The sequence below is a fragment of the Pseudomonas sp. LBUM920 genome, from assembly GCF_003852315.1.
Lineage (GTDB): Bacteria > Pseudomonadota > Gammaproteobacteria > Pseudomonadales > Pseudomonadaceae > Aquipseudomonas.
This window is the reverse complement of the sequence record NZ_CP027762.1, coordinates 5,123,767-5,180,219: the sequence shown is the minus strand read 5'-3', so window position 1 is coordinate 5,180,219 and position 56,453 is coordinate 5,123,767. Positions and strand designations below refer to the sequence as shown.

Below are 56,453 nucleotides of genomic sequence, written 5' to 3'. Positions count from 1 at the left end.
ACCTCCTTTCTCGGTGCGCGCCTGGAAGGCACGCAGTGGAAAAGTTGCCGGGCCGGGCACGCCGTGTTCGAGGCGGCCAACCTGCTCGAGGCGCAATTGATCAGCTGCGACCTGAACAACACCCGTTGGCAGCGCAGCAAGTTGTCCCAAGCCAATTTCACGCAGTGCAAACTGACGGGCGCCAACTTCACCCATTGTGCGTCCCTGGGCCTGAGCTTCAGCGAAACCTTGCTCAACAGCGCGTTCTTGTCCGGCCTGTCGTTTGCCCGAACCGTGCTCAATAATCTGGATTTTTCCGACAGCGACTTGTCGGATGCAGACTTTCGCAAGGCCGAACTGATCGACTGCAGCCTCGCCCACGCCCGCATCAACGGTGCCAATTTTGCCGGCGCTGACTTGCGGGGCGCGGATTTGAGCGGCTTTCGCCTCAATGATGCCAAACTGTTCAAAGGCGCCGTGATTTCCAAAGCCCAGGCGTCGATGTTGTTATCCGAATTGGGCTTGTCCGTTGCCTAAGGTTTTTGAGTGATGCTGGTAATTTCCAACAACGTGCACCTGCCCGATGCCGAGATCGAGCTGACCGCCATTCGCGCCCAGGGCGCCGGTGGGCAGAACGTCAACAAGGTATCGAGCGCGGTGCACCTGCGGTTTGATATTCCGGCGTCGTCGTTGCCGGACTTTTACAAGGAACGGCTGCTGGCGCTGCGCGACAGCCGTATCACCAGTGAAGGCGTGCTGGTGCTCAAGGCCCAGCAATACCGGACCCAGGAACAGAATCGCGCGGATGCGCTGGAGCGCCTGGTGGAGTTGATCCTCAGCGCCACCAAGGTCGAGAAGAAGCGCCGCCCGACCAAGCCCACCCTGGGCTCGAAGAAGCGCCGCCTGGAATCCAAGACCAAGCGCGGTAGCATCAAGGCCGGGCGCGGCAAGGTCGACTTTTAAGCGTCGCGCGCTTCGCGGGCCTTGGGCGCTTGTCGGTACAGGTACAGGCTCAGCAGCAAGCCACCTGCGGCGGCGAGCGCGGCGAACAGAAAGATTGAGGCAAAGCCGAAACCCGCCGCCACCGCACCCGCCAACGGGCCGGTGATGCCCAACGACAAGTCGATAAACAGCGAATAAGCCCCCACCGCCGAGCCCCGGCTGGAGGCTGGCACCAGGTTGACCGCCTCCACCCCCAGCGCCGGAAACACCAGGGAAAAGCCGAACCCGCTCAACGCCGCACCGGCCAGGGCGAGGTGGGCGTCAGGCGCCAGCCACAGCAACAGCAACCCGAGAATTTCCACGGACAGGCAAGCAATCGCCACGCGAAAGCCGCCGATCCGGTTGATCAAATTGCCGAACAGCAGGCGCGCGCCGATGAAGCTGGCGCCGAACAGGCTCAGTGCCCACACGGCGTTGTCCCAGTGCTGGGTGGTGTAATACAGGGTGATAAAGGTGGCGATGGTGCCAAAGCCGATCGAGCCCAGGGCCAACGCGCAGCCGTGGGGCAGCACGCGGCCCAGCACGTTCATGAACGGCAGGCGCACACCGGCCACAATCGGCGCTGCGACTTTATTCCAGGCCAGAAACACGCCGAGCACCGCCAGCAGAATGATGCTGACGCCCATGCTCCACAATCCGAAATGGCTCACCAGCACCACCCCAAGCGGTGCGCCGACGGCCAGTGCGCCGTAACTGGCGATGCCGTTCCATGAAATGACTTTGGCGGTATTGGCCGCGCCGACTCGGCCAATACCCCAGCCGATGGCGCCCGAACCCACCAGGCTTTCGGCGCTGCCGAGCACCAGTCGGCCGATGAGCAGGCTGATCAGGCTGACGGCCGGCAGGCTCGAAAACCACGCGGCAAGCAACATGAACACGCCACTCAGGCCGCAGCCCACCAGGCCGATCAACACCGCGCGCTTGCTGCCCAGGTTGTCGATGATTTTGCCGGCATACGGGCGGCTCAGCAGCGTGGCCAGGTACTGCACGCTGATCACCAGGCCGGCAATCACCGCGCCGTAGCCCAGTTCACTGTGGACATAGCCCGGCAACACGGCCAGGGGAATGCCGATATTGAGGTAACCGATAAAGGTAAACAGCACGATGGAAACGACTTGCAGCGTGACCGCCATGGGGCGCTGGGTATCTGGCATGGGAGAGGTCCACTGTCGCAGCAGGTAAAGATAGGCTGCTAATGATACCGGCGCTTACGCCTCGCGGGGCGGCAAAACGCAAAAACTTCAGATTACCGACAGATCAGGGTTTGGCAGGCGTCAGCATTTGCGTGGTCACCAGGGCGGCCAGGGCGTTTTCCTGGGTGCCGAAGCGCTCGAGCAGTAGCGCCTGTTTTTCAGGGCTGAGGCGGTGCCACACGTCGATCATTTGCAGCGCTGCGTCGAGTACAGCGGTGTCGGGGGCGTCGGGGAGGGTATCAGTCATGGCGGGCATCTCGGGTGATTCAGGCAGTGTGGAAAGCGCTCAAAGGTGCGCTTTCCACACGGTCTGGTACGGCGTCAGTCCTGGCTTTTGCTGTCGACTGGTTGTGCTTCTTTGGTCTCAGGCTGTTTGTCGCTGGCCTGCTGCGGTGTGGGCTGCTCTGTTGGGTGCAGGCTTGGGAAGGGGAGATTAGGTATCTCGTGCATCGTCGTCGCTCCTCGCAAGGTCTGTTTAATCAATCGCAGTGTGATTGCGCGCTCTCAAAAAGCCTTGGCAGGATACAGCACTGAAAATGACAAAAAGAATTTTATGTCGACGTATGTACGAATTTTCATTTTTTAGGCAAGTGACAAGAGGTCACACCTCTAAGGACGCCCCTTAAAAGGCGCGCTGTTCAAAAAGGGACTTTGCCCAAGATCATGTCGCGGTACATCACAAAGTCGCCCAAGAGGCTGTAGAGCGGGTGTTGGAAGGTCGCCGGGCGGTTCTTTTCGAAGAAGAAGTGGCCGATCCAGGCGAAGCTGTAACCGGCGATGGGCAACGCCAGCAGCAGCCCCACCGAACCTTTGCCGATGGCGTACGCCAGGATGCCAATCACCAGCGTGGTGCCGATGAAGTGCAAGCGCCGGCATGTGCTGTTGCCGTGTTCACTCAGGTAGTAAGGATAGAACTCGGCGAAGCTATTGAATTGTTTGACGTTTTCCACGTTGGCCGGCCCTTGGGTGGTTGTACCGCCTTACAGATGTTCGGCGGGGAGCTTATTTGAGTCTAGAGTGATCAGTGGTAACAGCCAGTGACAATAGATGCCACTTTAGTATCCTTGGCTTCCTGGCTGCCGTTAAGCCTGCTTTTTTAAGAAGACGCCATGAGCGAACGAACAACTTCTGCAAGCTGGGCGATGGGGATAGTCAAGGCGTTGGAAATGGACGGCCTGGACTGCCGAGTGCTGTTCAAGCAATTGGGCCTGGACTACGCCGCCCTCAGTGACCCTGACGCGCGTTTCCCCCAGGATTCGATGACGCGGCTGTGGCAGCGGGCAGTTGAGCTGTCGGGCAACCCGGCGATCGGCCTGAACATGGGCAAGGTTGTTCGCCCGGCGTCGTTTCATGTAGCCGGTTATGCGCTGATGTCCAGCAACACGTTGGCCGAGGGCTTTATGCGCCTGGTGCGTTATCAGCGCATCATCGCCGAAAGTGCCGACTTGAGCTTCCGACTCTTACCTGAAGGCTATGCGCTGATTCTGACGGTGCACGGCGACCACTTGCCACCGACTCGCCAGAGCGCCGAAGCCTCGCTGGCCAGTGCTTTGGCATTGTGCGGCTGGCTGACCGGCCGCACCTTGCAACCGCGCAAAGTGCTGCTGCAAGGCGATCAACCGGCGGACCTGACGCCTTACAAACAAGCCTTCCATGCACCCCTGGAATTCAACGCACCCTATGACGCGCTGATTTTTGAGCAGGCCGACATGGATGCGCCGTTGCCCACGGCGAACGAAGCCATGGCGTTGCTGCATGATCGGTTTGCCGGTGAATACCTCGCGCGTTTTTCCGAGAGCCGCGTGACCCACAAGGCGCGGCAAGTGCTGTGCCGTCTGCTGCCCCAGGGCGAACCCAAACGCGAAGTGGTCGCCCAGACCTTGCACCTGTCCCAGCGCACCTTGCAGCGGCGCTTGCAGGAGGAGGGCACCAGTTTCCAGACATTGCTCGACGACACCCGCCGCGAACTCGCCGAGCAGTACCTGGCGCAGCCCAGCATGACCCTGCTGGAAATTGCCTACCTGTTGGGGTTTGCCGACCCGAGCAATTTTTTCCGCGCGTTCCGCCGTTGGTTCGATGCCACGCCCGGCGAATACCGGGCGCGGTTGCTCGAGGCGTCGACGGTCAGTGCCGCCAAAACGCCGGAATGCACAGAACAAAGACTGTAATGATCTCCAGTCGGCCCAGCAGCATACCGAACGACAGGATCCACTTGGCCGCATCCGGCAGGCTGGCGAAGTTACCGGCCGGGCCGATGGTTTCGCCCAGGCCCGGGCCCACGCCGGAAACGGTGCTGGCCGCGCCAGTCAATGCGGTCATCCAGTCCAGCCCCAGTAGCGACAGTGCCAGGGCAATGGCGCAGATGGTGATGGCGAAGAAGAACGAAAAGGTCAGAATCGAACGCACGATCTCTTCGTCGAGGCGGTGGCCGTTGTACTTCTGCTTGATCACTGCACGCGGGTGAATCAGCTGGTTCAAGTTGGCCTTGAGCAGGATGTAGGCGACCTGAAAGCGGAAGATCTTGATCCCGCCCGCCGTGGAGCCCGAGCAGCCGCCAACAAAGCCCAGGTAGAAGAACAGCATCAGTGAGAAGTTGCCCCAGATGCTGTAGTCCCCGAGTGCAAAACCGGTCGTCGTCACCACCGACGTGACGTTCACCGCCACGTGGCGCAGCGCATCGAACCACGGCAGGTCGGTGGTCCACCAGTACCAGGTGCCCAGTACCAGCCAGGTCACCAGCAGCAACCCGAGCAAGCCTTGCACCTGTTGATCCTTGATCAGCGCCCGACGGTTGCCGCGCAAGGTGGCGACATACAGGGTGAAGGGCAAGCTGCCGAGGATCATCACCACCACGGCGACCCAGTGCACCGCCGGTTGTTTCCAGTGGGCCAGGGACTCATCGGAGGTGGAAAACCCGCCGGTGGAAATAGCCGACATCGCGTGGTTGATCGCATCGAACAAGCCCATCCCGGCCCACCAGAACGCCAGGCTGCCGAGGATGGTGATGCCCACATACGCGGCCACAATCAGGCGCGCCACCATGTGCGAGCGCGGCATGACTTTTTCCGAGCGATCCGAGGACTCGGTCTGGAACAGGCGCATGCCACCAATGCGCAGCAGTGGCAGGATCGCCACCGCCATGCCGATAAAGCCGATGCCGCCCAGCCAGTGCAGCAGCGAGCGCCACATCAGGATGCCCGGTGACATGCTGTCCAGCCCACTCAAGACGGTGGAGCCGGTGGCGGTAATGCCCGACATGCTTTCGAAAAAGGAGTCGGTGTAGCTGATGTGCTGGGTCAGTAAAAACGGCAGCGCGGCGAACACGCAGACCACCAGCCAACTGCTGACGGTCAGCAGGTACATGTCTCGGGGGCGCAGGTGTACGTGTTCGGGGCGGCCAGGAATGACCAGCGCCAGACCTGCGAGAAAGGTGATCAGGCTGGCCCACAGGAACGAGGGCAGGTCGCTGGTGCGTTCGAAAATCACCAGGGTGGCCATCGGAATGACCATGGCGATCGCGAGGGTGATCAGGAAGATGCCGATGATGAAACCGATGATGCGTAGGGTCGGCAACGCCATGAAGAAAGCTCGGGTGTTGGGAGAGTGGCGCCATTCTACCCGCGGTGCAGGGCTTGTAAACCGGGGCTTGGGAGCGACGTCGATCAAATGTGGGGTTTGTGGTGGTCATCGGGCTCCATATAGGCGGGCATAAAAAAAGGCGACCCGAAGGTCGCCTCATTCAACGCGGCACGGATCAGAACTCGTGGTCGGCGTTATCCGGGTTCAAGTCGCTGATACCCAGCTTGCCCGCCGCCGCTTCAATCGAACCGGTCTGCTTGACCAGCGCGGCGATGGCGTCACGCACGATCTGGTTGCCCGCGTCGTTACCCGCGGCGATCAGTTGGTCGTAGTGCTCGCCCTTGTTGGCGTGGTCAACCATGACCTGGATCTTCGCTTCGGTTGACGCCAGGTCAGCCTTCAGCGTGGTGTCGGCGGCCGGATCAGCTTTGGCCACCAGGGACGACAAGCTCGGCCCCGTCATCTTGGTGCCGTCAGTGCGGGTGTACTCGCCCAGGTAAACGTTACGAATACCCTTGGCATCGTAGAAGTGCGAGTTGTGGGTGTTGTCGCTGAAGCAGTCCTGCTCGTCTTCCGGCGAGTTGGCTTCCAGGGACACCTTCATGCGCTCACCGGCCAGCTCGCCGAGGGACAGGCTGCCCATGCCGAACAACATTTTGCGCAGGCCGTCGGTGGCCGGTTCGGCCTCCAGGGTGGCGCGGTAGTTGTCTTCGACGTTGGGTTTCCAGTTGCCGACCATTTCTTCCAGGTCGCTGACCAGCAGCTGAGTCACCGCGCGCAGGTAGGTGCGACGACGCTCGTTGTTGCCGCCGGTGGCACCGTCACCGGTCATGTAGTCCGACGCAGGGCGGTTGCCCGCGCCTGGGCCGGTGCCGTTGAGGTCCTGGCCCCACAGCAGGAACTCGATGGCGTGGTAGCCGGTGGCGACGTTGGCCTCGGAACCGCCCAGCTCATTGAGGCTGGCGAGTTTTTCCGGGGTGATTTCTTTCACGTCGACCTTGTCTTCGCCCACTTGGATCTCGGTGTTGGCGATGATGTTGGCGTTGGCGCCTGGGTTACCCAGGGCGTGTTCGTAGGATTTGTCGACATAGTCGATCAGGCCTTCGTCCAGCGGCCAGGCGTTAACTTGGCCTTCCCAGTCGTCGATGATGGTGTTGCCGAAGCGGAACACTTCGCTCTGCAGGTACGGCACGCGCGAGGCGATCCAGGCGGTACGGGCCGCTTTGAGGGTGTCGTCGTTCGGGTTGGCGAGGAAGGTGTCGATTGCGGTTTGCAGGGTTTTTGCGGTGGATTCGGCATCGCTGTACACCGCGAACACCATGTCAGCGTAATGCGCGACCACGGCCTTGGCGGCCGCTTCGTCGACCTGGCCTGCTGGGGTGGCAGCCGCTGGAGCGGTGGTGCTGGCAGCCGGGGTCGGCGCTTGGGGCGCGGCGGCCTTGTCTTTACCTTCGCCGCAACCGGCGAGAGAAATGGCAATGGCCAGCAGACTGGCGGTGGCCAGGGGCATACGAATCATGGCGAACATCCTGCTTCGGTTGTTGATAGGGCGCGCGGGGGAGCGCAAAAACTGCGACATAATGCGAAAGATTTGCATTTTGTGTAAAGGTTTATGCGAGGGAAATATTTAGTATTGTTTTGAGCGTTCAGAGAATCGCCGCGTTGTTGCGCTCGGACTGTTTCAGATACGCCGCCAACTCCCGCGCTGGCAGCGGTTTGCTGTAGTGATAGCCCTGGCCCTCGTGGCAGCCCTCGGAAATGATGTAGGCCTCTTGCTCGGCGGTTTCCACGCCTTCGGCGATCACCTGCATGCCCAGGCTTTTGCCCAGTTGGATAATGGCGCGCACGATGGTTGCGTCGTCGTCGTCATCGAGCAGATCCTGGACGAAGCTCTTGTCGATCTTGATCTTGTCCAGCGGCAGGCTTTTCAGGTAGCTGAGGGACGAATAGCCGGTGCCGAAGTCATCAATCGCAATCAGCGCCCCGGAACGGCGCAGGCTCAGCAAGTGCTGGGCGGCGGTGCTGATGTCTTCCATCAGGCCGGTCTCGGTCACTTCCAGTTCAAGGCTGCGCGGCGGCAGGCGGTAAATCTGCATCAGGTTGTTGACCACCCGCGGCAGCTCGGTGTGGTGCAACTGCACGGTGGACAGGTTGACCGCCATGCGCAGGGCGGTGAAGCCCAGGTCATGCCATTCGCGCAATTGCCGGCAGGCCTGGTCGAGTACCCATTCGCCAATCGGAATAATGGTGCCGTTCTGTTCGGCCAACGGGATGAACAAATCGGGCGGCACCAGGCCGTGTTCCGGATGCTGCCAGCGGATCAAGGCTTCCACGCCCACCACGCGGTGGTCGCGGTAGCTGATCTGCGGTTGGTAGACCAGGTGAAACTGGTCGCGGCTGAGGGCGTCGCGCAGGTCTTTTTCCAGCTCGCGGCGTCGGCGCATTTCACTGTCGACGCTGGCGATATAGAACTGATAGCGGTTGCGCGAGCGGCTCTTGGCCAGGGTCATGGTCTGTTCGGCTTTTTGCAGCAGCTTCTCGGTGCTGTCGCCGTCTTCCGGGAACAACGTGATGCCGATGGTCGCACGCAGGCGAATCTGCTCATGCTCGAGGGCAAATTCGGCTTCCAGGTCATCCAGGATGCTTTGTGCCAGTTCGGCGGCTTCGTAAGGTTGGTCGATATCCGCCTGCACCAGCGCGAACTGATCGCCGCCCAGCCGGGCCAGGGCGCCGAGGCGGCCGCTGTGGGCGCGCAAGCGATCGGCCAGGGCCAGCAGCAGTTTGTCGCCGGCCTGATAAGTGAACTGTTCGTTGACGCTTTTGAAGTCATCCAGGCCTACGCACAACACCGCAACGCGGCGCTGTCGGCGGCCGGCGTCGATCAGGATCTTGTCCAGTTGCTCCTGCAATTTCTGGCGATTGGGCAGGCCGGTGAGGAAGTCGTACTGGGCCATGCGCAGCAGGCTCGATTCTGCCTCGTGCCGCAGGTGGGTATTGCGTTCGATGGATTCGAGCAACTGGTTGGCGGTGTTGATCCACAGCCCCAGCTCGTTGCGTTCATGGCCTTTGATTTGGGGGATCTTGTGTTCGCTGGGCCGGTCCGGGTTGATCGACGTCAAGTGCTCGATAATCCGTGACAACGGCTTGGTCAGCAGCCAGTGATAGACCAGGTACAGCACCAGCCCCATGGCGAGGGCGCGCAGTACGCCGGAAATAAAGATGATCACCGAGCTGACCAGAAAACCTTTGCCATAGGTGGCCGTGTCCAGGGTGATGCTCAGGTCACCGTAATACTCGCTGTAGGGGCCTTTGCCGACCAATGATGTGGTAAAGGTGCGCTCCTGGCCAAGAATCAGGTCGGTCAGCCAGCGGGTGGGCGATTGCTGTAATGCGCGGCTTTTTTCGGCGAGCATGGTTTCGTTGGGATGGCCGATGGAGGCCATGCGCACGGCATCGTCCTGAAACAGGCCTTCGATCACCTGCATGCCCATTTCGCGGTCCAGGCTGTAGACCGCCTGCGTCGAGGGGTCGCGAAACATGTCGAGGATGCGCTGAGCATCGCCGGCCACGGCCTGGCGCGTCTTGTAGGCATCGAAAACGATCTGCGCCACGCTCAGCGCAACGCCCACGATCAATGCCGACAGCAGCACCACCCGTAGCAACTTCACCGACAAGCTGTTTTTGAGTTCCAGCTTCAAAGGGGCATTCCTTGTTCCATGCGGGTGGCCTCAATATGCCATGAGTATTGGCAATCTCGTGATGGCAGTCAAAGGAACATTAGGGCATCGGCAGGTTTGACAAGGAACTTGAGAGGGGCGCTGGGGCGAGGCGGACATGGATCCGCCTGCCTTGAGCAATTCCCGCGGGCGCAGCGGATGCGCTGGGAACTGACGCTTTTTTACGCGACGTTGATGTTGACGGTGCTGTTGGTGGATTCGCTGTTCGAAAAATTCACACGTTCCTTGTTATGCATGGCTTCATGCGCAATCTTGTTTTGATCACCTTCACCTTGCTTGTTGCCAGATTGCGACTGAGCCATTTGACCGGCCGCTTTAGCGAGCTCGGTCACAGCCTTGAGACCCTCTTGGGCCAAACCGGCAACCATAGGGAGCATGGATGTTATTGCGCCGATGGTCATAGTAATTTCTCCGACAGGTACGAGAGGCGAATTCCTCACACTGTCTACGTGGCAAGATCCGCGCACCGAGTTCCAGCCACCAGAGCACAATTCGCTGCCCATAAAAAAGCCCGGCACTATGGCCGGGCTCTCTTTACCGCAAGCGTTGCTTAGGCAGTGAAGGTCTTGCCTTCGAACTGCTCAGCCACGAACTTCCAGTTGACCAGGTTCCAGAACGCTTCCACATACTTTGGACGCACGTTGCGGTAGTCGATGTAGTAAGCGTGTTCCCAGACGTCGCAGGTCAGCAGCGGGGTGTCGCCGCTGGTCAGCGGGTTGCCGGCGCCGATGGTGCTGGCCAGAGCCAGGGAACCGTCAGCCTTTTTCACCAGCCAGCCCCAACCGGAACCGAAGGTGCCGACGGACGTCTTGGTGAACTCTTCTTTGAACTTGTCGAACGAACCGAAAGCGGCGTTGATAGCCTCAGCCAGTGCGCCGGTAGGTTGGCCGCCGGCGTTTGGCGCCAGGCAGTTCCAGTAGAAAGTGTGGTTCCAGACCTGAGCGGCGTTGTTGAAGATGCCGCCCGAAGAAGACTTGACGATTTCTTCCAGGGTCTTGCCTTCGAACTCGGTGCCTGGCACCAGGTTGTTCAGGTTCACGACATAGGTGTTGTGGTGCTTGTCGTGGTGGTATTCCAAGGTTTCCTTGGAAATGTGCGGCTGCAGGGCATCGTGTGCGTAGGGCAGCGGCGGCAATTCGAAAGCCATGATGATTCTCCTAATCAGGTCAGTTGCGGTGAGCGCAAGGCCGATCACGGGCGGCCAAACAAGCGCCGGGGAGTTTGTACTCTTTGCGGCGCAGGGTCCGGATCATAGCACCGGGGGTGCGGCAAAACCACGCAACAACTGTGTGGGATAGAGGTTCCAGAGCGTTTTGGAATATTCATCAAGCACTGATCAGTTGATACGCCACGCTGAACATCATTGCCGCCACCAGAAAGTCCAACAGCCGCCACGTAGCGGGGCGCGCGAGCCAGGGTGCCAGCCACGCAGCGCCCAATGCCAGTGTGGCAAACCACAGGAATGATGCGCTGGCGGCACCGGCTACGTAGGCGCCGGGTTCAGTTTGTTGAGCGCCCAATGAGCCAATCAACAGCACGGTGTCCAGGTAAACATGCGGGTTGAGCAGGGTCACCGCCAGGGCGCTGAGCAGCACCGCGCGCAGCGAACGCACCTTGAGGTTTTCGCCCTGTTGCAGGCTTTGCCTGGAACAGGCCCGGCGCAACGCCAGGGTGCCGTACCACAGCAGGAAGGCCGCACCACCCCAGCGGGCGATTGCCAGCAGCAGCGGGTTCTGCGCCAGCACCGTGGCCAGGCCGAATACCCCGGCAGCTACAAGTATCGCGTCGCACACGATGCACAGCGCGGCTACTGGCAAGTGGTGCTCACGGCGCAGGCTTTGCGCCAGCACAAACGCATTCTGGGTGCCGATCGCCATGATCAGGCCGAGGGCCACAAGCAGCCCGTTCACATAGCTTTGCCACATAAGGGTTACTCCGCGTTTGCTGCCAAGTGGCGCAATACATCCATGGCCCGCTCAGCATCGCTGCGGCCGACAAACAGGTGGTCGTGGTAGTAACCGGCGATCACGTTGCAACTGATGCCGGCTTTGCCCAGCGCGCTGGCGAAGGCTGCGGTTAAACCTACGGCTTCCAGGGCGGAGTGCACATTCAGGGTGATCCACGCAGCGACATAGTCAAACGCCAGCCCGGCGTGCTCTGCCTGTTGGCGCTCAAGGATCAGTGTCAGGCCTTCCTGTTCGCGAAAGCTGCCGATCACGTCGCACCCTTGCGGCACGCGCTGATCGGGCAGGGTGCAGAACACATAATCGCCGTCATTGAGGTGCGGGCTCATGCTGCGCAGCAGGGTTGCCAGGGCGGTTTCACCAGCCATGTGAGAATTCCTTGATAGAGAGAAGCAATGCTGGTCATTCTCGCGGGCTACGCTGTATAAGAAAAACCAATATTGCTGATCGCTCATTAGAGAAACTGATGTTCGACTATAAATTGCTGTCTGCATTGGCCGCGGTGGTGGAACAGGCCGGCTTTGAACGTGGCGCCCAGGTGTTGGGGTTGTCGCAGTCGGCGATCTCTCAACGCATCAAGTTGCTTGAGGCGCGTATCGGTCAGCCGGTGTTGGTGCGGGCCTCGCCGCCGACGCCCACCGACATCGGCCGGCGCCTGCTCAACCACGTGCAACAGGTGCGCTTGCTGGAGCGCGACCTGCAAAGCCAGGTGCCGGCGCTGGACGAGGAGGGCATGCCCGAGCGTTTGCGCATCGCGCTGAATGCCGACAGCCTCGCCACCTGGTGGGCCGAGGCGGTCAGCGACTTTTGCGCCGAGCAGCATTTGCTGCTGGACCTGGTGGTAGAAGACCAGACCGTCGGCCTCAAGCGCATGCGCGCCGGTGAAGTGGCGGCCTGTATTTGCGCCAGCGAGCGCCCCGTGGCTGGAGCGCGCAGCCTGTTGCTCGGCGCCATGCGTTATCGCGCGTTGGCCAGCCCTGCGTTTATTGCGCGGCATTTCCCTGAGGGCGTGCGTGCCGACCAGTTGGCGCGAACACCGGCGCTGGTGTTCGGCCCGGATGATTTCCTGCAGCACCGTTACCTGGCTTCTCTGGGAGTCGATGGCGGTTTCGAGCACCATTTATGCCCTTCGTCCGAAGGCTTTATCCGTTTGACCGAAGCCGGCCTGGGCTGGGGGCTGGTGCCCGAATTACAGGTGCGCGACCAGCTGCAAACCGGCGTATTGGTCGAGTTGTTGCCAGATAAGCCCATCGACGTGCCGTTGTACTGGCATCATTGGCGCAGTGGCGGGCAACTGTTGGGCTTGTTGACCGACCATTTGGCCCAGGCATGTGGCCAATGGTTGGTGCCCTATCAGCAGTAACAAGCGTCAAGCTGCAAGCTGCAAGAGAAAAGCTTGCGGATCGTTTTTAACTTGTGGCTTGAAGCTTGACGCTGGCAGCTGCATCCGTAGGAGGCTACATGAAGATTCTGGTCACCGGCGCAAGCGGCTTCATCGGCGGGCGCTTCGCGCGGTTCGCTCTGGAGCAAGGCCTGGACGTACGGGTCAACGGGCGGCGCGCCGAAGGTGTGGAACACCTGGTACGGCGCGGTGCCGAGTTTATCCAGGGTGATTTGAATGATGCCGACCTGGTGCGCGATCTGTGCCGAGACGTCGAAGCCGTGGTGCATTGCGCCGGCGCCGTCGGGCTGTGGGGCAAGTATCAGGACTTCCATCAAGGCAATGTGCTGGTCACTGAAAACGTCGTCGAAGCCTGTCTCAAGCAGCGCGTCGGCCGGCTGGTGCACCTGTCGTCGCCGTCGATCTACTTTGACGGGCGTGATCACCTGGGACTGACCGAAGAGCAAGTGCCGAAGCGCTTCAAGCACCCGTATGCCGCTACCAAATACCTGGCGGAACAGAAGGTGTTCGGTGCCCAGGAGTTCGGCCTGGAAGTGCTGGCCTTGCGCCCGCGCTTTGTCACGGGCGCCGGTGACATGAGCATTTTTCCGCGCCTGTTGAACATGCAGCGCAAGAACCGCCTGGCCATCGTCGGCGATGGCCTGAACAAGGTCGATTTCACCAGCGTGCACAACCTCAACGAAGCGTTGCTCAGTAGTTTGCTGGCGACCGGCTCGGCGCTGGGCAAGGCCTACAACATCAGCAATGGCGCGCCCGTGCCGGTGTGGGACGTGGTCAACTACGTGATGCGCCAGATGGACATGCCCCAGGTCACGCGTTATCGGTCTTACGGCTTGTCCTACAGCGTGGCCGCGTTGAACGAGGCATTCTGCGCGATGTGGCCGGGGCGTCCGGAGCCAGCGTTGTCGCGCTTGGGCATGCAGGTGATGAACAAAGATTTCACCCTCGACATCAGCCGCGCGAGGCATTATCTCGACTACGAGCCCAAGGTCAGCCTGTGGACCGCCCTCGACGAATTCTGCAGCTGGTGGAAAGCTCAAGATCCGGGGCTCAGGTAAGTTCACAACCGGCAATACATCGGGAACCGAATGTGCGGTTCCGAGTCGATCAGTGCGGCGCGAACGCGGTTTATACTGCCGTCGCTCGGCTTTTCAGGTAGCCATCTCACCGATTCAGGGTTGATTCATGCGTAACGATGCTAAAGACGATTTCGACAACGTTCCCAGCCTGCGGGCTGACATCGGGGACGATGATGATTTCGAGCCGACACCCGCTACCTCCGTGCGCTCGCGCAATACGCCGGTGGTCAAGGTCAAGAGCGCCACGACCGGCCCGTTGTGGGCACTGGTGGGCGCGCTGCTGATCGCCTTTGCGGGCCTTGCCTGGTGGAGCTTTCAGCAGATCTCCCTGATGGGCCAGCAATTGGTTGCCACGCAAGAAAGCTTTGCGCGCATCAGTGAAGAAGCGGCGGGGCGTTTGCAGGACATTTCCGGCAAGGTGGTCGCCAGCGAAGCCAACGTGAACAACGGCAGCGAAGCGCTCAAGTTGCAAATCAAACAGTTGGAAGCGCAGTTGCAGGAGCAAGGCAAGCAACAGGTCGGCGTTGCCGGCCAGGCGAGCGAGCTGGACCAGCGCCTGGCGCAAATGACCGCCAGCACGACCGACCTGGCTAACGCGAATGCCAAATTGCAGGGCCAGGTGCAGGCGTTGACCGACGCGGTGGCAACGCTCAAGGCGGCGCAAGGCGAAATCAAAGACCTGTCTGCCGACGTGGCCGCCCTGAAGAAACAGGGCAACCCAAGCGCGGCGATTGCGCGCCTGGAGCAGGACCTGGTGGTACTCAAAAGCGCTCAGGAAAACCAGCCCGCCAACAGCGATGCGCCGACCAATAAAGAGTTCGACGTGTTCCGTATCCAGACCACGCGCAACATCACCACGTTGCAGAGCCAGGTGCAGAACCTGCAGCAGCAGCTCAACGAACCGGCGAAAGTCAGGCCTCTAGGGGGGCAGTGATAGTCGGTGTGAGCCGGTTTCAAACGGTGGGAGCTGGCTTGCCTGCGATAGCGGTCTGTCAGCTCATGCTTTTGTAACGGGCTCAGTGTTCTCGCAGGCAAGCCATCCCCCACGATTAAAGGGGGTTCAGCGCTAGATCAAGGCGCTCGTCTGAATTGTCACCGCTTGGTGACACTTCCAATCCCCTTCGTTACTTGCCCTCATGTCACCCTTGTTTAGACTCCGGTCATCCCATAAAAAATAATAAGGGCTACCCATGACCATGCAACCACTGCCTGCCAGTAGTTGGCTGAACGCACCTGCCCATCACAGCTGGCTCGCCACCGAAGGTCAGCGCCTGCTGGCATTTGCCAAAGCCTCGCGCCTGCCTGACGGTTTTGGCAACCTCGACGATCAAGGCCAATTGCCGGCCGATGCCCACGCCGAAACCATGAACACCGCCCGCATGACCCACAGCTTTGCCATGGCCCACGCCATGGGCCTGCCCGGTTATGCCGAGCTGGTGGCGCACGGCGTCGCGGCCCTGAGTGGCCCATTGCGTGATAGCGAGCACGGCGGTTGGTTCGCCGCGCCCCAGGCCGTCGATGGCAACCGTGGCAAGGCCGCTTACCTGCATGCTTTCGTTGCCCTCGCGGCGAGTTCGGCGGTGGCAGTGGGCGCGCCCGGTGCGCAGAATCTGTTGAACGACGCCGTGCACATCATCGACCAGTTCTTCTGGAGCGAGGAGGAGGGCGCCATGCTCGAATCCTTTGCTCAGGACTGGACCGGTGTGGAGGCTTATCGCGGCGCGAACAGCAACATGCACGCTACCGAAGCGTTTCTGGCGCTGGCCGATGTCACCGCAGACACGCGCTGGCTGGACCGCGCACTGCGCATTGTCGAGCGCGTTATTCACACCTGCGCCGCCGGCAACCAGTTCATGGTCATCGAGCATTTCGATGCCCAGTGGAAACCGCTGCTGGGCTATAACGAAGACAATCCCGCCGACGGCTTCCGCCCTTATGGCATCACCCCCGGCCACGGCTTTGAGTGGGCGCGGCTGGTGCTGCACCTGGAGGCCGCCCGCCTGCAAGCCGGGCTGACGACGCCGGACTGGCTGGTCACCGATGCCAAGAGCTTGTTCGCCAGTGCCTGCGAATACGCCTGGGCCGTGGACGGCGCTCCCGGCATTGTCTACACGCTCGATTGGAACTACCGCCCGGTGGTGCGCGAGCGCCTGCACTGGACCCATGCCGAAGCCAGCGCCGCGGCCCAAGCGCTGCTCAAACGCACCGCAGAGCTGCATTACGAAACCTGGTATCGGCGGTTCTGGGAGTTTTGCGAAAACCACTTCATCGACCGTGTCCAGGGCAGTTGGCACCACGAGCTGAACCCGCACAACCAGCCCAGCAGCAAAATCTGGGGCGGCAAGCCGGATCTTTATCACGCCTGGCAAGCGGTGGTGCTGCCTGCGCTACCCTTGTCACCCAGCATGACCAGCGCTTTGGCACAGGGTTGCTATGTCACCAAGTGGTGACATTTGTACGTCCCTTTGTTACCTGCGCCTTGAAAATCCCTGTTTAAACTCCGTGCAGCGCAAGCTCTAGACTTGCATGCATAACAACAAGAAAAGGTACTCAGATGAACGCGATTAATCGCCTCGCCGTAGCTATTTCCATTGCCTCGTTGTTTCCCCTCAGTGCATTTGCCGCCGACTCGAAAGGGACGGTTGAAGTTGTGCATTGGTGGACCTCGGGCGGTGAAAAAGCGGCTGTAGATGTCCTGAAGGCCCAAGTTGAGAAAGACGGCTTCACCTGGAAAGACGGTGCTGTCGCAGGCGGCGGTGGTGCCACGGCCATGACCGTGCTGAAAAGCCGCGCAGTTGCCGGCAACCCGCCTGGCGTTGCCCAGATCAAAGGCCCTGACATCCAGGAATGGGCGTCCACTGGCTTGCTCGACACCGACGTGCTCAAAGACGTCGCCAAAGAAGAAAAGTGGGACTCCCTGCTCGACAAGAAAGTCTCCGATACCGTGAAGTACGAAGGTAACTACGTTGCCGTGCCGGTCAACATCCACCGCGTCAACTGGCTGTGGATCAACCCGGAAGTCTTCAAGAAAGCCGGTATCACCAAGAACCCGACCACCCTCGAAGAGTTCTACGCAGCCGGCGACAAGCTCAAAGCCGCGGGCTTCATTCCGCTTGCTCACGGTGGCCAGCCTTGGCAGGACAGCACCGTGTTCGAAGCGGTCGTACTGTCGGTGATGGGTGCCGATGGTTACAAAAAAGCCCTGGTCGACCTGGACAACGGCGCGCTGACCGGTCCTGAAATGGTCAAGGCCCTGACTGAGCTGAAGAAAGTCGCGACCTACATGGACGTCGACGGCAAAGGCCAGGACTGGAACCTGGAAGCAGGCAAGGTCATCAACGGCAAGGCCGGCATGCAGATCATGGGTGACTGGGCCAAGTCCGAGTGGACCGCCGCCAAGAAAGTCGCCGGCAAGGACTACGAGTGCGTAGCCTTCCCGGGCACCGACAAAGCCTTCACCTACAACATCGACTCCCTGGCGGTGTTCAAGCAGAAAGACAAAGGCACTGCTGCCGGTCAGCAGGACATTGCCAAAGTCGTGCTGGGTGAAAACTTCCAGAAAGTCTTCAGCATCAACAAAGGCTCGATCCCGGTGCGGACCGACATGCTCAACGAAATGGACAAGCTCGGTTTCGATTCCTGCGCCCAGACCGCTGCCAAGGACTTCCTGGCTGACGCCAAGACCGGCGGCCTGCAGCCAAGCATGGCGCACAACATGGCCACCACCCTGGCCGTGCAAGGCGCGTTCTTTGATGTCGTGACCAACTACATCAACGACCCGAAAGCCGACCCGGCCGACACCGCCAAGAAACTTGGCGCTGCGATCAAGTCTGCCAAGTAACGGTTAGCAAGGCTGATCCTTGTGAGGGGAAACCCCCTGACCCCTCACAAGGCTTGTTCCTGTAGTCCTTTTTCCCTGTACTGGATTTTCCCATGAGTTCTGTTGCTGTGTTCAGCAAGGCCTCGCCGTTCGATGCACTGCAGCGCTGGCTCCCTAAACTGGTGCTGGCGCCCAGCATGTTCATCGTGCTGGTGGGCTTCTATGGCTACATCCTGTGGACGTTCGTGCTGTCGTTCACCAATTCCACGTTCCTGCCAAGCTACAAATGGGCGGGTCTTGCGCAATACGCGCGGTTGTTCGACAACGACCGCTGGTGGGTAGCGAGCAAGAACCTGGCGGTTTTTGGCGGGATGTTTATCGGCATCACCCTGGTGATTGGCGTGACCCTGGCGATCTTCCTCGACCAGAAAATCCGCCGCGAAGGCTTTATCCGCACCATTTACCTGTACCCGATGGCGCTCTCGATGATCGTCACCGGTACCGCCTGGAAATGGCTGCTCAACCCGGGCATGGGCCTGGACAAACTTCTGCGTGACTGGGGCTGGGAAGGCTTCCGTCTCGACTGGCTGATCGACCCCGACCGCGTCGTGTACTGCCTGGTGATTGCCGCCGTGTGGCAAGCCTCGGGTTTCATCATGGCGATGTTCCTCGCCGGCCTGCGTGGGGTTGATCAGTCGATCATCCGTGCCGCCCAGATCGACGGCGCCAGCCTGCCGCGCATCTACTGGAGCGTGGTGCTGCCCAGCCTGCGTCCGGTGTTCTTCAGTGCGGTGATGATCCTGGCGCACATCGCGATCAAGAGCTTCGACCTGGTCGCAGCCATGACCGCCGGCGGCCCGGGCTACTCGTCCGACTTGCCTGCGATGTTCATGTACTCGTTTACCTTCAGTCGTGGCCAGATGGGCATGGGCTCGGCCAGTGCAATCCTGATGCTCGGCGCGATCCTCGCGATCATCGTGCCTTACCTGTACTCCGAGCTGAGGACCAAGCGTAATGACTAGTCTTGCTTCCAAACCGACCATCAGCCTGAGTCGCGTCGCGATCTACGCGGTGCTGATCCTCGCCGTGCTGCTGTACCTGGTGCCGCTGGTGGTGATGTTGCTGACCAGCTTTAAAACCCCGGAAGACATCAGCACCGGCAACCTGCTGAGCTGGCCGACCGTGGTCACCGGCATCGGCTGGGTCAAGGCCTGGGCCACTGTGGATGGCTACTTCTGGAACTCGATCAAGATCACCGTTCCGGCCGTACTCATCTCCACCGCCATCGGCGCGTTGAACGGCTACGTGCTGTCGTTCTGGCGCTTCAAAGGCTCGCAGTTGTTCTTCGGCCTGCTGTTGTTCGGCTGCTTCCTGCCGTTCCAGACCGTGCTGCTGCCGGCCTCGTTCACCCTCGGCAAAATGGGCCTGGCCAGCACCACCACCGGCCTGGTGTTTGTGCACGTGGTCTACGGGTTGGCGTTTACTACACTGTTCTTCCGTAACTACTACGTGAGCATTCCGGATGCGCTGATCAAGGCGGCACGACTGGACGGTGCGGGTTTTTTCACCATCTTCCGTCAGATCATTCTGCCAATGTCGACCCCGATCATCATGGTCTGCCTGATCTGGCAGTTCACCCAGATCTGGAACGACTTCCTGTTCGGTGTGGTGTTCTCCAGCGGCGACTCGCAGCCCATCACGGTGGCGCTGAACAACCTGGTCAACACCAGCACCGGGGCCAAGGAATATAACGTGGATATGGCGGCGGCGATGATCGCCGGGCTGCCGACCCTGCTGGTCTATGTGATCGCAGGCAAGTATTTCGTGCGCGGCCTCACGGCCGGCGCGGTCAAGGGGTAATCATGGCTACGCTTGAACTTCGCAATGTAAACAAGACCTATGGCGCCGGCCTGCCCGACACCTTGAAGAACATCGAACTGTCGATCAAGGAAGGCGAGTTCCTGATCCTGGTCGGCCCTTCGGGTTGCGGCAAATCCACGCTGATGAACTGCATCGCCGGTCTGGAGACCATCACCGGCGGCGCGATCATGATCGGTGATAAAGACGTCAGCGGCATGAGCCCCAAGGATCGCGACATCGCCATGGTGTTCCAGTCCTACGCGCTGTACCCGACCATGAGCGTGCGCGAGAACATCGAGTTCGGCCTGAAGATTCGCAAAATGAGCCAGGCCGATATCGACACCGAAGTGGCGCGCGTGGCCAAGCTGCTGCAGATCGAACACTTGCTCAACCGTAAACCGGGACAACTCTCCGGTGGCCAGCAACAGCGTGTGGCCATGGGCCGTGCGTTGGCACGTCGACCAAAGATTTACCTGTTCGATGAACCGCTGTCGAACCTTGACGCCAAGCTGCGCGTCGAGATGCGCACCGAAATGAAACTGATGCACCAGCGTCTGAAAACCACCACCGTCTACGTCACCCACGATCAGATCGAAGCGATGACCCTGGGCGATAAAGTCGCGGTGATGAAGGACGGCATCATCCAGCAGTTCGGCACGCCAAAAGAGATCTACAACAACCCCGCCAACCAATTTGTGGCGAGCTTCATCGGTTCGCCACCCATGAACTTCGTGCCGCTGCGCCTGCAACGCAAGGACGGTCGTCTGGTGGCGCTGCTCGACAGCGGCCAGGCGCGCTGCGAGCTGGCGCTTAACGTGACGGACGCCGGCCTCGAAGACCGTGACGTGATCCTGGGCCTGCGCCCGGAGCAGATCATGCTGGCGGCAGGCGAGGGCGACAGTGCATCGAGCATTCGTGCCGAAGTCCAGGTCACCGAGCCGACCGGCCCGGACACTCTGGTGTTCGTGCAACTGAACGACACCAAGGTCTGCTGCCGCCTGGCGCCCGACGTGGCGCCGCAGGTGGGCGAGACCCTGACCCTGCAATTCGATCCTGCCAAGGTGCTGCTGTTTGACGCCAACACCGGCGAGCGCCTGGGCACTGCCGCTTCATTGCCAGCACAGGACCGTGCGGACAATGTGGCCCAATTCAAGGGACGCTGAGTGTTGCGCCTGAATGGATAACTTGTTGTTTTGGTTAAAAAAAGTAACCCGCGTTAGATAAAAACAGTTTAATAACAATAAAGACGAGGATGTAGGGATGAAAAAGCAACACAACAACACCCGGCTGATCTGCCAATTGTCAGCGGCAGCAGCCCTGGTATTGTCCGCCAATGCGATGGCGGACGATGCTTTCAGTGCCGATTCCAAGTGGATGACCGGCGATTGGGGCGGCGAGCGTACCAAGCTGATCGAGCAAGGTATCGACATCAAGGCTGACTACGTTGGGGAAGTTGGCGCCAACCTGAGCGGTGGCTACAACAACGACAAAACTGCCCGTTACGCTGACCAGTTCGGTCTCGGCGTAGCATTGGATCTGCAAAAGCTGTGGGGCTGGGATAACACCCAGGCCAAGATCCAGTTGACCAATCGTAACGGCCAGAACATCTCCAATGACCGTATTGGTGATCCGCGCCCAGATTCCGGCACCTTGAGCTCGTCTCAGGAAGTGTACGGCCGAGGCCACATGGTGCGTCTGACCCAGTTCTGGATTCAGCACCAGATGTTCGACAACAAGTTGGACGTGAAGCTCGGTTACTTCGGTGAGGGCGAAGACTTCAACACCTTCCCGTGCGATTTCCAGAACCTGTCGTTCTGCGGCTCGCAGGTGGGTAACTATGTAAACACCTGGTACAACTGGCCGGTGGCCCAGGCCGCTATCCGCGTGAAGTACAACATCACGCCTGAGCTGTATGCGCAGATCGGCGCGTACAACCAGAACCCTTCGCAGCTTGATCACGGCAATGGCTTCAAGCTCAGCGGCAGCGGCACCAAGGGCACCGTAATTCCAGTAGAATTGGTCTGGTCGCCGAAGGTCAATGGCCTGCCGGGCGAATACCGTGTGGGTTTCTACAAGAGTGCGGCTGATGCCAGCGATGTCCGTGAAGACATCAATGGTAACGATGCTGCCACTACCGGCCTGCCTTACCGTACCCGCAGCAGCAAAACCGGTTATTGGGGTGTTGTGCAACAGCAACTTACCACCCATAACGGCGATGCATCGCGCGGTCTGAACATCGCGGCCAACGTCACGTTCCACGACAAAGACACCAACGTCGTCGACAACTACCAGTCGCTGATGCTTGTGTATAAAGGGCCATTCGACGCACGTACCAAAGACGACGTCGGTATCGGTATTTCGCGCATTCATGCCAACGATGACGTGAAGAAAAACTCTGAACTAATCAACGCGGCCAAGGGCTTCACCGACTACGACCAACTGGGTTACGCACCGTTGCGCAACACCGAGTACAACGTCGAACTCAACTACGGCATCCACGTCACCAACTGGCTGACCGTGCGTCCTAACCTGCAGTACATCAAAAACCCAGGCGGTATCAAAGAAGTTGACAACGCGCTGGTAGCGGGCCTGAAAATTCAGACTACGTTCTAACGCTGTTGCGATAAGCTCCTTCTCTCTGTGCGCATTTTGCGGATAGCCATGGCTATCCGCTTTTTTTTGGGCAGCCGTGCACACCTCATGTGGGCGCTGGCTTGCCAGTGATGCAGGCGCCTCGGTTTGTCTGAATGACCGAGGCGGTGCTATCGCAGGCAAGCCAGCGCCCACAGGGTCACCCAAGGTTTGAGCAACAATGAATTTCAGGACCGTGGCACATGCATGAGCATCCGCTGCAACGCTTTTTCAAATCCCTGCGCGAGCGTCCGGTATTCGCCTGGGAACGCTTTCAGATGCGCGACGTGTTGGTCATCGACCATCCGTTGTGCCAGGCAGTGTTCAGTCGTCAGGGCGCGCAATTGCTGCACTTTCAACCGCGTGGCCAGAAACCCTGGCTGTGGTGCGCGGCCAAGTGGCCGCAAGTCGGCGCCATCCGGGGCGGCGTGCCGGTGTGCTGGCCGTGGTATGGGCGCCATCCGAGCGAAAACGCCTGGCCTTCCCATGGGTGGGCGCGGCTGATCGACTGGAAACTGCTCGACAGCAGCACCGACGACGACGGCGTGCGCCTGCACTGGCAATTGCAGCTGTGCGATTGGCAGGTCGACCTGCACGCTCACCTGGGCGAAACCCTGGAGCTGCGCCTGTGCACCGAGCATCAGGACGAGTTGCCGTGCCAATTGAGCCATGCTTTGCACGCCTATTGGCGTATTGGTCACGTGGATGAGATAGCGCTGTCTGGGCTGGATGGCGCGCAAGGTTATGACCAGCTCAATCGCCAGGCTTGCCAGCAGGAAGGTGAGCTTCGCGTGGATGGCGGGTGCCAACGGGTGTTCCAGCACGAGGGCGAATTGCACCTCAAGGACCACGCCTGGCAGCGCGAATTGTGCATCGACACCGGCGACAGCGCCGACACCGTGGTGTGGCATCCGGGCAGCCGGCCGTTGTTGGGCGTGAGCTTTAACGAGGCGTCAGGGTTTGTGTGCGTGGAGTCGGCGATGGCCGGTGCGAGCTTGGCGCCGGGGGAGAGGGCGCATTTGAGTTTGCAGGCCAGGGCTGGGGCTTAGCGGTGGAGCTTATGCTGCCATCGCAGGCAAGCCAGCTCCCACCGGGGAATGCATTCCAAATGTGCAACTCGGTCCAATGTGGGAGCTGGCTTGCCTGTGATAGGGCCGGTACTGCTGGGGGAGATTGCTGCTAGTTAAACTCATCCCCCACCGGATATCGGCTGTCATTCAGGCTCTCTTTGATCTTGCGCAAATGCGGCTGGAAATCCACCCCGCGGCGCAAGGTCATGCCGGTCGCCAGCACATCCAGCACGGTGAGCTGGATGATCCGCGAGGTCATCGGCATGTAGATGTCCGTGTCTTCGGGCAGCGGAATGTTCAGGCTCACCGTACTGGCCTTGGCCAGTGGCGAGTTCTCGGCGGTCACGCCCAGTACTGACGCACCGTTTTCCCGTGCGATGCGCGCCACTTCCACCAACTCGCGGGTACGCCCGGTGTAGGAAATAATCACGAACAGCTCGCCTGTATGCGCCACCGAGGCGATCATGCGTTGCATCAGCACGTCGGCATGCGCGGTCACGGCCAGGTTGAAGCGGAAAAACTTGTGCAGCGCATCCATGGCCACCGGGGCCGAAGCGCCCAGGCCAAAGAAGTGGATCTGCCGCGCCTGGATCAACAGGTCCACGGCCTTGCTGATCAGGGCCGGGTCCAAGGCCTGGCAGGCGCTGTCCAGAGATGCGATGGCGCTGCCAAAGATCTTCTGCGTGTAGGCCTCAGGGTTATCATCGGCTTCCACGGCGCGGCTGACATACGCTGCGCCACTGGCCAAACTTTGCGCCAGCTGCAATTTAAGTTCAGGGTAACCGCTGACGCCGAACGAACGGCAGAAACGGTTGACCGTCGGTTCGCTGACCGAGGCGGCTTGGGCGAGGGCGGCGATAGAGAAGCGGGTCGCCTGCTGCGGGTTGAGCAGGATGACCTCGGCGACTTTTTTCTCGGCCTTGTTCAATTCTTCGAGGCGGTTCCGGATCTGTTCCAGAAGATTTCGCACGCGGTCCATTCAGTCTTTCCTTCGGGCGACGATGCAAATTAAGGGCGGTAACCAATCGACGAGTGGTTCTTTGCGGTGGCCTATCCTACTGAGGGTAGCTGAACACCACCACTCGGAATGCGTATTTCGGGAAAATGTTGTGGTTATTACTACATTTTTCCTTGAGTGATGCCTTGAAAAAAGGTATTTGTAGCTTAACTTGATAAAAGAACAAACATCATGCCTTCGATAACCGTAGAACCCTGCACCTTTGCCCTGTTTGGCGCGTTGGGTGATCTGGCGCTGCGCAAGTTATTTCCTGCTCTCTATCAACTCGATGGCGCAGGCCTCCTGCACGACGACACGCGCATTCTGGCCCTGGCCCGTGAGGCCGGCTCCGAACAGCAGCACATGGCCCACATCGAGAAAGAACTGCGTAAGTACGTCGGCAAGGAACTCGATGAAGCCGTCGCCACACGCTTCCTCGCGCGCCTGGCCTATGTGCATGTCGATTTCATGAAAGCCGACGATTACGTCGGCCTGGCCGAGAAGGTCGGCAGTGACCAACGCCTGATCGCCTATTTCGCTACTCCGGCGGCTGTTTACGGGGCGATCTGCGAGAACCTGGCCAAGGTCGGCCTGGCGGAAAACACCCGCGTCGTGCTGGAAAAACCCATCGGTTCGGACCTGGAGTCCTCGCGCAAGGTCAACGACGCCGTGGCGCAGTTTTTCCCGGAAAACCGCACCTACCGTATCGACCACTACTTGGGCAAAGAGACGGTCCAAAACCTGATCGCCTTGCGTTTTGCCAACAGCCTGTTCGAAACCCAGTGGAACCAGCACTACATTTCCCACGTGGAAATCACTGTGGCCGAGCAGGTCGGTATCGAAGGCCGCTGGGGTTACTTCGACAAGGCCGGCCAGCTGCGCGACATGATCCAGAACCACCTGCTGCAACTGCTTTGCCTGATCGCCATGGACCCGCCGGCCGACCTGTCCGCCGACAGCATCCGTGACGAGAAGGTCAAGGTGCTCAAGGCGCTGGCGCCGATCAGCCCGGAAGGCCTGACCACCCAAGTGGTGCGCGGCCAGTACATCGCCGGCTACAGTGCCGGCAAGCCAGTGCCGGGTTATCTGGAAGAAGAGAATTCCAACACCCAGAGCGACACCGAAACCTTTGTCGCCCTGCGTGCCGATATCCGTAACTGGCGCTGGGCCGGGGTGCCGTTCTACCTGCGTACCGGCAAGCGCATGCCGCAAAAGCTGTCGCAGATCGTCATCCACTTCAAGGAACCGTCCCACTACATCTTCGCCCCCGAGCAGCGCCTGCAGATCAGCAACAAACTGATCATTCGCCTGCAGCCGGACGAAGGTATTTCCTTGCGTGTGATGACCAAGGAGCAAGGCCTGGACAAGGGCATGCAACTGCGCAGTGGCCCGCTGCAACTGAATTTTTCCGACACCTATCGCAGCACCCGTATTCCGGATGCCTACGAGCGGTTGTTGCTGGAAGTGATGCGCGGCAATCAGAACCTGTTTGTTCGCAAAGATGAAATCGAAGCCGCGTGGAAGTGGTGTGACCAGTTGATCGCCGGGTGGAAAAAATCCGGTGATGCGCCCAAGCCGTACGCGGCGGGTTCCTGGGGGCCGATGAGCTCAATTGCACTGATCACGCGGGATGGGAGGTCATGGTATGGCGATATCTGAATTGAAACTGCCTCAGGGCGTAACTGCTCATGAGTACCGCACGCCCGTATTGCTGGCCGATGGACTGGCCAATGACGTGGCCGAGCAACTGCGCGCGGCCATCAGTGCCCGTGGCGAGGCGACCCTGGTGGTGTCCGGCGGCCGCAGTCCCGTGGCGTTTTTCCAGAACCTGGCCAAACAGGGCCTGGACTGGTCCAAGGTCACCATCACGTTGGCCGACGAACGTTGGGTGCCGGTGGAACACGCCGACAGCAACGCCGGCCTGCTGAAGAAATACTTGCTGCAAGGTCCGGCGGCCAAGGCCAAGTTCCTCAGCCTGTATCACGTTGCGGCCACGCTTGAAGACGCCGCCGAACTGGCCGATCGCCAGTTGGCAGAGTTGCACGCCATCGACGTGCTGGTACTCGGCATGGGCGATGACGGCCACACCGCGTCGCTGTTCCCCAACAGCCCGAACCTGGCTGAAGCACTGAAGGCCGACGGTACCCGCCGTTGCTGGCCGATGCTCGCGCCGACCGTGCCGCACCAGCGCCTGACCATGAGTCGCGCGTTGCTGGCCACGGCCCACTACACCGTGCTGTCGATTTCCGGCAGCGCGAAATTGACCACCTTGAGCGCCGCGCTGGCCAGTGACGACGTTGCTGCCATGCCGATTCGCGCGTTTTTGCAACCTACTTTAGAGATTTACTGGTGCCCATGAGCCAAGGATCAGCCGCTATGAAAAGCCCTCAACCGACCGTGTCCATGGCGGATAAAGTTGCCTTGATCGACAGCCTCTGCGCCAAGGCGCGGATCCTGCCGGTGATCACCATCGCCCGCGAACAGGACATCCTGCCGCTGGCCGATGCCCTGGCAGCCGGCGGTTTGACCGCATTGGAAGTGACCTTGCGTTCCGAGTTCGGTCTCAAGGCAATTCAAGTGCTGCGCGAGCAACGCCCTGAATTGTGCACCGGTGCCGGCACCGTGCTCGACCGCCACATGCTTGAAGCCGCCGAAGTGGCGGGCTCGCAGTTTATCGTCACGCCGGGCATTACGCGTGACCTGCTGGAAGCCTCGGTGCACAGCCCGATCCCGTTGCTGCCAGGCATCAGCAACGCCTCCGGCATCATGGAAGGCTATGGCCTGGGTTACCGTCGCTTCAAACTGTTCCCGGCTGAAGTGAGCGGCGGCGTTGCTGCGATCAAGGCGCTGGGTGGGCCGTTCGGCGAAGTGAAGTTCTGCCCTACCGGCGGCGTTGGCCCGGCCAACATCAAAAACTACATGGCGTTGAAAAACGTGATGTGCGTGGGCGGTAGCTGGATGCTTGATCCGGAATGGATCAAGAACGGCGACTGGGCCCGCATCCAGGAAGTCACCGCACAGGCGCTGGCGCTGCTGGATTGAGCTGATTTACCGAATCGTTGTTGCTGTGCTTAACGGCATTTTTGCGGCGCACTTGGTCGGTGTGCCGCTTTTTTTTGCCTGTAGAAAACCTCAAATTCAATGCCGATCAATGTGAGAGCGGGCTTGCGCGCGAATGCGCTGGTTCAGTTGGCCTATTCGTCGACTGACACAGCATATTCGCGCGCAAGCCCGCTCCCACATTTCAGTCCGCGCTCAGCTCGGTTATTGCTTTGACCAAGACATCGATGTCCGCCGCCGAGGTCACCAACCCCGGCGTCACCCGAATGCAGCTGCCAAAGGCCGCGCCGACACGGGTGGTGGTAAACAGGTCGTAGTCCTTGAGCAACCGATCCGCCATTACCTGCTGATCACGCCCGGTGAACTTGAACGCCGTGATCCCGCAATACAGCCGTGGGTCATCCGGCGTCAGCACCTCGATGCCCGGCAACTGACGCACCTGGTTCACCCACAGATTCCGCAGATAATTGACCCGTGCGCCCTTGGCTGCCGAGCCACCCAATGCGCGGTGCTCTTCCAGCACCAGCGGCAAGGTCATCAGTGCCGGGAAATTCGGTGTGCTGTAGGGCGTACGCGCGCGAACATCGGTGGCCGGGTAATGAAACTCGCCCATGTCCGGGTCGATAGCGGCCAGGCGCTCCGGGGCGATGTACAGAAAGCCCAGGGTCAGCGGCGCGCCGATCCATTTGTGCAGATTGAAGCCCGCAAACTGGATGCCCAGTTGGGCGAGGTTGAATTCGATCTGGCCCAGGGCATGGGCGCCATCAAGGATCACATCCACGCCGTGCTCACGTGCGGCGTTGGCAATCGCCTCGACGGGCATTACCAGGCCGGTGCGGTGGGTCACATGGGTCAGGGCCATCAACTTGAGGCGCGGGTGCTGCACAAACGCGGTGCGATAAGTCTGTACCAGGCTGTCGAAATTGGCCGGGTGGGCGTGGGATAACTCGATCACCTCCACACCGCGATAGCCCGCCAGCCAGCGCATCGCGCCTTTGACCGTGTCGTACTCCAGGTCGCTGATCAGCACTTGGTCGCCCGGTTGCAGGTTGTTGTAGTTACGGATCAGTGACTGCAACGCCTCTGTGGCATTGCGGGTGAAGGCAATCGACTCCGGGTCGGCGTCGATCAGCCCGGCCAGTTGGCGGCGCACCTCGACGTTTTCACCCTGCTCAAAGCGCTGGCGCACATACAGCGAGTTGCTGCGGTTGATAAACGCGACGTGCTCCAGGTACTGCGCTCGTACCGCGCGGCTCATACGCCCGAAGTAGCCGTTTTCCAGATTGATCGGGCCAGGTTCCAGCTCATAGCGCTGGGTGATGGCCTGCCAATGACGTTCGTTATCTGCATTCCTTGGCATGGCGAGACTCTCAGTGGCGGGGGGCAGGTTTGCCGTGCTTTACGCGCAGCGGTTCCAATAGTTCGGACAGGCCGTTGTGGTCAATTTCCTGCATCAATGCCAGCAAGCCGCCCAACTCGCCGTGAGGAAATCCCTCGCGGGCAAACCAGTTCAGGTAGGGGCCGGGCAAGTCGGCGATGATCCGCCCCTTGTATTTGCCGAAGGGCATTTCGCGGGTGATCAGCAATTCGAGTTTTTCGGGGTTCATGGCATCAGGCGTTTAAGTCGAGACCTTGGAAAATACAGGCATTCTGCATGAAGGCCAAATGACAGATCATGCAAATAACTCGCATACAGATGGTTCAATAATTTTTATCTCGTTGAAAAATAAAGGAAAAGTTGTTTTTAAAAACTTGGCACGGGCGCTGCAATCATTAATACACGTTTCTTAACCCGCACAAGGAATTGAAAAATGACTGACATCAACAAAGAATCGATCTCTGTACTCAACGACCTGATCGAGACCAGCAAAGACGGCCAGAAAGGCTTCGCAACTTGTGCTGAAGACATCAAGCACCCAGAGCTCAAAGCGCTCTTCCAGAAGCGTGCCGCCGACTGCGCCAGCGCTGCCGCCGAGCTGCAAACCGCAGTGAAAGCCCTGGGTGGCGATCCGGAAAAATCCGGTTCGGTTGCCGGCGCACTGCACCGTGGTTGGGTCGACGTGAAATCGATGGTCACCGGCAAAGATGAAGAAGCCGTGTTGAACGAAGCCGAGCGCGGTGAAGACCATGCACTGAAGGCTTACAAAGAAGCGATCGAGAAGATCAACAAGCACAACCTGCTGGGTATTCGTGACCTGGTTGAGCGTCAGTTCCATGGCGCCCAACGTAACCACGACCAGGTGAAAGCCCTGCGTAACCAGGCTCGCGCTCAGTCTTGAGTCGCTCCTGATTAGAAAAAGCCCCGCTGATGCGGGGCTTTTTTTATGGGCAATTTTTACACCCAGGCATCAGCCGATGCTGATCGGCGGCAGTTCGGTCAACGTCACCACCTGCTGCTTGCGGGGTGCCAGGATTTCCGCCTCACCGTCCACTACCAGCTCATCGCGCTGGTTGAACACGCGAGTGGCGATGCGCACGCGAAACTTGGGCAGCTTCTCGAGGATTTCCAGACGCACGGTCAAGGTGTCGCCGATTTTCACTGGCTTCTGGAAGCTCATCTGCTGGCCGATGTAGATAGTGCCCGGCCCGGGCAGCTCGCAGGCAACGGCCGCGCTGATCAGGGCGCCGCTGAACATGCCGTGGGCGATACGCTCCTTGAACATGGTCGCCTTGGCGTACTCGGCATCCAGGTGCACCGGGTTGTGGTCGCCGGACATCGCGGCAAACAACTGGATATCGCGCTCTTCGACAGTCTTGCTGTAGCTGGCGGTCTGGCCGACTTCGAGGGCCTCGTACGGGGTGTTGGTAACCTGAGTCATCTCGGGGTGCATCCTGTGGCTAATCGGTAATTAAACAGTATGATTTTAAGCGTTTGATTTTAAACGAAAATTTATTCGCAGCGAGTCGGCCTGCGCAAGGTCAGAGCCTGTTGCAACCACGCCAGTACATCCGCTGTGACTTCATCACGGTTGGTTTCATTGAACACTTCATGACGCGCCTGCGGGTAGATATTCAATTGCAGGTGCTGGCAGCCGGCCTCACGCAACGCATAGGCCAGGCTTTTGAGACGCTTGCCTTCACTCACCGGATCACATTCGCCGCCCATCACCAGGATCGGCAGGCCCGGGTCGATCTGCGCGAGATTGGACGCTTTGCTGATTTGCTGCAAGCCGCCCAGCAGGTCGATCCACAACTGGTTGGTGCAGCGAAAACCGCACAGCGGGTCGGTGATGTACTGGTCGACCTCGACCGGGTCGCGACTGAGCCAATCAAACGCCGTTCGGTTGGGCTTGAAGGCTTTATTGAACGAGCCGAACGACAGGAACTCGATCAACGCACTGCGCCCGCGCAAGCCCTGGCGTGCCCGTTCGATACGAGCAATCACCGCCGCCGCGCGGTACAGCGCAATCGGTTGGAAATTCGACCCGCTGAGAATCGCGCCAGTCAGGCTGGCGCTGTGGTGCAGCAGGTAGGCCTGGGCGATGTAGCTGCCCATGCTGTGGCCCAGCAGGATAATGGGCAGCCCCGGCTTCTGCTGGCCGATGTGCTGGTTGAGGCTGGCCAGGTCGCCCACTACTTTGTTCCAGCCGTCCTTTTCGGCGTACAACCCCAGCGTGCCTTCATCGGCGGTGCGGCCATGACCGCGCTGGTCCAGCGCATACAGACCGTAACCGGCACCGCACAGGGCTTGGGCCAGGCGTGCATATCGACCACTGTGCTCGGCCATGCCGTGGGACAGCATGACGACTGCCCGGGTCTCGCCTTCCGGCAGCCATTGATTGACGTACAGGCGGCTGCGGTCATTCGCGGTCAGCCAGAAGGTGCAGTGGTTCATGGCGCTTCCTTTGCTCAGGGTCGTTGCAGTGTATAGCTCATCCTCGGGCTTGCGTCTGATCAGTGCAGGCCCTTGTAGGAAGATTCACGCAATTAATGACGCTCTTTCCTGTATTTGCCTGTTTGGCCATAGCTGCTAACGTCCCCAAAGCTCCGCTTTTTATAGCAGCACGTTTTTATCGCTGCAGCGGTCGGACACACTCAGGTAAGAGGACAAGAATAATGCAACCTGATTTCTGGAATGACAAACGCGCCGCGGGCGTTCCCAATGACATCGACCTCACCACGTACAAGTCGGTGATCGAAGTCTTCGAACGTTCCTGCAAGGCCTTTGCCGACCGTCCGGCGTTCAGCAACATGGGCATCACCCTGACCTACGCCGAGCTTGAGCGCCAGAGTGCTGCGTTCGCCGGTTACCTGCAGCAACACACCGACCTCAAGCCGGGCGAGCGTATCGCGGTGCAGTTGCCCAACGTGCTGCATTACCCGATTGCCGTATTCGGCGCACTGCGTGCCGGGCTGATCGTGGTCAACACCAACCCGTTGTACACCCCGCGCGAGATGCGTCACCAGTTCAAGGATGCCGGCGTGCGTGCGCTGGTGTACCTCAACCTGTTCGGTGCGAGGGTGCAGGAGGTGTGCGCCGACACCGAGATCGACTACCTGATCGAAGCCAAAATGGGCGACTTCATGCCCGCCGCCAAGGGCTGGTTGATCAATACCGTGGTCGACAAAGTCAAGAAAATGGTCCCGGCCTACCACCTGCCACGGGCGGTGTCGTTCAAACGCGCATTGCGCATGGGCGCGGGGCAGGGGTTGACCCGGCATCCGGTCACGCTGGACGACATCGCCGTGCTGCAATACACCGGCGGCACCACTGGCCTGGCCAAGGGCGCGATGCTCACCCACGGCAACCTGGTGGCGAATATGCAGCAGGCCCGGGCGTGCATGTCCCAGGTCACCGACGATGGCCAGCCGCTGGTAAAGGAAGGGCAGGAGGTGATGATCGCGCCGCTGCCGCTGTACCACATCTATGCCTTCACGGCGAACTGCATGTGCATGATGGTGACCGGCAACCACAACGTGCTGATCACCAACCCGCGCGACATCGGCGGGTTCATCAAGGAGCTGAAAAAGTGGCGGTTCTCCTGCCTGCTGGGGCTCAACACCCTGTTTGTGGCACTGATGGACCACCCCGACTTCAAGACCCTGGATTTCTCCCACCTCAAGATCACCAACTCCGGCGGCACCGCCCTGATCAAGGCCACGGCCGAGCGCTGGAAGGCGGTGACCGGGTGTTCCATCGGCGAAGGCTACGGCCTGACTGAAACCTCACCCGTGGCCAGCACCAACCCGTACGGCAGCCAATCGCGCCTGGGCACAGTGGGGATTCCGGTGCCGGGTACGGCGATGAAGGTGATCGACGATGACGGGCACGAGCTGCCATTGGGTGAGCGCGGCGAACTGTGCATCAAGGGCCCGCAGGTGATGAAGGGGTACTGGCAGCAGCCGGCCGCTACCGCCGAGGCGCTGGACGCCGACGGTTGGCTCAAGACGGGTGACATTGCGGTGATCGACAACGATGGCTTCGTAAGCATTGTTGATCGCAAGAAAGACCTGATCATCGTTTCGGGCTTCAACGTTTACCCCAACGAGATCGAAGACGTGGTGATGGCCCACCCGGCGGTGGCCAACTGCGCGGTCATCGGCGTGCCGGATGACCGCACCGGGGAGGCGGTGAAGCTGTTTGTGGTGGCGCGTACCCAAGGCGTGAGCCTTGAAGAGCTGAAGGCGTACTGCAAGACCAATTTCACCGGGTACAAAGTACCCAAGCATATTGTGTTGCGCGACTCGCTGCCGATGACGCCGGTGGGCAAAATTTTGCGCAGGGAGCTTCGCGACATCGCCTGACCATGATTGAAAGCCACTCAAAATGTGGGAGGGGGCTTGCCCCCGATGGCGGTGTATCAGTCAGCAGATGTGTTGGCTTAAACACCGCTGTCGGGGGCAAGCCCCCTTACACATAGATTCTTTATTGCCCTGAAAACCCTATTCCAGAGCCTTTTGCTGGGATATTTGATCGCTGCTTAAAGTGTGACCAAATATTGTAGGACAGTCATGTTTATGACCGTAGGGGCCCCTTTTGGCTCTAGGCGGCCCTTGGCAAAGCTGCTACTCTCGGCGCGCTTTGTGACTTCTCGGCCTGCTTGAAAGCGCCAGACTCACCTTAAAAAAACATACACCAATAATAATCGCATCAAATGCGATGATGAATTCGCGTCGCTGAGGAGTGGGCTTCCATGAACGAAGACTTTTGGAAGGATAAGTACCCCGCCGGGATTGCTGCAGACATCAATCCAGACGAGTATCCAAATATTCAGGCGGTACTGAAGCAGTCCTGCCAGCGCTTCGCCGACAAGCCGGCTTTCAGCAACCTGGGCAAAACAATCACCTACGGTGAACTGTACGAATTGTCCGGTGCTTTCGCCGCTTACCTGCAACAACATACCGACTTGAAGCCTGGCGATCGCATCGCCGTGCAACTGCCCAACGTCCTGCAATACCCGGTTGCCGTGTTCGGCGCCATCCGTGCCGGCCTGATCGTGGTCAACACCAACCCGCTGTATACCGCGCGGGAAATGGAACACCAATTTAATGACTCCGGGGCCAAGGCCCTGGTCTGCCTGGCGAACATGGCGCACCTGGCTGAAAAAGTCGTGCCCAAGACCGCCGTCAAACACGTGATCGTCACTGAAGTCGCCGACCTGTTGTCGCCGTTCAAGCGCCTGCTGATCAACAGCGTCATCAAGTACGTGAAGAAAATGGTCCCGGCCTATCACTTGCCCAAGGCGATCAAGTTCAACGACGTGCTGGCCAAGGGGCACGGCCAGGCGGTCAATGATGCCAGCCCGGCCAGCAGCGATGTTGCCGTGCTGCAATACACCGGCGGCACCACCGGCGTGGCCAAGGGCGCGATGCTCACCCACCGCAACCTGGTCGCCAACATGCTGCAATGCAAGGCGCTGATGGGCTCCAACCTCAACGAAGGTTGCGAAATCCTGATCACGCCGCTGCCGCTGTACCACATCTATGCCTTCACCTTTCATTGCATGGCGATGATGCTGATCGGCAACCACAACATCCTGATCAGCAACCCGCGCGACTTGCCGGCGATGGTCAAGGAACTGTCGAAGTGGAAGTTCAGCGGCTTTGTCGGCCTCAACACGTTGTTCGTGGCGCTGTGCAACAACGAAGGCTTTCGCAAGCTGGACTTCTCTGCGCTGAAAGTCACCCTTTCCGGCGGCATGGCCCTGCAACTGGCCGCGGCCGAGCGTTGGAAAGACGTGACCGGTTGCAACATCTGCGAAGGCTACGGCATGACCGAAACCAGCCCGGTGGCCACGGTCAATCCGATCCAGAACATCCAGATCGGCACCATCGGCATTCCGGTGCCTTCGACTGTGTGCAAAGTCATCACCGATGACGGCGTCGAGCTGGCCCTCGGTGAAATCGGCGAACTGTGCGTCAAGGGCCCGCAAGTGATGAAGGGCTACTGGCAGCGCGAAGATGCCACCGCCGAAATCCTCGACGGCGAAGGCTGGTTGAAGACCGGTGACATCGCGATCATCCAGCCTGACGGCTACATGCGCATCGTCGACCGCAAGAAAGACATGATTCTGGTCTCCGGCTTCAACGTCTATCCCAACGAATTGGAAGACGTGCTGGCAACCCTGCCCGGCGTGCTGCAGTGCGCGGCCATCGGCGTGCCGGATGAAAAGTCCGGGGAGCACATCAAGATCTTCATCGTGGTCAAGCCCGGTGCCACCCTGACCAAAGATCAGGTGATGGAGCACATGCGCGCCAACGTCACCGGCTACAAGGTACCCAAGGCCGTTGAGTTCCGTGATGCGTTGCCGACCACCAACGTGGGCAAAATCCTGCGACGTGAATTGCGTGATGAAGAACTGAAGAAGCTGGGCCTGAAAAAGTAACCCAATAAAAAACCCCGCAATTGCGGGGTTTTTTTATGCCTGGATTGGAATGCAATCCAGATGCGGGAGCGGGCTTGCTCGCGAAAGTGGCGGGTCAGTAACACATCCGGCGACTGACACACCGTGTTCGCGAGCAAGCCCGCTGCCACATGTTTGATCTGCGTTTTTACACCGCAAACTGCGCGAAGCTCACACCCGCACCTGCCGGGCGCACATCGGTGAGGAACGAATCCTTGTCCGCGCTCAGCTCCAGCGTGATCTCCGGGCTGCGCTTGCCTGCATTGCGCACTACCAGCCCTTCAAGTTTTTCACGCAAAAATGCTGTCGGCACCTTCAGGTGCAGCAACTGGTCGGACTCGGCGTTGTGCATCAACAAGTGAATCCACTCGTACTGGCCCACGGCAATACGGCCCACCGGCAGGTCGAACCACCAGATGTTGCGTTTGCGGTCCAGGTCGGTGAAGTGGCAGTTGTTGAGGCCGAGTACGGCACCGCCCAGTTCCTGGTTTCTGCGGGCGATAGCCTGTGCTTTATTGAGTTTCATAACCTTCCTACGGGATCTGTTATTCAGCGTTATAGCCTGAATGTGCGGGGCATTCTCGTGGGTTGGCTGCAAAACATAAAGCCAAACCTGCAAGCGGCGATGAAATGCCCGTCGAAAAATAATTGAAACTCTGCCGAACAGCCTCGGGTCAATCTCTACGTAATGACCAAAAACCTCGATTGTTCCAGGAGAAATACCATGAGCAGCACATCGGATAAGGCAAAAGGTTTGGCTAACGAAGCCGTCGGCAACGTCAAGCAAGGTGTTGGCAAAGTGACTGGCAACGACAAGCTGCGCGCCGAAGGCGTGGTTCAGGAAAAGAAAGGCGAAGTGCAGAAAGCGGTGGGCGATACCAAAGACGCGGTAAAAAAAGCCACCAAGTAAGTCTGAATCGTTGGCTGTATGCGTGCAGCCCGACGGCCATCCACGGATGGCCGTTTTTATGTCAGATGCTGCAACTAAAATCTGGTAATTGTTTCAAAGTCGCCAAGTAGGCTACTTTTGATGTAGAAAACGGCCCCTGAGTCGCCCACGACCTCACCCTTTTGCGGCGAAAGGAGACGCTATGATTTTTCCGGTATTACAAGGTTTACCCCTGCATAAGGTGCTGGTGCGCACCGTCAAGGAATTCGTCGATGACGAAATGCCCACCTATGCCTCGGCACTGGCCTACCAGATGCTGTTCTCATTGTTTCCCTTCCTGCTGTTCCTTATCGCCCTGATTGGTTTCCTGCACCTGCCGGACTTCTTCACCTGGCTGCGCATGCAATCGGAACTGGTGCTGCCGCCCCAGGCGCTGGAGCAGGTCAACCCGGTGATCGACCAGTTGCAGCAGTCCAAAGGTGGCTTGCTCTCCGTTGGTATCGTGATCGCCCTGTGGACCGCCTCCGCCGGTGTACGGCTGATGATGAGCGCGATGAACGCTGCCTACGACGTGGTCGAAGGCCGTCCGATCTGGAAGCGCTTCCCGCTCTCGGTGTTCTACACCGTCGGCATCGCCGGCATGCTGCTCGCTGCAGCCGCCTTGATGGTGCTTGGCCCGCAGGTGATGGAGTGGCTCGCCGGACAGATCGGCATGCAGGAATTTGTGGTGACTTTGTGGACCATCCTGCGCTGGCCGCTGATCGTGATTCTGCTGATGTTCGCCGTGGCCCTCATGTATTACGTGATGCCCGATGTGGAGCAGAAATTCCGCTTCATCACGCCCGGCTCGGTGCTCGCCGTAGTGGTGTGGATCGTTGCTTCCCTGGGCTTTGGCTATTACGTCAAAACCTTCGCCGACTACAACGCCATGTATGGCAGTATCGGTGCGATCATCGTCCTGCTTCTGTACTTCTATATTTCCGCCGCGGTGCTGTTGCTGGGCGCGGAGATGAATGCCGTGATCGAACACATGTCGGCTGAAGGCAAGGACCCGGGAGAAAAGGAGTTCGATGAACCCGCCGAAGAAGTTTCTGACACGGATGAAAAACAGCACGTCTCAGGCCTAGGCCGGGACCACTCCAAGCCCACACCCATTGAGCCTGATCGATGATCCGTGAAATCCTGAAAATGGGCGATGAGCGCCTGCTGCGTATTGCACCGCCGGTACCGCCGGAAATGTTCGACAGCCCCGAGCTTTGGCAGTTGATTGACGACATGTTCCAGACCATGGAACACGTCGGCGGCGTTGGGCTGGCCGCACCGCAGATCGGCGTCGATCTGCAACTGGTGATCTTTGGTTTCGAAGCCAGCGAGCGATACCCGGATGCGCCGCCGGTGCCGCAGACCATCCTGATCAACCCGTTGATCACACCGCTCAGCCCGGTGGTGGAAGAGGGCTATGAAGGCTGCCTGTCCGTGCCCGGCCTGCGTGGCGCGGTAGACCGTTATCAGCAGATTCGCTACGAGGGTTTCGACCCCAAAGGCGAGCCGATTACGCGCATCGCCGAGGGTTTCCATGCGCGCGTGGTGCAGCATGAATGCGATCACCTGATCGGCCGGTTGTACCCCTCGCGGATTACCGACTTCAGCAAGTTCGGGTTTATCGAAGTGATGTTTCCAGACATGGACCCGAACGCTGACGAATAGCTTTCAGGCCCAATGAGATCCAAATGTGGTAGCGGGCTTGCTCGCGAAAGCGGTGTATCAGTGACTTGTCCTGTGACTGATACTCCACATTCGCGAGCAAGCCCGCTCCCACATGTGCATTGCATTGCAAAGCGGGTTATTTGGCCGGTTTCACAAACCGCAACGTCATCCGATCCGACTCACCAATCGCCACATACTTGGCCTTGTCCTGCTCACCCAACTTCAATGCCGGCGGCAAGGTCCATACGCCACCGGGGTAATCCTTGGTGTCCTTCGGGTTGGCATTCACCTCACTCTGTCCCGCCAGCTTGAACCCGGCGTCCGTTGCCAGCTTCACCACCTGCGCGGTGGTCAGGTAACCACTGTCCTTGATCGCTTCCAGATCCGCCCCATCCTTGGCGCGATGATCTTCCACGCCCAGCACCCCGCCGGGCTTGAGCACCGTGTAGAACGCGCTGAAGGTGGCCGGCGCGGTGCCCGCGTCAACCCAGTTATGCACATTGCGAAAGGTCAGTACGGCATCGGCCGACGCAGGCTTGCCGAACACCGGCGCCTTGGGATCGAATTCGACAACCTCGGCCTTGGCATAACGCGCTGGGTCGGCGGCGAATTTCTTTTTCAGGTTCTGTTCGGACGTCGCGGCGTAAGCACTGCTGCTCGCAGCCTGCACGGCGGCGACGTAATGCCCATGGTCCTTGAGCAACGGCGCCAGGACCTCGCTGTACCAGCCGCCGCCCGGGGTGATTTCGATCACCGTCTGCTTGGCGCCCAGGCCGAAGAATTCCAACGTTTGCTGCGGATGGCGATAAACATCGCGCGCGCTGTTGGCCGGGTCGCGCCAGCTGCCGGCAAGCACGCTGGCGTACTGCGCGGCGGTAATCGGTGCGTCGGCTGCCTGGCTGAGCGTTGGAACGAGGAGGGCGGTGAGGGACAGAGCTGCAAGCGTGGTTTTCATGATCATCCTGTAAGGGGCCACTGTGCCGTCGAGGCTAGCATGGGCCCTCTACCGGGCGATCACACATTATCCGAGGTGCACCTCACCCTTGGTTATAAGCCCCATGGCGATCATTGGTTTATTGCGTTTGTAGCGTACCAGCCGCTCGCTGAGCGATTGTGGCAGCACCGTGTCCTGAGTGAAGCCCATGCGCCGGTACAGACCTTCCAGATCCGGATGGCACAGCAGCCACACTGTGCCTTCCACTTCGGCCACTGCCTGCAGAATCAGCCGCGCCGCCAACCCGTTGCCGCGGTACGCGGGGTCCACAAACACCCCCGTCAGCCACTGTCCACCCAGCACCGGGCTCAGGCACAACCCGGCCACGATCTCGCTGTCGCGCGCCACCCATAAACGCCCGCCTTTGATGGCTTTCATCGACGAATCGTGGCTACGGTAAAACTTGTTGAGCAGCGGCCACAGCGGCGCTGCCAGCGGTTCGAGGTGCAGTTCGGGCATGGTCTTCAAGCGAGCAATATCAAGGGTCGGGGATTATAAGCGCCTTCTGCCCGGCAATAGGTGGTATACCCACTGTTACATCCCCTTCAGTTGAGCATGCATCATGGCCAAAGGTATGGATTCAAAGAAAGCCGCGAAGAAGAAACCGGCAAAAACCGCCGATGAAAAACGCGCCGACAAGAAAGCCAAGAAGTCCGACACAGGCCTGTTCGGTCACTGAGTTACAAGCTTAGAACCAAACGGTCTGCAAGATTTTCAAGCCTCAATGCACAGAGCAGGAAACACCTGCTCTGAGCTGCCGATGGCCAACTACCTTGATCTGACCCAGCGCCGGGAAATCGAAGCCCTGGTGCACCGTTTTACCGCCCGGACCGAATGGCCGACCTGGCTGTTGCTGATCGGCGTGTACACCGGCTGGTTCGCCGTGATGCTCGCCAGTCAATGGCTGGGCCTGTGGCTGAGCACCTTGCTGCTGATTCCGTTGGTGACGCTGTGGCTGTCGGTGCAGCACGAATTGCTCCACGGCCATCCCACCCGCTCGCTTCTTGTGAACAAACTGCTCGGCTATGCGCCTTTTGCCGTGTGGTATCCCTATACGCTGTACCGCGAAAGCCATTTGTTGCACCACAACGATGAAGACCTGACGCTGCCGGGCATCGACCCGGAAAGCCGCTACCTCAACCAATCCCAATGGGACAACAGCTCGTTGTTCAAACGCAGCGTGCATTGGCTGACCAAAACCGTGCTCGGCCGTTTCCTGCTCGCGGCGCCGTTGGCAATTGGCCGACTGGCGCGTCATGAGTTTCAACGCTTGCCCCACGTGTGGCCGATGTGGCTGGCCCACGGCGCCGTGACCCTATTGATGCTGAGCTTCATTGCCCACTGCAGCGCACTGCCGGTGTGGCACTACCTGCTGCTGGTCAGCGTGCCGGCCTTGTCGCTGGCGTCGATCCGTTCCTACTATGAGCACCGTCCACACCTGCAGCCGGAACAGCGCACCGTCCTCAACGAAGCGGCCTGGCCCTGGACCTGGCTGTTCCTCAACAACAACCTGCACCTAGTGCACCATGACTTGCCGAAACTGCCCTGGTACTTGCTGCCCACCGTCTACCACGCCCGCCGCGAACAATGGGTGGCGCGCAGCGGCGGGTTTGTGGTGCAGGGCTACGGCCAATTGATCAGCCGCCACGGCCTCAAGGCCATCGACAGCCCCCGGCACCCTTTTGCCTGAGAGACGCCCATGAGTGATCACTACGCCGAACTGCTGATGTACGTCGCCCCCGAAGCGGTGCAGCGCGCCAACCAGCAGTGGTTGGCGCGGATAGTCGAGCGTCTGAATCTGAGCCGCCGCAACGCCGACCACCTCGACCTGCACGGCCTGTGGCTGGCGCCCGAACTGCTCGTCACGCAAACCTGCGGCTATCCGCTGATGACCCAACTGCGCGGCCAGGTGCGCGTGATCGGTCGCCCACGCTACGAGTTGGCCCACAGCAGCCAGGGCGAACATTGCAGCCTGCTGCTGGCCCGCGACGACGACCCGCGCACCGCACTGGCGGACTTCTACCTCAGCCGTGGCGTGATCAATGGCCATGACTCCAACAGCGGCATGAACCTGCTGCGCGAACGCCTCGCGCCGTTGCAGCGCGGCGGTCGTTTCTTTGCCAGCGTCGGCATCAGCGGCGCCCACCGTGAAAGCCTGCGCTGGCTGCGCGAAAACCTTGCCGACCTCGCCGCCATCGACAGCGTCACCTACGACTACCTGGCGCGTTTCGCCCCGCAGGAAGTGGCGGGGCTGCGCATCATCACCCGCAGCGCGCCGAGCCCGACCTTGCCTTACATCGGGCCGCTTAGGCTGAGCGATGAGCACGTGGCGCAGATCCGCGAGGCAATGAACCTGGCGTTGCAGGATTTGCCGCAGGTGGTCGACACGCTGGGTATCCAGCAAGTGCTGCCCGCGCGCGAAGACGACTACCGCGTGCTGTTGGATTACCAGCAACAGGCGGTCAACGCGGGTTATGCGAAGCTTCAATAAGGTTATATAAAAATACCTTTTAAATATTATTAAAGAATAAGCCGCCTTGCTAGGATCGCTCCACCGGAACACCGGACATAACGCGCAACCTACTCAGATGGAGCCACTATGTCCGGCGCCGACACTTCTCACAGCGATTACGTGGGCGGATTGTTCCGCAGTCATTACGACTGGCTGTGCAGCCGTTTGCACCGCCATCTCGACTCGCGTGCCCACGCCGAAGACATCGCCGCCGACACCTTCGTCCAACTGCTGAGTTCGCCAGGCGTGGTGCCGATTCGTCAGCCCCGCGCCTTGCTCACCACCATTGCCCAGCGCCTGATGTACCAGCTGTGGCGCCGGCGGGATCTGGAGCGCGCTTATCTCGATGCCCTGGACAACGACGAAACCTGCACCGCACCGTCTCCCGAAGACCTGGCGCACATGCTCGAAGCCTTGCAGGCCATCGACCAGTTGCTCGACGGCTTGCCGGCCAAGGTCAAGGCGACCTTCCTGCTGTCGCAACTCAATGGCCTGACGTATCCCGAGATTGCCGCTGAACTGGGGATTTCCCAACGCTCGGTCAGCGACTACATGGCCCGCGCGCTCAACCGTTGCCTGCGGCTGTGCCTGGAATGAACGACGCCTTGATCGACAGCGCCACGCGCTGGTACGTGCTGCTGCGTTCGGGCGAGGCCACGGCGGCGGACTGGCAACGCTATCACCACTGGCGCGCAGCCGACCCGCGGCATGACGCGTTGTGCCGGCAACTGGAAACGCGCCTTGGCGTGTTTCAGGTTGCGCAAGCGCAGGGCGTAAGCGGCAAGGTTCTGCAGCAAGCGCTGGATGCGCCTTCCAGCCGCCGCCATGTCTTGCAGGTCGCATTGGCGGGTGCAGGCGTGGCCATGGGCGCTGCGCTGTTGAGCAAACCCATGGGGTTAGCGGACCTGACTGCGGACGTCCGCACCGGCACCGGTGAACGTCGCACCGTTACCCTGGCCGATGGCAGCGAGTTGTTGCTCAACGCGCAAAGCGCGGCGGATATCCAGTTCGACCCGCAGCGGCGCCTGGTGCGCCTGCGCGAAGGCGAGTTGCTGGCCAGGGTCGCCAGCGACCGCAACCGCCCGTTTCTGATTCAGACCGAGCAGGCGCAGGTGCGCGCCTGCGGCAATCGCTTTGTGTTGCGCGAGCGGCAAGGGCAGGGCCAGGTCGTGGCGCTCGATGGCGCGCTGGAAATCGATCGTCAGAGCGGCGAACGCCTGCAACTCGCCGCCGGCCATGAAGTGCATTTCGACCGCGCCGGCTTCGGCCCGGTGCAGGTCAGTTCGGCCGGCGCCACGGCGTGGATCGACGGCTTCCTGCAAGTGCGTGACCGTCCGCTGGCCGAAGTCATCGACGCGTTGCGGCCCTATCACACTGGCGTGTTGCGCCTGGACCCGTCAGTCGCCGGCTTGCGCGTCAGCGGCCTTTATCGGCTGGACAACCCGCAGCAAATCCTCGACACCCTGGCGCGCACCTTGCCGATCCACATCACCCGCCGCACCGGGTTGTGGGTGACCGTCAATGCGGCCTGACGGACTTGCTCGGCCAATGTGGGAGCTGGCTTGCCTGCGATGGCATCACCTGGTTGTGGCTGATGGACCCAGTCGCCTGCATCGCAGGCAAGCCAGCTCCCACAGGGGTGGGGTTTTCACTTCGCGGGTGGGTTCTATCGACATAACCAAACGATCTGCAAGTTTTGCCCCCGCCATCCCACATCACTCCCGTAAGCGCTGCGGGGAGCAGCGTTCTCGAGTTTCCTTGGGGGGAGCCAAAGTGAATCAGTTCAACCGTGTGCCGCTTCGAACCTTTGCCCTGGTGCCGTTGGCCAGCCTGTTTCTGTCATTTGCCGCCAGCGCCGAAGAGGCGCGTCAGGTCTACCACATCGCCCCCGGCCCGCTGGATGAAGTGCTGTTGAACATCAGCCGCCAGAGCGGCCAGGTGATTTCCTTCACGCCACAACTGGGCAATTATTCCTCGGCCACTGTCGACGGTTCGCTGTCAGCGCACCAGGCGGTAGACGCCGCGCTCAAGGGCACCGGCCTGCAAGTGCAGGTGAGCCCGGACGGTGCGTTCATCATCAAGGAAGGCGCAGCCAAAAACGCGACCAGCAGCGTCAAGGCGCAGACCAGCGCCGCGCAGGCGCCGACCCTCGACCGCGTGGTCGCCATCGGCACCCGGCGCAGCAATGCCACCGCCCTGACCAGCAGCGCGCCGGTGGATGTGATCAACGCCGAAGAACTCAAGCAAACCGGCGCCACCAGCCTTAACCAAGCGCTGTTCCAACTGCTGCCGTCGTTCAACTTTCCGCAGAACAACAGCGCCACCCGCGGGCAAGACCCCAAGGGCGCTTCCTTGCGTGGCCTGTCGCCTGACCAGACCTTGGTGCTGATCAACGGCAAGCGCCGGCACACCTCGGCGGTGGTGAATATTTCCGGCGGCGTGCCGTTCATTGGCGCCCAGCCGGTGGACCTGGACATGATCCCCATCAGCGCCATCGACCACGTCGAAGTGCTGCGTGATGGCGCGTCGGCACAGTACGGCTCCGACGCGGTGGCCGGGGTGGTCAACATCGTGCTCAAGGAGCGCGACAGCGGGGGCGGCATCAACACGCAACTGGGCAAATACGCCCAGGGCGATGGCTTCAGCAAAACCACCGACGGCTGGTACGGCATTGGCCTGCCGGGCGATGGCTTCCTGACCCTGAGCTTCAACACGCTGAACAACAAGCCCGACGACATTGGCGACAAGTACATCGCCGACGGTCACGTGCAAGACCCACGCTGGGGCGGCGCCGGGCGTGACAAATACAACCTGGCGGCCAACGCCGAGATCGGCCTGAACGACCAATGGCGCGTCTACAGCTTCGCCACCTTCGGCCAGGACACCTCGGTGAACAACACGCCGCCGCTGTTGGCCAGCAGCCCGAACAACGTTGCCTCGATCTACCCCGGCGGCACGATTCCCAAGTACCGCTATCGCTACGAAGACGGCGCCATCACCGTGGGCACGCGTTATGAAGACGACAGCATTGGCCGCTTCGACCTGAGCGCCACCTACGGGCGCGACGAGCACGACGAGCTGGCCTTCAACACGGTCAACCCGAGCTACGGCGCCAACAGCCCGACCAAGTTCAACGTCGCCACGCTGGTCAACGACCAGACCAACATCACCCTGGACTACGCCAAGGACCTGGACGTGAACTGGTCCAGCCACCCGCTGACTGTCTCCGGCGGAGTGGCGTATCGGCATGAGCAATATCGCCTCGAAGCCGGCGACTACGATTCCTATTCCTACGGCGGCATCGATGGCGTACAGGTTGGCGCGGTACAAGCCTCGGGCCTGACCCCGGAAGACGCCGGCACGTTTAAACGGGACGTGGGCGGCGTGTATTTCGGCCTCGAAAACCAGGTCACCGACAAGCTGCAAGTCGGCGTAGCCGGGCGCACCGAGCACTACTCGGACTTCGGCTCGGCCACCACCGGCAAGCTCTCGGCGCGTTATGACTTCACCCCGCAAGTGGGCGTGCGCGCCACGGTCAACAATGCTTACCACGCGCCGAGCCTGGGGCAGATCGGCACCTCGTGGACCACCACCACCAACCTGGACGCCAACGGCAACCCGGTGTTGACGCGCATGCTGCCGGCCGACAACCCGGCGGCCCGTGCCCTTGGCGCACAACCGCTCAAACCTGAGAAATCGACCAACTACTCGTTGGGCCTGGTGCTGCGACCGGCAGAAAATGCCTCGCTGACCATCGACGCCTATCAAATCTCGATTCGCGACCGCTTGCTGTTCAGCGGCGGCATCTCCGGGCCACTGGCCGAGCAGATCCTCACCAATGCCGGCTACGGCCAGTACTCTTGGGCGCAGTTCATGACCAACGCTGCCGACACCCGCACGCGCGGCGTCGACATCGTCGGCAAGTACAACCTGGACCTCGCGCAGTTCGGCAACCTGGCCCTGTCCGCCGGCTACACCAAGGCGCGCACCACCATCGAGAAAGTCCACGAAAACCCCAACGGCTTTGAAGTGCTGACCCGCGAAGCGCGTGGCTTTATCGAACACGGCTACCCCGAAGACAAACTGGTGTTCGGCGCGGTGCACACGCTCAACCAATGGACCATCGCCCTCAACCAAACCCGCTACGGCAAATACCGCAAATACGCGGCCAGCGAGACCAACGCGCAGTACGACCAGGTTTTCAGTGCGCAATGGAGCACCGACCTCGACGTCAACTACGCGTTCACCAAGCAACTGCGCGTGTCGGTGGGCGTGAACAACCTGTTCGACAGCAAACCCGACGACTTCAACAGCCGCCTGCGCCAGACGCCGGGCCAGCAATACAGCTACCTGTCACCGACCGCGCCGGAAGGGGCGTTTTACTACACGCGGCTCAGTTATGACTTTTAACCCACTGCAATAGCACACCGATCAAGTGTGGGAGCTGGCTTGCCCGCGATAGCGATGTTGAAGCCACCACCGCCTTCGCAGGCAAGCCAGCTCCTACATTGACCATGCCCACTGTGAATGCGTTGTGAATCGAATCTCCAAGAGGCTACTCATGAGAACACTAAAAAACCTGCTCGGTGGCTCGCTATTGGCACTGACCGTCCTGGCCCAGCCGGCCCACGCTGCCGAGGCCGTCAAACCGATTCACTTCGGTGACATCACCTGGGAAAGCGGCAGCCTGATCACCGAAGTGCTGCGCCTGATCGTCGAGAAAGGCTATGGCCTGCCGACCGACACCTTGCCCGGCAGCACCGTGAGCCTGGAGGCCGCGCTGGCCAAGGACGACATCCAAGTGATCGGCGAAGAATGGGCCGGGCGCAGTCCGGCGTGGGTCAAGGCTGAAGGCGAAGGCAAAGTGTTCGGCCTGGGCGACACGGTCAAAGGCGCCACCGAAGGCTGGTGGGTGCCGGAATACGTGATCAAGGGTGACGCCGAGCGCGGCATCAAACCCCTGGCCCCGGACCTTAAGTCGGTGGCCGACCTGTCGCGCTACAAGGACGTGTTCCGCGACCCCGAAGACCCCAGCAAAGGCCGCTTTCTCAACAGCCCCACCGGCTGGACCTCGGAAATCGTCAACAGCCAGAAGCTCAAGGCGTACGGCCTGACCGACACCTTCGTCAACTTCCGTACCGGCTCCGGCGCGGCGCTGGATGCCGAAGTGGCGTCGTCGATCCGCCGCGGCAAACCGGTGTTGTTCTACTACTGGTCGCCAACCCCGCTGCTCGGCCGCTTCAAGCTGATCAAACTGGAAGAACCGCCGTTCAACGCCGAGGCCTGGAAAACCCTGGCCGACGCCAACAACCCGCACCCCATCGGCACCCGTTCCATGCCGGCGCATCTGGCGATTGGCGTGTCGGCGCCGTTCAAGGCGCAGTACCCGCAACTGGTCACGTTCTTTGAAAAAGTCGACCTGCCGATCGACCTGCTCAACGGCATCCTTGCGCAGATGAGCGAGAAACGTGAACAGCCACGCCAGGTCGCGCTGGCGTTCCTCAAAGCGCAGCCGAACGTCTGGCAGCAATGGGTGCCGGCGGATGTCGCGGCCAAGGTCAAGGGAGCCCTCTGATGCTCAAAGCCCTCGCAGTTGTTGTACTTTCGCTGGTGGCCAGCCATGTGCTCGCCGCCGAACCTTCCACATTGCGCATCGGCTACCAGAAAAGCTCGGTGAGCATGGTGCTGGCCCGCGAGCACAAGTTGTTTGAAGACGCGCTGCCCGGCACCCAGGTGCAATGGATCGAATTCCTTGGCGGCCCGCCGCTGATCGAGGCGCTGAACGGCGGCAGCCTGGACATCGGCAACATCGGCGACATCCCGCCGATCTTCGCCCAGGCCGCCGGGATTGATTTGCAGTACTTCGCCGTCGAGCCGAATGAGGGCAAGACCGAAGCGGTGTTGGTGCCCAAAGCCAGCCCGATCCAGCACGTGGACGAACTCAAGGGCAAGCGCGTGGCGCTGCTCAAGGGTTCCAGCGCACACAACCTGTTCCTCAAGAGCCTGCTGCGCGCCGGTTTGCAGTGGAAGGATGTAGACGTGGTGTACCTGTCGCCGTCCGATGGCCGTGCCGCGTTTGAACAAGGCAAGGTCGACGCCTGGGTAGTGTGGGACCCGTACTACTCCGCGGCCGTGGTCGACGGCTCCGCGCGCGTGCTCGGCGATGGCCAAGGCCTCAACCCGGCGGGCAGTTTCTTTGTGGTCAGCAGCCCGTTTGCCAAACAGCACCCGCAAGCGGTCGGCACGATTATCAACACCCTGGCCAAGGCCCAGCGCCTGTCCCTGGACCAACGTGAGCAAAGCATTGCGCTGATGGCCAAGACCCTGGGCCTGCCACCGGCGGTGGTTAAAAGCTACTTCGAACACCGCTCGCCCGCGCCGATTCGTCAGCTGGAAGCCGTCGACATCGCCAACCAGCAACGCACTGCCGACCTGTTTTTTGCCAACGGCCTGATCCCGAAGAAGGTCGATGTGCAGCAGATCGTGTTCAAGGCGCCTTGAATCCTGCGGCCAGCGAGGCTCCTGTGGTGAGCGGGCTTGGTGTGGGGGCGGGCTTGGTATGGCGAGCAGGCTTGTTGTGGCGAGCGGGCTTGCCCCGCGTTGGGCTGCGCAGCAGCCCCAAAACCACTCACCGCAGTGTGTCAGGGGACGCGCGCAGGTTTGAAATGGGGCCGCTTCGCAGCCCAACGCGGGGCAAGCCCGCTCGCCACGAGAAGCCCGCTCGCCACAGGAAGCCCACTTGCTACAACAAGCCCACTTGCCACAGGAAGCCCACTCGGCACACCAAGCCCGCAAGGCACAACGAGTTCTAAAACCTCCCATCAGTGAGCAGACCATGCAACCGATCTACATCGACTTTCTCAACGGCCTGGACATCGACGCGCTCAACCTTTCCAACGAGGAAATCCTCACCGCCATCCAAGCCAGCCTGGCGATTCAGGGCCGTGGCGAGGCGGTGATCGAGCCGCGCACTCACCTGATTCCTGGCGGCGGCATCAATGGCCACTTCAACGTGTTGCGCGGCGTGCTCGGCGGCGACATCGGTTATGCCGGGGTCAAAGTGGTGGGCGACTTTGTCGATAACTACCGCAAGGGCCTGCCGTCGGAGTTGGCGATCCTCAACCTGCTGGACCCGGCCACCGGCATTCCCAAGGCCATCCTCGACGCCTCGGCAATCACCGACATGCGCACCGGCGCCGTCACCGCCATCGGCGCCAAATACCTCGCCCGGCCCGACAGCAAAGTGCTGGCGCATATCGGCGCGCGCGGCACCGCGTATTGGAATGTGCGCCTGCTGGACCATCTGTTCGACTTCGAGGAAATCCGTGTGCATTCGCGCCGCAGCGAAAGCCGCGAAGCCTTCGCCCACCGCCTGCGCCAGGACTTGGGCAAGCCGGTGATTGTCACCGACGACTGGGAGTCGGCCGTGCGTGGCGCTGACATCGTGGTCGAGGCCTCGCGCCTGGATCAGCCCGAGCCGTTGTTGCACACCGACTGGATCAAACCCGGCGCCTTCGTTGTGCCCTACGGCACCATGAGTGCGGTGCAATTGTCGCTGACCGACATCATGAGCAAATTGGTGGTGGACGATTGGGGCCAGTGCAAAGGCGGGATGTTTGGCGCACTGCGCGCGCATGTCGATGCCGGCAAGCTCAGTGCCGACACCCTGCACGCCGAGCTTGGGCAGATTGTCGCCGGCTTGAAAACCGGCCGCGAAAACCCGGAAGAAACCATTCTGTTCTGGCACCGTGGCCTGAGCCTCAGCGACATCGCCCTGGGCCATGCACTGCTGGAAAAAGCCCAGCGATTGGGCATCGGCCAGCGGCTGCGCTGGGCATGATCAGCTTCGATCCCCAAGGTTTGGCGTTGGCAGATCTGCTCGCCATTGCCCGGCACGACACACCGGCGCAGTTCAGCGCGCAAGCGCGCCAACGGATCGACGAAGGCCACCGCCTGCTGCTGAAACGGGTGGCCGAAGGCACGCCGATTTATGGCGTGACCACCGGGCTCGGTGCCGCGGTGGACACGCCGGTGGCACCGTTGCAGGCCACTATTCCTCTGGGCCGAGCGGTGGGCGTGGGGCGTCTGGCCAATCGCCAGGAATTACGCGCAATCACCGCCGCCCGTTTGGCCGGGTTGGCCCAGGGCCGTTCGGGTATTTCACCGGCGGCGGCCGAGGCACTGTTGGCGTTGCTTAATTCCGGTGCCGAGCCCGAGGTGCCGTTGCTCGGCTCGCTGGGCGAGAGTGACCTGGCGCCGTTGGCTCACTTGAGCTTGGCGCTTACGGTGCCGTTGACCGGCAAGGATGGCCTGGCGCTGGTGTCGGCGAATGCGGCAAGTGTTGGGCTGGGGGCGTTACTGGTGGCCGAGGCGCAGCAGGTGTTACAGGCCGTGTTGGCGGCGCTGGCGTTGTCGTGTGAAGGCTACCGGGCCAACCTCAGCCCGTTCCAGCCGTGGGCCTCACGCTTGCGCCCGGCGCCTGGGCAAACCGAGCAGTCGGCGGCGTTGTTGCACCTGCTTGAAGGCGGCGATTTGGCGTACAGCCCGCGCCACTTGCAAGATCCGTTGAGCTTTCGTTGTGCCACGGTTGTGCAAGGCGCTGCGCAACAGGCGTTACAGCAACTGCATGAACTGATCGAGTTGGAACTGCGCAGCGGCGCGGATAATCCGGCGCTGATCAGCGAGGAATCTTTGGTGTTGGCCACGGCCAATTTCGACAGCACGCACCTGGCCCTCGCCGCTGAAGGTTTGGGCCTGGCGCTGAGTCGAGTCGCCGCGTGCAGCGCCGAGCGCATTGCCAAGTTGCTGTCGCCCGCGTCCAGTGATTTGCCGCGCTTTCTGATCACGCAGCCGGGGCATGTCGGCATGGCGGCCTTGCAGCGCACCAGCGCGGCGCTGGTCGCAGAGATCGGGCACCTGGCCAACCCGCTGCCCGCCGTCAGCGTGCCGGTGGCCGATCGGGTGGAAGACTACGCCGGGCAGGCGCTGGCGGTGGTCGACAAGACCCGCCGGTTGACCGAGCGGGTGGTGTGGTTGGCCAGCATTGAACTGATCGTCGCGGCGCAGGCGGTAGACCTGCGGGGTGTATCGCGATTGGGGCAGGGCACGCGGCGGGTCCATGATGCGGTGCGCAGCCAAGTGGCGCATCTGGATCAGGACCGGTCGGGTTCGGTGGATGTACTGGCGCTGAGTGCGTTCATCACCGATGGCAGCTTGACACCCTTTCTTTGAAACAAAGCAGATCAACGGTGGGAGCGGGCTTGCTCGCGACTGCGGTGTATCAGTTGATGCATGTGCTGACTGACCCACCGCATTCGCGAGCAAGCGCGCTCCCACATTTTTATTTGCATTTCAGGTCATGCGGCCTCGGCGGCCAATGCGGCGATAGCAGCGGACCGTGATCCTACGCGTAGTTGAAACGCCGCCAATGCCGGCCACTGTTGCAAATCAATAGCGTGGACACCCGCCCAGCGCAGCACCACAAACAAATACGCGTCCGCCACCGAATACTGCTCGCCCAGCAGGTAATCCTGACGCTCCAGTGTCTGCACCAGAATCGCAAAGCGCTTGAACAGCGTGGCCAAAAACATCGCCCGCACTTCGCCTTGAATGGCCGGGTTGAAGAAAATCGCCAAGCCGCCATGAATCTCGCTGGCGATAAAGTTCAGCCATTCCTGCAACCGCACGCGCTGCCAACTGCCATTGGCCGGGGCGAGCACGGCGGCGGGTTTGAGGTCGGCCAGGTATTGCAGGATGGCGCTGGCTTCGGTCAGCACAGCGCCGTTGTCCAGTTGCAGCGCCGCCACGTAGCCCTTGGGGTTGATCTGCAGGAAATCTTCGCCGTTGCCGAAGGTTTTAGCCTGGTTGTTCACCTGCACCAGCTCGAACGGCAGCGCCAATTCACGCAGCACGATATGCGGGGCGAGCGAACAGGCGTTGGGGAAAAAATACAGTTTCATCAAAGGCGACTCCGTTGGGTTTGCGCCAGTCTCGCGGGCGTGGCACCGTGCGTAAAATTAAACCTGCAGACCCCATCCATAAGGACAGCTACTGCCATGATGAACCTGATGCACTGGCGCCTGCTGGTGGCCGTCGCCGACCACGGCAGCATCACGGCGGCTGCCGAGCAGGTGGGCATGACGCAGTCCGCCGCCAGCCAGGCCATGGCGTCCATGGAGGCGACGCTGGGCGCGCAACTGTTTACCCGTGAACCGCGCAAGACGTTGCCCACAGCGCTTGGGCTCGACGTGATCGCGCAGGCGCGGGTGATGATGGACGCGCTGCAGGCCATTCGTACCACGGTGGATGAAGCGCGCCCGCTGCTGCGTGGGAACATTCGCATCGCCAGTTTTCCGAAAGTGTTGGCGACTTTTCTCACGCCGTTGCTGCAGCGTTTCCGTCAGTTGAACCCGGGTATCGAGGTCACCACCCTGGAAGTGACTGACAGCGAAGTGCACACCTTGCTCGACGCGGGCCTGATCGATTTGGGCGTGGTGCTCAACCCCAAACCCGAGCGCAACGCCACGGTATTGGGTCGCGACCTGTGGATGGCAGTGCTGCCGGCCCACCATCCACTGGCGCAGTGCCCGCAGGATGCCAGCGTGGCGCTCGAAGCCTTACTCGAACAACCCTTCGTACTGGCCACCGGCGGCTGTACCGCGAATGCCCGCAGCCTGGCGGCCGACGCCGGCCTGCGCCTGCACGATATCCGCGTGGAAGTGCGTGAATGGAGCAGCGCCTACAGCCTGGTGCGCGAGGGCGTCGGTGTCACGCTGGTGCCGGAAATGGCCTTGCCCGCCCAGCGCAATGGCCTGCGCGTGATGCCGCTGACGGTGCCGTTGTACCGTGAGTTTGCCTTGGTCGGTTCGCAGACCCTTCCACCCTCGGCGGCGGCCGGTGCATTGTTAAAAATGCTGGCTGACTAGTGGCCTTGCATAGCGCCATGCCCTGTCTATGCTCACCCAGAACCGTTGATGACGCTTGGCATGTAAAGCGATTCGGATGGTTTTTTCCCCATGAAGGTGTGCCAGCAATAGCCAACTGAAGAATGGAATGCGCCGTTTCAGGCGCCGGGAATCTAGGGTGATCTGACCATGTTCAACCGCCATCACAAATCCGACCTGCAAGAAATCGAACGTTTTTCCTGTGCTCTCACCGAAGCCAACGCCAAGCTTGCTGCCATCAGCCGCTCCATGGCGATGATCGAGTTCGACCGCAACGGCGTGATCCTCGACGCCAATCCCAACTTCTGTAAAACCATGGGCTACAGCGTGGAGGAGATTCGCGGCAAACATCACCGCATCTTTTGCGAAGAGGCGTACACCCACACCGAGACCTACGCCAAGCTGTGGCGCGACCTGGCGCGGGGTGAAGCGCTCAGTGGCACGTTCATGCGCCTGAACAAGCGCGGTGAGGAAGTGTGGCTCGAAGCCAGCTACATGCCGGTGCTGGACAGCAGCAATCAGGTGCAGAGCGTGATCAAAGTGGCGTCGGACATTTCTGCGCGGGTCCACCATGAACACGAGAACCAAAGCCTGATCGATGCGATCAGCCGGTCCATGGCCGTGATCGAGTTCACGCCACAAGGCCAGATCATCAATGCCAACGACAACTTTTTGCGCACCGTGCAGTATGCCCGCGAAGAAATCATTGGCCAGCACCACAGCATGTTTTGCCACCGCGGTGAAGTGGAATCCCCGGCGTACAAGGCCTTTTGGGCCTCGCTCAACCGCGGCGAATACCATTCCCACCGCTTCGAACGCAAAAACAAATACGGCAAAACCCTGTTTCTGGAGGCGTCCTACAACCCGATCTTCGATGCCAATGGGCGCCTGTACAAAGTGGTGAAGTTCGCCAGTGACATCACCGATCAGGTCACCACCCTGCGTACCGCCGCCGATTCGGCCCACGCCACCTCAGTACAAAACGACGCGTGCGCACGCAAGGGCTCGGAGGTGGTGCAGCAAACCGTGCAGATCATCGAAGAGATTTCCCACGACTTGAACCAGGCGGCCCAGAGCATCGATGCGGTGAGCAAGCAGTCGGACATCATCGGTTCCATCGTGCAGACCATTCGCAGCATCGCCGAGCAGACCAATATGCTCGCGCTCAACGCGGCCATTGAAGCTGCGCGGGCCGGCGAGCATGGGCGCGGGTTTGCGGTGGTGGCCGACGAAGTGCGCAGCCTTGCGGCGCGTACCAGCCAGGCGACGGTGGAGATTGTGGATGTGGTGCGCAAGAACCACGACCTGTCGCTGAGCGCGGTTTCGAGCATGCAGTCGAGCCTGAGCCGCACCGGGCTTGGGGTGGAGCTGGCGAATGAAGCGGGGCAGGTGATCCTGGAGATTCAGGAAGGGTCACGGCATGTGGTGGATGCGATCAGCCAGTTCAACTCGACCCTGCAGCTGCAGTAGGCACAGTCCCTGTGGGAGCAGGCTTGCCCGCGATAGCATCAACTGGGTGTACCTGATACACCGGGGTGTCTGCATCGCAGGCACGCCAACTCCCACATTTTGATTGGCCGTGTCGGTTAAATCGCAGCCAGGGTCTCTTTCACCGACTGCGCCGGGTCCGTGGCTTTCGCTGCTACTTGCTGTTCTTGCTGCTGCTTCACACGATCAGCCACTTGCTTGGCAATCGCGTCCTGTTTTTCCTGCGGCATGGCCTGCACCTGCGCTTCGGTCAAACCCTGCTCCTTGAGCAGCTGCTCGCGAATGCGTTCGGCCGGGGATTTGTTCATGTAGTCGGTGAAGTCGGCCCGCGCGCTGCTGGTGGTCGAGCCGGCGGCAGGCACATCGGTGCTTGTTGCCGTCGTGGTGGAGGCCGTCGTGGCGGTCGTTGCCGCCGTGGTGGCTTGCAACTGCACACGGGTCTTGGCAAAGGCTTCGTCGATACGGTCGTTGGCCTTGTCCAGGTCCTTCTGCGCGGCCGGCACGGTCACGCTTTGCTGCGCCGCTTGCAGGGCACCGCTGTACAGCGTGCTGGCGGCGGCATTGGCCGGGTCCATGTCGGGTCGCTTGAGCTGTTGGACGGTCGACACCGCTTGGGCGTTGTTGTTAACCAGCATGATCGGTCACCTGAGGATGTGTTCGGTGTTTGAGGTGGAGCAAATAGCATGCCGAGGGCGATGTGCCCGGTTTTATTGGGGATGACACCGCTGCCGCGGCAACCTTTGGCCCGCCGGCGGCCAAGGCTTGCCGTCAGTGCGCAATATTTTCCAGTGCCAGGTTACGCGTGCGCGGCCCGAACCAGCTGATGGTGATCATCACGATCAACATGCTGCTGGCGATGAACGCCAGCACGCCCGGCGTGCCCAGGTGTTCGAGGATAAAACCGATCAACAGGCTGCTGAACACCGTGGACAAACGGCTGAACGAATAGCAGAAGCCCACCGCCCGCGCGCGGATATTGGTGGGGAACAGTTCGCTTTGGTACGAGTGATAACTGAAGCTCAGCCAGGCGTTGCAAAAGGTGATCATCACCCCGCAGATCACCAGCCCCACGGCCGTGGTTTGCAGGGCGAACAGGCTGCCGAAGATCATCGCGCCCATGGCCGAGCCGACGATCTGCCATTTGTTTTCGAAGCGGTTGGCCACCTTCACAAACAGCAACGGGCCCAGCGGGTAGGCGAGGGTGATGATAAAGGCGTACAGCAAGCTGTGGGTCACGCTCACGCCCTGGCCCGAGAGCAACGCCGGCAGCCAATTGCCGAAGCCGAAAAAGCCGATGGCCTGGAACACATGAAACACAATCAGCATCAACGCGCGGCGGCGGTAAGGCGGTTGCCAGATATCGGCAAAACGGCCGTTGCCCTGCACGCTGACCGCTTCGGGTTCGGGTTCATCCAGCGCTTTGCCGTGGTCTTTCTGGCAGCGTGCTTCCAGGCTGTCCATGATCTGACCGGCCTGGTCGAAACGGCCTTTCTGCGCCAGCCAGCGCGGTGACTCCGGCAGACGCTTGCGCAGTTGCCAGATAAACAGCGCAAACACTGCGCTGCTGAGTACCACCCAGCGCCAGCCCGACACCCCGAACGGCGCCTGGGGCACCAGCCACCATGACATCAACGCCACCGCCGGCACTGACAAAAACTGGATGAAAAACGCAAAGGCAAAGGCCGAACTGCGCATGCGCTTGGGCACCAGTTCCGAAAGGTAGGCGTCAATGGTCACCAGTTCGATGCCCAGGCCAATGCCCACCAGAAAGCGCATGCAGATGATGCCCAGGGCGGAGGTCTGGATGCCCATCAACACCGTCGCGACGGTGTACCAGATCAACGCGAAGGTGAAGATCGCCCGACGCCCGAAGCGGTCGGCAATGGGACTGAGCAGGCTGGCGCCGAGGAACAGGCCGAGGAAGGTTGCCGAGGCGAAAGCGGCCTGGTCGGAGAACCCGAACACGCCCTCGCTGCCAGTGTGGAAAATCCCGTCGCTGATCAGGCCGGGGCTGATATAGGCGGTCTGGAACAAGTCATACAGCTCGAAAAAACCGCCGATCGACAGCAACGCCACCAGGCGCCAGAGCGTGGCGACGGCGGGCAAGCGGTCAATGCGCGCGCTGATGTGGGCGGCACGGATCGGGTCAATGCCGTCCGTGGCTGAGGCGGTGAGTGTCGACATGGGCGGATTCCAGGGGCAGTGACCTGGAATCTTAGCGGGCTAACGTAAACCGGCGCTTGTGAAATTGCGTGCGCCACGGCACGCAATTGCCGATTTATTGCGCCAAGCCTTCCGGTTTGAAGGTTTTATGGCGCAGGGGGTCAGTAGGTGATGGGCATCTCGAAGGTCTGGAATGCATCATCCACCGGCTGATAGCCCAGCACCCGTGTGGTTTCGCTCAAGTCCAGGCGCTTGAAGCGGTTATTGGAAATGCCGTGGGCGATCAGGTGTTTGACCCCTTCGACGTCAACCGAACGTTGCAGCAATTGCACGGCGTCACGCGGGCTGAGCCAGGCGCTGAGGTCGCGGGCGTTGTTCAGGTCGGGGGCTTGGCGCGATTCGAAGGCGCCGATGCGCAGGGCAATGGTCGACAGCGCGGTTTTTGCCGCGTAGTAGCTGCACAGCGCCTCGCCGTAGCATTTGCTCACGCCGTAGAGGTTGCCGGGCATGACCTGCATGCCGGGCGTGATCTGCCGGTCA

55 protein-coding genes and 1 pseudogene (2 of these 56 only partly in view) are annotated in these 56,453 nt (G+C 60.6%); 34 read left to right on the top strand and 22 right to left on the bottom strand.

The genetic code is table 11. The features are described 5' to 3' along the window. Positions 1-516, top strand: the 3' portion of a protein-coding gene (locus C4J83_RS23965; RefSeq protein WP_106578424.1) for a pentapeptide repeat-containing protein. 168 nt of this gene lie to the left of the window's left edge; the window shows 516 of its 684 coding nt (coding positions 169-684); its start codon lies beyond the left edge, outside the window; it ends in the stop codon at positions 514-516. 12 nt (positions 517-528) lie between these two features. Continuing rightward, complete coding sequence (arfB, locus tag C4J83_RS23960) at positions 529-942, top strand: alternative ribosome rescue aminoacyl-tRNA hydrolase ArfB (RefSeq protein ID WP_034109044.1); 414 nt, start codon at positions 529-531, stop codon at positions 940-942. Here the strand turns inward: arfB and C4J83_RS23955 are convergent. From C4J83_RS23955 to C4J83_RS23945, 3 genes are all read right to left on the bottom strand, one after another. Next, on the bottom strand, positions 939-2,135 hold the full coding sequence (locus C4J83_RS23955; RefSeq protein WP_106578425.1) for an MFS transporter: 1,197 nt from the start codon (positions 2,133-2,135) through the stop codon (positions 939-941). The two genes, arfB and C4J83_RS23955, sit on opposite strands and share 4 nt — an antisense overlap. 103 nt (positions 2,136-2,238) lie before the next feature. Further along, complete coding sequence (locus tag C4J83_RS23950; protein WP_119742787.1) at positions 2,239-2,421, bottom strand: hypothetical protein; 183 nt, start codon at positions 2,419-2,421, stop codon at positions 2,239-2,241. 391 nt (positions 2,422-2,812) lie between these two features. Further along, positions 2,813-3,124, bottom strand: a complete 312-nt coding sequence (locus C4J83_RS23945) for an Mpo1-like protein (RefSeq protein WP_124418341.1) — start codon at positions 3,122-3,124, stop codon at positions 2,813-2,815. Between the two features lie 159 nt (positions 3,125-3,283). Here C4J83_RS23945 and C4J83_RS23940 point away from each other — a divergent pair, with 159 nt between their 5' ends. Next, positions 3,284-4,342, top strand: coding sequence for an AraC family transcriptional regulator (locus tag C4J83_RS23940; protein ID WP_106578428.1), 1,059 nt, complete (start codon positions 3,284-3,286; stop codon positions 4,340-4,342). Here the strand turns inward: C4J83_RS23940 and C4J83_RS23935 are convergent. From C4J83_RS23935 to C4J83_RS23905, 7 genes are all read right to left on the bottom strand, one after another. Then, positions 4,299-5,753 (bottom strand): TrkH family potassium uptake protein, encoded by a 1,455-nt coding sequence (locus tag C4J83_RS23935; protein ID WP_106578429.1) that lies wholly within the window; start codon positions 5,751-5,753, stop codon positions 4,299-4,301. The two genes, C4J83_RS23940 and C4J83_RS23935, sit on opposite strands and share 44 nt — an antisense overlap. A gap of 175 nt (positions 5,754-5,928) precedes the next feature. Beyond that, complete coding sequence (locus tag C4J83_RS23930) at positions 5,929-7,272, bottom strand: imelysin family protein (protein ID WP_106578430.1); 1,344 nt, start codon at positions 7,270-7,272, stop codon at positions 5,929-5,931. A 127-nt stretch (positions 7,273-7,399) separates the two neighbouring features. Then, the gene (locus tag C4J83_RS23925; protein ID WP_119741462.1) at positions 7,400-9,451 is read right to left on the bottom strand and encodes a putative bifunctional diguanylate cyclase/phosphodiesterase; all 2,052 of its coding nucleotides are present in this window, start codon (positions 9,449-9,451) and stop codon (positions 7,400-7,402) included. Between the two features lie 200 nt (positions 9,452-9,651). Then, entirely contained in the window at positions 9,652-9,891 is a 240-nt protein-coding gene (locus tag C4J83_RS23920; RefSeq protein ID WP_124418340.1) for a hypothetical protein, read from the bottom strand. Between the two features lie 149 nt (positions 9,892-10,040). Next, on the bottom strand, positions 10,041-10,637 hold the full coding sequence (locus C4J83_RS23915; RefSeq protein WP_003212997.1) for a superoxide dismutase: 597 nt from the start codon (positions 10,635-10,637) through the stop codon (positions 10,041-10,043). Between the two features lie 178 nt (positions 10,638-10,815). Then, a complete protein-coding gene (locus C4J83_RS23910) occupies positions 10,816-11,415 on the bottom strand; it encodes a LysE/ArgO family amino acid transporter (RefSeq protein WP_119741464.1) in 600 nt (199 codons plus the stop codon). Between the two features lie 5 nt (positions 11,416-11,420). Next, positions 11,421-11,822 (bottom strand): ACT domain-containing protein, encoded by a 402-nt coding sequence (locus tag C4J83_RS23905; protein WP_106578434.1) that lies wholly within the window; start codon positions 11,820-11,822, stop codon positions 11,421-11,423. A gap of 98 nt (positions 11,823-11,920) precedes the next feature. Here C4J83_RS23905 and C4J83_RS23900 point away from each other — a divergent pair, with 98 nt between their 5' ends. From C4J83_RS23900 to C4J83_RS23855, 10 genes are all read left to right on the top strand, one after another. Continuing rightward, positions 11,921-12,817, top strand: coding sequence for a LysR family transcriptional regulator ArgP (locus C4J83_RS23900; RefSeq protein ID WP_119741468.1), 897 nt, complete (start codon positions 11,921-11,923; stop codon positions 12,815-12,817). A gap of 98 nt (positions 12,818-12,915) precedes the next feature. After that, complete coding sequence (locus C4J83_RS23895; RefSeq protein ID WP_119741470.1) at positions 12,916-13,914, top strand: NAD-dependent epimerase/dehydratase family protein; 999 nt, start codon at positions 12,916-12,918, stop codon at positions 13,912-13,914. A 127-nt stretch (positions 13,915-14,041) separates the two neighbouring features. After that, on the top strand, positions 14,042-14,869 hold the full coding sequence (locus C4J83_RS23890; RefSeq protein ID WP_124418339.1) for an ATPase: 828 nt from the start codon (positions 14,042-14,044) through the stop codon (positions 14,867-14,869). A gap of 256 nt (positions 14,870-15,125) precedes the next feature. Then, positions 15,126-16,385: a D-mannose isomerase gene (locus tag C4J83_RS23885; protein ID WP_124418338.1), complete on the top strand. Its 1,260-nt coding sequence runs from the start codon at positions 15,126-15,128 to the stop codon at positions 16,383-16,385. 104 nt (positions 16,386-16,489) lie between these two features. Further along, on the top strand, positions 16,490-17,776 hold the full coding sequence (locus C4J83_RS23880; RefSeq protein ID WP_106578439.1) for an ABC transporter substrate-binding protein: 1,287 nt from the start codon (positions 16,490-16,492) through the stop codon (positions 17,774-17,776). Between the two features lie 92 nt (positions 17,777-17,868). Beyond that, positions 17,869-18,777: a carbohydrate ABC transporter permease gene (locus C4J83_RS23875; RefSeq protein WP_017253695.1), complete on the top strand. Its 909-nt coding sequence runs from the start codon at positions 17,869-17,871 to the stop codon at positions 18,775-18,777. Next, positions 18,770-19,615 (top strand): carbohydrate ABC transporter permease, encoded by an 846-nt coding sequence (locus C4J83_RS23870; RefSeq protein ID WP_106578440.1) that lies wholly within the window; start codon positions 18,770-18,772, stop codon positions 19,613-19,615. Before C4J83_RS23875 ends, C4J83_RS23870 begins: the two co-directional genes overlap by 8 nt. Positions 19,616-19,617: 2 nt before the next feature. Further along, positions 19,618-20,778 (top strand): ABC transporter ATP-binding protein, encoded by a 1,161-nt coding sequence (locus C4J83_RS23865; RefSeq protein ID WP_106578441.1) that lies wholly within the window; start codon positions 19,618-19,620, stop codon positions 20,776-20,778. Positions 20,779-20,875: 97 nt separating this feature from the next. Then, positions 20,876-22,228, top strand: coding sequence for a carbohydrate porin (locus C4J83_RS23860; protein WP_124418337.1), 1,353 nt, complete (start codon positions 20,876-20,878; stop codon positions 22,226-22,228). Positions 22,229-22,449: 221 nt separating this feature from the next. After that, a complete protein-coding gene (locus tag C4J83_RS23855) occupies positions 22,450-23,295 on the top strand; it encodes a D-hexose-6-phosphate mutarotase (RefSeq protein ID WP_124418336.1) in 846 nt (281 codons plus the stop codon). Between the two features lie 130 nt (positions 23,296-23,425). Here C4J83_RS23855 and C4J83_RS23850 read toward each other — a convergent pair whose 3' ends face one another. Beyond that, entirely contained in the window at positions 23,426-24,286 is an 861-nt protein-coding gene (locus tag C4J83_RS23850) for a MurR/RpiR family transcriptional regulator (RefSeq protein WP_170039859.1), read from the bottom strand. 219 nt (positions 24,287-24,505) lie between these two features. On the opposite strand from C4J83_RS23850, the gene zwf reads away from it, so the two are divergent. Genes zwf through C4J83_RS23835 form a run of 3 tightly spaced genes read left to right on the top strand, consistent with a single transcriptional unit; the run spans position 24,506 to position 27,355 of the window. After that, a complete protein-coding gene (gene zwf, locus C4J83_RS23845) occupies positions 24,506-25,972 on the top strand; it encodes a glucose-6-phosphate dehydrogenase (RefSeq protein WP_106578444.1) in 1,467 nt (488 codons plus the stop codon). Then, complete coding sequence (pgl, locus tag C4J83_RS23840) at positions 25,959-26,672, top strand: 6-phosphogluconolactonase (RefSeq protein WP_106578445.1); 714 nt, start codon at positions 25,959-25,961, stop codon at positions 26,670-26,672. Before zwf ends, pgl begins: the two co-directional genes overlap by 14 nt. Before the next feature lie 17 nt (positions 26,673-26,689). Then, the gene (locus tag C4J83_RS23835; protein ID WP_106578446.1) at positions 26,690-27,355 is read left to right on the top strand and encodes a bifunctional 4-hydroxy-2-oxoglutarate aldolase/2-dehydro-3-deoxy-phosphogluconate aldolase; all 666 of its coding nucleotides are present in this window, start codon (positions 26,690-26,692) and stop codon (positions 27,353-27,355) included. Positions 27,356-27,557: 202 nt separating this feature from the next. On the opposite strand, the gene C4J83_RS23825 is transcribed toward C4J83_RS23835, so the two are convergent. After that, positions 27,558-28,733, bottom strand: a complete 1,176-nt coding sequence (locus C4J83_RS23825; RefSeq protein WP_124418335.1) for an aminotransferase class V-fold PLP-dependent enzyme — start codon at positions 28,731-28,733, stop codon at positions 27,558-27,560. Between the two features lie 10 nt (positions 28,734-28,743). Next, positions 28,744-28,980, bottom strand: coding sequence for a DUF3820 family protein (locus tag C4J83_RS23820; protein WP_017139191.1), 237 nt, complete (start codon positions 28,978-28,980; stop codon positions 28,744-28,746). A gap of 204 nt (positions 28,981-29,184) precedes the next feature. Here C4J83_RS23820 and C4J83_RS23815 point away from each other — a divergent pair, with 204 nt between their 5' ends. Next, a complete protein-coding gene (locus tag C4J83_RS23815) occupies positions 29,185-29,652 on the top strand; it encodes a ferritin-like domain-containing protein (protein ID WP_119741482.1) in 468 nt (155 codons plus the stop codon). Positions 29,653-29,721: 69 nt separating this feature from the next. Here C4J83_RS23815 and C4J83_RS23810 read toward each other — a convergent pair whose 3' ends face one another. Further along, entirely contained in the window at positions 29,722-30,192 is a 471-nt protein-coding gene (locus C4J83_RS23810) for a MaoC family dehydratase (protein ID WP_003175719.1), read from the bottom strand. Between the two features lie 71 nt (positions 30,193-30,263). Beyond that, positions 30,264-31,208, bottom strand: a complete 945-nt coding sequence (locus C4J83_RS23805) for an alpha/beta hydrolase (protein WP_124418334.1) — start codon at positions 31,206-31,208, stop codon at positions 30,264-30,266. A gap of 221 nt (positions 31,209-31,429) precedes the next feature. Here C4J83_RS23805 and fadD2 point away from each other — a divergent pair, with 221 nt between their 5' ends. Together fadD2 and fadD1 are read left to right on the top strand one after the other, a co-directional pair. Further along, the gene (gene fadD2 / locus C4J83_RS23800; protein ID WP_124418333.1) at positions 31,430-33,118 is read left to right on the top strand and encodes a long-chain-fatty-acid--CoA ligase FadD2; all 1,689 of its coding nucleotides are present in this window, start codon (positions 31,430-31,432) and stop codon (positions 33,116-33,118) included. A gap of 389 nt (positions 33,119-33,507) precedes the next feature. Then, positions 33,508-35,199, top strand: coding sequence for a long-chain-fatty-acid--CoA ligase FadD1 (gene fadD1 / locus C4J83_RS23795; RefSeq protein WP_124418332.1), 1,692 nt, complete (start codon positions 33,508-33,510; stop codon positions 35,197-35,199). A 166-nt stretch (positions 35,200-35,365) separates the two neighbouring features. Here fadD1 and C4J83_RS23790 read toward each other — a convergent pair whose 3' ends face one another. Next, on the bottom strand, positions 35,366-35,743 hold the full coding sequence (locus C4J83_RS23790) for a hypothetical protein (protein ID WP_106578452.1): 378 nt from the start codon (positions 35,741-35,743) through the stop codon (positions 35,366-35,368). 198 nt (positions 35,744-35,941) lie between these two features. Between C4J83_RS23790 and C4J83_RS23785 the strand changes: the two genes are divergently transcribed. The 3 genes from C4J83_RS23785 to def all read left to right on the top strand — a co-directional run bounded on the left by C4J83_RS23785 (position 35,942) and on the right by def (position 37,813). Then, a complete protein-coding gene (locus C4J83_RS23785) occupies positions 35,942-36,127 on the top strand; it encodes a CsbD family protein (RefSeq protein ID WP_076015848.1) in 186 nt (61 codons plus the stop codon). Between the two features lie 181 nt (positions 36,128-36,308). Further along, entirely contained in the window at positions 36,309-37,277 is a 969-nt protein-coding gene (locus tag C4J83_RS23780) for a YihY/virulence factor BrkB family protein (protein ID WP_119741488.1), read from the top strand. Further along, positions 37,274-37,813 carry a peptide deformylase gene (gene def / locus C4J83_RS23775; protein ID WP_106578454.1) on the top strand — a complete coding sequence of 180 codons (540 nt, stop codon included), beginning with the start codon at positions 37,274-37,276 and terminating at the stop codon, positions 37,811-37,813. The genes C4J83_RS23780 and def overlap by 4 nt, the downstream gene beginning before the upstream one ends. Positions 37,814-37,949: 136 nt before the next feature. On the opposite strand, the gene C4J83_RS23770 is transcribed toward def, so the two are convergent. Beyond that, positions 37,950-38,768: a class I SAM-dependent methyltransferase gene (locus C4J83_RS23770; RefSeq protein WP_124418331.1), complete on the bottom strand. Its 819-nt coding sequence runs from the start codon at positions 38,766-38,768 to the stop codon at positions 37,950-37,952. A 66-nt stretch (positions 38,769-38,834) separates the two neighbouring features. Beyond that, a complete protein-coding gene (locus tag C4J83_RS23765) occupies positions 38,835-39,266 on the bottom strand; it encodes a GNAT family N-acetyltransferase (RefSeq protein ID WP_106578456.1) in 432 nt (143 codons plus the stop codon). 301 nt (positions 39,267-39,567) lie between these two features. On the opposite strand from C4J83_RS23765, the gene C4J83_RS23760 reads away from it, so the two are divergent. The 9 genes from C4J83_RS23760 (at position 39,568) to C4J83_RS23720 (ending at position 50,550) form a co-directional block, all read left to right on the top strand. Then, positions 39,568-40,497, top strand: coding sequence for a fatty acid desaturase (locus C4J83_RS23760; RefSeq protein ID WP_106578457.1), 930 nt, complete (start codon positions 39,568-39,570; stop codon positions 40,495-40,497). A gap of 9 nt (positions 40,498-40,506) precedes the next feature. Then, positions 40,507-41,298 carry a phosphate/phosphite/phosphonate ABC transporter substrate-binding protein gene (locus C4J83_RS23755; protein WP_124418330.1) on the top strand — a complete coding sequence of 264 codons (792 nt, stop codon included), beginning with the start codon at positions 40,507-40,509 and terminating at the stop codon, positions 41,296-41,298. 108 nt (positions 41,299-41,406) lie between these two features. Continuing rightward, positions 41,407-41,916, top strand: a complete 510-nt coding sequence (locus C4J83_RS23750) for a sigma-70 family RNA polymerase sigma factor (RefSeq protein WP_106578459.1) — start codon at positions 41,407-41,409, stop codon at positions 41,914-41,916. Further along, the gene (locus tag C4J83_RS23745) at positions 41,913-42,851 is read left to right on the top strand and encodes a FecR domain-containing protein (protein ID WP_124418329.1); all 939 of its coding nucleotides are present in this window, start codon (positions 41,913-41,915) and stop codon (positions 42,849-42,851) included. Before C4J83_RS23750 ends, C4J83_RS23745 begins: the two co-directional genes overlap by 4 nt. 241 nt (positions 42,852-43,092) lie before the next feature. Further along, positions 43,093-45,729, top strand: coding sequence for a TonB-dependent receptor plug domain-containing protein (locus tag C4J83_RS23740; RefSeq protein WP_124418328.1), 2,637 nt, complete (start codon positions 43,093-43,095; stop codon positions 45,727-45,729). 151 nt (positions 45,730-45,880) lie between these two features. Then, the gene (locus tag C4J83_RS23735) at positions 45,881-46,894 is read left to right on the top strand and encodes an ABC transporter substrate-binding protein (protein WP_124418327.1); all 1,014 of its coding nucleotides are present in this window, start codon (positions 45,881-45,883) and stop codon (positions 46,892-46,894) included. After that, positions 46,894-47,820: an aliphatic sulfonate ABC transporter substrate-binding protein gene (locus C4J83_RS23730; protein ID WP_124418326.1), complete on the top strand. Its 927-nt coding sequence runs from the start codon at positions 46,894-46,896 to the stop codon at positions 47,818-47,820. The genes C4J83_RS23735 and C4J83_RS23730 overlap by 1 nt, the downstream gene beginning before the upstream one ends. 334 nt (positions 47,821-48,154) lie before the next feature. After that, positions 48,155-49,159, top strand: a complete 1,005-nt coding sequence (locus tag C4J83_RS23725; RefSeq protein WP_124418325.1) for an ornithine cyclodeaminase family protein — start codon at positions 48,155-48,157, stop codon at positions 49,157-49,159. Beyond that, positions 49,156-50,550: an aromatic amino acid lyase gene (locus tag C4J83_RS23720; RefSeq protein ID WP_124418324.1), complete on the top strand. Its 1,395-nt coding sequence runs from the start codon at positions 49,156-49,158 to the stop codon at positions 50,548-50,550. Before C4J83_RS23725 ends, C4J83_RS23720 begins: the two co-directional genes overlap by 4 nt. A 125-nt stretch (positions 50,551-50,675) precedes the next feature. Here C4J83_RS23720 and gstA read toward each other — a convergent pair whose 3' ends face one another. After that, positions 50,676-51,278, bottom strand: coding sequence for a glutathione transferase GstA (gene gstA, locus C4J83_RS23710; protein ID WP_124418323.1), 603 nt, complete (start codon positions 51,276-51,278; stop codon positions 50,676-50,678). 96 nt (positions 51,279-51,374) lie between these two features. Between gstA and C4J83_RS23705 the strand changes: the two genes are divergently transcribed. The 3 genes and pseudogenes from C4J83_RS23705 to C4J83_RS31175 all read left to right on the top strand — a co-directional run bounded on the left by C4J83_RS23705 (position 51,375) and on the right by C4J83_RS31175 (position 53,732). Further along, the gene (locus tag C4J83_RS23705; protein ID WP_124418322.1) at positions 51,375-52,244 is read left to right on the top strand and encodes a LysR family transcriptional regulator; all 870 of its coding nucleotides are present in this window, start codon (positions 51,375-51,377) and stop codon (positions 52,242-52,244) included. 168 nt (positions 52,245-52,412) lie between these two features. Next, positions 52,413-53,141, top strand: a pseudogene (locus C4J83_RS31180) (PAS domain-containing protein); the annotation flags it as partial. 18 nt (positions 53,142-53,159) lie between these two features. Continuing rightward, positions 53,160-53,732 (top strand): methyl-accepting chemotaxis protein, encoded by a 573-nt coding sequence (locus C4J83_RS31175; protein WP_372239338.1) that lies wholly within the window; start codon positions 53,160-53,162, stop codon positions 53,730-53,732. A gap of 116 nt (positions 53,733-53,848) precedes the next feature. Here C4J83_RS31175 and C4J83_RS23695 read toward each other — a convergent pair whose 3' ends face one another. The 3 genes from C4J83_RS23695 to C4J83_RS23685 form a co-directional block, all read right to left on the bottom strand. Next, positions 53,849-54,385, bottom strand: coding sequence for a hypothetical protein (locus C4J83_RS23695; RefSeq protein ID WP_119741514.1), 537 nt, complete (start codon positions 54,383-54,385; stop codon positions 53,849-53,851). 133 nt (positions 54,386-54,518) lie between these two features. Then, positions 54,519-55,934, bottom strand: coding sequence for an MFS transporter (locus tag C4J83_RS23690; RefSeq protein ID WP_119741516.1), 1,416 nt, complete (start codon positions 55,932-55,934; stop codon positions 54,519-54,521). Between the two features lie 140 nt (positions 55,935-56,074). Further along, on the bottom strand, positions 56,075-56,453 hold the 3' portion of the coding sequence (locus tag C4J83_RS23685; protein WP_106578472.1) for an NAD-dependent epimerase/dehydratase family protein. It continues 359 nt past the right edge of the window; 379 of the gene's 738 nt are visible here — the last part of the coding sequence; its start codon lies beyond the right edge, outside the window; the stop codon is at positions 56,075-56,077.

Bases quoted from the DNA above. Each gene is read 5' to 3' on its own strand.
- arfB (WP_034109044.1), top strand. From the start codon at position 529: ATGCTGGTAATTTCCAACAACGTGCACCTGCCCGATGCCGAGATCGAG.
- C4J83_RS23955 (WP_106578425.1), bottom strand. From the start codon at position 2,135: ATGCCAGATACCCAGCGCCCCATGGCGGTCACGCTGCAAGTCGTTTCC.
- C4J83_RS23950 (WP_119742787.1), bottom strand. From the start codon at position 2,421: ATGACTGATACCCTCCCCGACGCCCCCGACACCGCTGTACTCGACGCA.
- C4J83_RS23940 (WP_106578428.1), top strand. From the start codon at position 3,284: ATGAGCGAACGAACAACTTCTGCAAGCTGGGCGATGGGGATAGTCAAG.
- C4J83_RS23935 (WP_106578429.1), bottom strand. From the start codon at position 5,753: ATGGCGTTGCCGACCCTACGCATCATCGGTTTCATCATCGGCATCTTC.
- C4J83_RS23930 (WP_106578430.1), bottom strand. From the start codon at position 7,272: ATGATTCGTATGCCCCTGGCCACCGCCAGTCTGCTGGCCATTGCCATT.
- C4J83_RS23920 (WP_124418340.1), bottom strand. From the start codon at position 9,891: ATGACCATCGGCGCAATAACATCCATGCTCCCTATGGTTGCCGGTTTG.
- C4J83_RS23915 (WP_003212997.1), bottom strand. From the start codon at position 10,637: ATGGCTTTCGAATTGCCGCCGCTGCCCTACGCACACGATGCCCTGCAG.
- C4J83_RS23910 (WP_119741464.1), bottom strand. From the start codon at position 11,415: ATGTGGCAAAGCTATGTGAACGGGCTGCTTGTGGCCCTCGGCCTGATC.
- C4J83_RS23905 (WP_106578434.1), bottom strand. From the start codon at position 11,822: ATGGCTGGTGAAACCGCCCTGGCAACCCTGCTGCGCAGCATGAGCCCG.
- C4J83_RS23900 (WP_119741468.1), top strand. From the start codon at position 11,921: ATGTTCGACTATAAATTGCTGTCTGCATTGGCCGCGGTGGTGGAACAG.
- C4J83_RS23895 (WP_119741470.1), top strand. From the start codon at position 12,916: ATGAAGATTCTGGTCACCGGCGCAAGCGGCTTCATCGGCGGGCGCTTC.
- C4J83_RS23890 (WP_124418339.1), top strand. From the start codon at position 14,042: ATGCGTAACGATGCTAAAGACGATTTCGACAACGTTCCCAGCCTGCGG.
- C4J83_RS23885 (WP_124418338.1), top strand. From the start codon at position 15,126: ATGACCATGCAACCACTGCCTGCCAGTAGTTGGCTGAACGCACCTGCC.
- C4J83_RS23880 (WP_106578439.1), top strand. From the start codon at position 16,490: ATGAACGCGATTAATCGCCTCGCCGTAGCTATTTCCATTGCCTCGTTG.
- C4J83_RS23875 (WP_017253695.1), top strand. From the start codon at position 17,869: ATGAGTTCTGTTGCTGTGTTCAGCAAGGCCTCGCCGTTCGATGCACTG.
- C4J83_RS23870 (WP_106578440.1), top strand. From the start codon at position 18,770: ATGACTAGTCTTGCTTCCAAACCGACCATCAGCCTGAGTCGCGTCGCG.
- C4J83_RS23865 (WP_106578441.1), top strand. From the start codon at position 19,618: ATGGCTACGCTTGAACTTCGCAATGTAAACAAGACCTATGGCGCCGGC.
- C4J83_RS23860 (WP_124418337.1), top strand. From the start codon at position 20,876: ATGAAAAAGCAACACAACAACACCCGGCTGATCTGCCAATTGTCAGCG.
- C4J83_RS23855 (WP_124418336.1), top strand. From the start codon at position 22,450: ATGCATGAGCATCCGCTGCAACGCTTTTTCAAATCCCTGCGCGAGCGT.
- zwf (WP_106578444.1), top strand. From the start codon at position 24,506: ATGCCTTCGATAACCGTAGAACCCTGCACCTTTGCCCTGTTTGGCGCG.
- pgl (WP_106578445.1), top strand. From the start codon at position 25,959: ATGGCGATATCTGAATTGAAACTGCCTCAGGGCGTAACTGCTCATGAG.
- C4J83_RS23835 (WP_106578446.1), top strand. From the start codon at position 26,690: ATGAAAAGCCCTCAACCGACCGTGTCCATGGCGGATAAAGTTGCCTTG.
- C4J83_RS23825 (WP_124418335.1), bottom strand. From the start codon at position 28,733: ATGCCAAGGAATGCAGATAACGAACGTCATTGGCAGGCCATCACCCAG.
- C4J83_RS23820 (WP_017139191.1), bottom strand. From the start codon at position 28,980: ATGAACCCCGAAAAACTCGAATTGCTGATCACCCGCGAAATGCCCTTC.
- C4J83_RS23815 (WP_119741482.1), top strand. From the start codon at position 29,185: ATGACTGACATCAACAAAGAATCGATCTCTGTACTCAACGACCTGATC.
- C4J83_RS23810 (WP_003175719.1), bottom strand. From the start codon at position 30,192: ATGACTCAGGTTACCAACACCCCGTACGAGGCCCTCGAAGTCGGCCAG.
- C4J83_RS23805 (WP_124418334.1), bottom strand. From the start codon at position 31,208: ATGAACCACTGCACCTTCTGGCTGACCGCGAATGACCGCAGCCGCCTG.
- fadD2 (WP_124418333.1), top strand. From the start codon at position 31,430: ATGCAACCTGATTTCTGGAATGACAAACGCGCCGCGGGCGTTCCCAAT.
- fadD1 (WP_124418332.1), top strand. From the start codon at position 33,508: ATGAACGAAGACTTTTGGAAGGATAAGTACCCCGCCGGGATTGCTGCA.
- C4J83_RS23790 (WP_106578452.1), bottom strand. From the start codon at position 35,743: ATGAAACTCAATAAAGCACAGGCTATCGCCCGCAGAAACCAGGAACTG.
- C4J83_RS23785 (WP_076015848.1), top strand. From the start codon at position 35,942: ATGAGCAGCACATCGGATAAGGCAAAAGGTTTGGCTAACGAAGCCGTC.
- C4J83_RS23780 (WP_119741488.1), top strand. From the start codon at position 36,309: ATGATTTTTCCGGTATTACAAGGTTTACCCCTGCATAAGGTGCTGGTG.
- def (WP_106578454.1), top strand. From the start codon at position 37,274: ATGATCCGTGAAATCCTGAAAATGGGCGATGAGCGCCTGCTGCGTATT.
- C4J83_RS23770 (WP_124418331.1), bottom strand. From the start codon at position 38,768: ATGAAAACCACGCTTGCAGCTCTGTCCCTCACCGCCCTCCTCGTTCCA.
- C4J83_RS23765 (WP_106578456.1), bottom strand. From the start codon at position 39,266: ATGCCCGAACTGCACCTCGAACCGCTGGCAGCGCCGCTGTGGCCGCTG.
- C4J83_RS23760 (WP_106578457.1), top strand. From the start codon at position 39,568: ATGGCCAACTACCTTGATCTGACCCAGCGCCGGGAAATCGAAGCCCTG.
- C4J83_RS23755 (WP_124418330.1), top strand. From the start codon at position 40,507: ATGAGTGATCACTACGCCGAACTGCTGATGTACGTCGCCCCCGAAGCG.
- C4J83_RS23750 (WP_106578459.1), top strand. From the start codon at position 41,407: ATGTCCGGCGCCGACACTTCTCACAGCGATTACGTGGGCGGATTGTTC.
- C4J83_RS23745 (WP_124418329.1), top strand. From the start codon at position 41,913: ATGAACGACGCCTTGATCGACAGCGCCACGCGCTGGTACGTGCTGCTG.
- C4J83_RS23735 (WP_124418327.1), top strand. From the start codon at position 45,881: ATGAGAACACTAAAAAACCTGCTCGGTGGCTCGCTATTGGCACTGACC.
- C4J83_RS23730 (WP_124418326.1), top strand. From the start codon at position 46,894: ATGCTCAAAGCCCTCGCAGTTGTTGTACTTTCGCTGGTGGCCAGCCAT.
- C4J83_RS23725 (WP_124418325.1), top strand. From the start codon at position 48,155: ATGCAACCGATCTACATCGACTTTCTCAACGGCCTGGACATCGACGCG.
- C4J83_RS23720 (WP_124418324.1), top strand. From the start codon at position 49,156: ATGATCAGCTTCGATCCCCAAGGTTTGGCGTTGGCAGATCTGCTCGCC.
- gstA (WP_124418323.1), bottom strand. From the start codon at position 51,278: ATGAAACTGTATTTTTTCCCCAACGCCTGTTCGCTCGCCCCGCATATC.
- C4J83_RS23705 (WP_124418322.1), top strand. From the start codon at position 51,375: ATGATGAACCTGATGCACTGGCGCCTGCTGGTGGCCGTCGCCGACCAC.
- C4J83_RS23695 (WP_119741514.1), bottom strand. From the start codon at position 54,385: ATGCTGGTTAACAACAACGCCCAAGCGGTGTCGACCGTCCAACAGCTC.
- C4J83_RS23690 (WP_119741516.1), bottom strand. From the start codon at position 55,934: ATGTCGACACTCACCGCCTCAGCCACGGACGGCATTGACCCGATCCGT.